Origin of the sequence: Nocardioides alkalitolerans DSM 16699 (assembly GCF_000426525.1) — a bacterium.
Classification (GTDB): Bacteria; Actinomycetota; Actinomycetes; order Propionibacteriales; family Nocardioidaceae; genus Nocardioides; species Nocardioides alkalitolerans.
Map to the genome: position 1 here is coordinate 1 of NZ_AUFN01000016.1, position 57,671 is coordinate 57,671.

The following is a 57,671-nucleotide window of genomic DNA, read 5'->3' on the forward strand; positions in this document are numbered from 1 at the left end:
AGTACGACCCCGCCGCCTTCCTCCCGGTGCTGCCGGACTTCGCGGCCACGTTCGCCGCGCTCCAGCCCAAGTACGACCCCGCCGCGTTCCTCCCGGTGCTGCCGGACTTCGCGGCCATGATTGCCGCCCTCCGGCCGACCTTTGACGCTGCGGACTTCGGTGCGGAATTCGCTCGGCTCGCAACGCGAACACGACCTCGAAATCTTCGCGCGGCAGTCGATCTGGACTTCGAGGCTGTCGCTGCAATAATGATCGAGGAAGGATTACCTTTCTTTCTCGTACCTGACGCAGGCACCGCGCAACAATTGGTCGAGGCCGACACCTCGAAGGACCGACGGGCAATTCTTGTTTCACGCTCTACCGAAATTCTCGCCGCGTGCAGTTCTGTACTAAGTCTCTGCGTAAAGGACGACCTCCCATTTCATGGGGCGGCCCTATCTGAAGCCATAACCGCCTACGAGGCCGGATTCTTCAGATCAGCACAGGCAATGGCTTCTAGCGTCTTAGACTCGGTCTTACGGGAGTACGAATCGATCACACATCGGGACTACGTCGTCGGTCGAAAGTCTCTGAAGGGTGGCATCAAGGGGGCGAGTTATGTCGAGACGCTTCGATTGCGCCCTTGGTTCGCCTTACTCCCTCTGGAAAAGGTGCATTCGAAAGACGAGCGGCCCAACCCGCCGCAGGTTGCCTTCTCTCGGAACGGCACCGCGCACCGTGTCACTCCCGAGCAGTTCACTCGCGCCAACTCCGTCCACGCGCTCATGGTGGCCGCGAGCATCATCGGCTTCGCGCAAGGATTGTGGTGATCGCGCACTGACGCGGCGGCGGTCGGTGTCCTCAGAGAAGCACGGCAAGACGGCTGATGGTGGTCCGGTAGTCCTCCCTCGGCAGGAGCTCGGTCGCCCCTGGGACGGCCCGGAGAGTTTCCAGCACTGCCTGCCAGTTGAGACCGCGGGCTTGCTTCCAGTCGACGCTCCCACGCATCTCGGGGTAAACGTCGAGATCACCGTCGACCTCTTCGGCCGACGCAGCAGCTACACCGATGACCTTGAGTAGAGCTGTGCGCGAGTGCTGGCGGCTCAGCGACTCACTGAGTTCCTGGCGTTGATGCCCTGGCAATATCGAATAGCGAAGGCGCCTCACCACGGTGAGTTCGCACCGGAACTCCTCTAGGAACTCACCGGCAACCGCGATGCGGTTGTACTCCGTTTGCGTGCGGGCTAGATCGTGGTGAAACGAGGTTGATTCTTCACGCGAGTTCATCGAAACGTGGCAAGCTTCGTGCGCAGCCAGACGCTCGGCCAACTCGGGGAACTCTTCAAAGAATTCAGCATCTAGAATCACGACACTAGGAGGGCCGATTAGGGTCTTCGCGGCCGTCGTCCCGCCTCCGCGAGTGGAGACGAAGCCTTGGGCGCCAGTGAGTCGTCGTACCGTGGCGTCAAAATTCCCGGTGACGAACACGGCAGAGGGCGCCGCCCCGACCACTCCGATACCGCGCTTCGCGGAACGGAACCAATCGGTTTCCGTGTTTGCGCCAAACTCAGAAATGATCTTCATACCAACCACCCAGTCTCTTGTCAGAAGAAGGATAAATGCACTGCTAGAGGGGCATGGGTCAGATCCGATGGTCAGGGGGCCGCTGATCTTCCGGTCGGGGCGCATCGGAGTCGATCCGGCGCGGCCGCTTCTCTACCGCCGGGTCAGGCTGAAGATCGGGTGAGGGGCCGGGAGTCGGGATCGACACACGTTCGCGGAGGCGCTGTCGTGCTCGGGCCTCTCGGAGGATCTCGCGGCCGTCGGGTCCGGCGGGCTCGTTGCCGGGCGCGACGGCGGCGAGGAGCGCGGTGGCGTAGTCCTCGGCCGACGCGAAGTCGTGAGTGTCGACGCCGGCGATCGCGGCCACGAGGGGGCGGGTGGCGTTGCGGGTGAGGGCGCGGATCGCTGGCCACTGCGGGGTGGTGGTGACCCGGGCGGCGGTCGCGATGTCGAGCCGGTCGGTCAGGACGCGCTCCGGGCTTCCTGCCGACGAGGTCGGTCGGCCACCGGTGGCGGCAGCGATCCGTGACCAGAGCGCCGCTGCAGCGTGCTCGTCGGGGAGCGGCGTGCGGAGCGCGTGCGCCAGTATGGCGTCGACGCCGTACTGCCCGGGCAGCTCGAGCTCCTCCTGGTCGTCGCTCTCGCCACCGGCCGTGGCGGGGGCCTTGGCACCGCGGCCGCGGTCGAGTTCGGTGAGGATGGTGTCGGAGTCGAGGTCGACCCGCATGAGGAGCAAGGCGCTGGCGTGGGCCTGCTGGTCGGGGGTGCCGCGGGCGATGTCGCCGGCTAGTGATCGCACGGCGCCGAGGCGGCCGTCGATGTGGTCGAGCTGGGGCGCCCACTCTTCGAGGCGGTCGGCGAGGACCTGAGCGTGCAGGGAGGTCGCTGCGGCGGCCGGGCTGTCGGCGGGAGCCTCGACCGCTTGCTCGAGCACCGTGGCGAGGGCGGCGGGCCCGTCGCCCTGCAGCAGGGCCGCAGGGTCCTTGTGGGAGCCGAGCGCGACGGTGCGGGTGTCGAGCGCCCCGGCGGTGGCCAGCAGGTCCCACGCCCGGGCTGAGGCGGCCCGTCCCGCACTGTCGTTGTCGCCGGCGACCACGACGGTGGCGTGGTCGAGGTCGACCACCTCGCCGAGCGCGGCGACGTGCTCGGCGGTCAGGGCGGTGCCGCAGGTCGCCAGGCCGACCATCCGGGGCGAACCCGCCGGGCTGGTAGCGCTGGCCAGGGTGACCGCCTCGGCGTCCAGGGGCCCCTCGACGAGCACGGGAACCGCACCAGCGGCCAGGAGGTCACGGTGCTCGGCCAGCCCGTAGAGGGTCTCGCCCTTGACGTAGGCGGGGGTGGTGGAGGTGTTGAGGTACTTCGGAGTCCGGTCGCCGGCGTCCTTCGCGGCGCGGCCGACGAACCCGACGGGCGCCACCTCGCCGTTGGCGAGGGTGGCGTGAATCGGGAGGACGAGGCGGTTACGGAACCGGTCGACCACTCCGGTGGCGCGTTCGGTGGCCAGCCCGGCGGCGGCGATCTCGTCCTCGGTGTAGCCGTGGCCCACCAGGTGGGCGACCAGTGCTCGCTGGCCGCGGGGGGCGTACCCGACTTTGGGGAGGAGTCCGTCGAGTCCGCGCTCCTCGAGGTACTGCGGCGCCCAGCTGCCCTCGAACTGCGTGCGGTAGAACGCCTCGGCGAGCCGGTGCATCGCGACGATCCCGGCGACCTGCTCCGACACCGCCTCGACGGCAGGAGCCGGAGCGGCGTCGTCGTGCGAGGAGCCCCCGGAGCCCGCGGTGTCACCGGGGTTGTCGGTGTCGTCTGGTGTGGGTGATCCCGTGGGATCACCTGCAGCGAGGTCGAGCGAGGCGACGTCGACCGGCTCCTGGTCGGCCGGCTCCTGGTCGACGTGCGGCTCGTCGACGTCTACCTCGAGGTCCTCGTCCTGGTCGATGAGGACCTGGTCGACCAGCTCGGGGGTGATCCAGTCTTCGCCGTGGGCGAGTTCGTCGAGGCGACTGGTGAGCACGGGCCACCAGTGTTCGCCGGCGAGGTTGTCGACCAGAGCGTTGAGCTGTTCGGCGCTGGCGTTCTGGCCGACCTGGTTGGCCTGCAGGAGGTCGCGCAGGTGGGTGGCCCACCAGTCGGCGGAGCGTCCCGTCGCGGCGGGCTGCACGCGGCGTACGCGGTCGGTAAGGCGGTTGTAGTGCCTGCGGATATTGCGGTCGGAGGGTCGCGGGCCTGCTGGGCGCAGGTCGACGTCGGTGACGTCGTTCGCGGCACGCCACACGGCGAGGTCGGCCACGAGGTCGGTGTCGTGCAGGACGGGCTGGGCCCACGCTGGCGCGGTAGCGGGGGTCCAGGCGCGGGCCTGGTCGGTGAGCGCGGTCGCGGAGGTCTTCACGGCGCGTTCGCGGGCGCTGAGCCAGGTCCCGTACTCGTCGCTGTCGGCGAGGACCGCGGGGGGCGCGGCCAACCACGGCAGCGGGCCCGGCTGCTCGCTCCTCTGTTGGCTGGGAGTGGGATGTGCCCGGGCCAGGAGGAGCGCGGCGAGGTCGTCGACGTCGTCGGGGATCGCGCGCACCGAGGCAGCGCGCTCGAGGTCTGCCAGCGCCGCCCGGACGACGGCAGGGAGCGCCGTCGGGTCCGGCGCCGAGCCGCTCGCAGAGTCCGTCTCCCCGGTCGCTGATTGCCCGCCAGCGGCATCGGCCTGCTCCGCGGTGAGGGGCCGGTCGTACGGCTCCCACTCCTCGACCGCGGTCGACGCCGGGGCGTCGTCCACGGCAGGGGTTTCGTTAGCAGCGGGGACCTCGCTCTCGGTCTCGACCGTGACGTCCTCGGCCGAGGAGACCTCGTCGACGCCCGGGTCGCCCGGGTCGCCCGGGCCGCCCGGGCCGCCCGGGTCGGCCAGCGCGTGGAGGGCGAGGGTGGCGCGCAGCAGCGGCCAGCTGCGGGCTTGGCTAACACCGGGCACGAGGGCCTCGGCGTGCTCGGTGAGGGCGTCGAGCGCGCCGGGGGCGGTTGCCTCGAGGTGCAGTTCTGCGGTGCGTCCGAGGGCGTCGCGGTAGATGGCGGCGTCCTCGCGCAGTGCGGTGGCGGGGTCGTTCTCGTGGCGGATGGTGGTGCGGGCCGACACGGCGCTGTTGTCGCGCTCGATGACGGCGCGCAGTGTCTCGGTGGCCGTTTTCGGTGCGGCCTGGTCGGGGTGGAGCACGTTGTGGGTGTCGCCGTCGCCGCCCATCGCGACGTAGGCGAGGTTGGTGCTGCGTCCGCGGGTCATCGCGACGTAGAGGCTGGCGCGGTCTTCGGCTCCGGTGATGAGGGTGTGGCAGGCGTCGACGGTCTGGCCCTGGGCGCCGTGGATGGTGGTGGCGTAGCCGAGGTCTACGTGGGCCGAGACGTAGTGCGGCGGCAGGACGATCGCGCGTCCGGTGTCGCGGTGAACCACGACCAGGCCGCCGTCGTTGTTGACGCCGTCGACGAGCCAGCGGTCGCCGTTCTTGACGAAGTCGGTGGTGGTAAGCCGCAGCTGGCGGTTGTTGCGCCGCGTCACCACGGTGTCCCCGACGCCGGCACGCAGACCGGAGGCGAGCGCCACGGTCGCGGTGTGGATCGGACGTTGAGCGGGGCCCCCGTCAGCCGCGTCGCGAGGGGCGTCTCGGGCTGCGTGGCGGTGCAGTTGCGCGAGCCGGTTGAGCTCGGTCACCTGGTCGTTGGTCGCGGCGATCATGAGCGCGTCGAGACCCTGGTCCTGATCGTTCTGCCAAGCCTCGAAGACGCATCGGACGATGGCGCCGGGGGCGTGGGCTTGGACGCGGTGGTGGTCGAGGAGGAACCCCAGGGCCTCGTCGGCGTGACCTTCGCGCAGTGCGAGGGAGGCGGCTGCTTCTCCGGGTGTGGTGAAGCGGACCACGTCGGCCAGGGTGCGTACGGCGCCGACCTCGGTGGCGATGTCGCGCAGTGCGCCGCCCGCGCCGACGGCTGCGAGCTGCTGGTCGTCGCCGACCAGGCGCACGGTTGCGCCCCGCTCACGGGCGTAGCGGACGAGGTCCGCCAGGTCGGGCGTGGACGCCATCCCTGCCTCGTCGACCACGATGAGGGTCTGTTTGTAGACACGCGAGTGCGCCCCATCGGGGGTGTCGTTGCGGAGGTCGTGGAGGAGCTTGGCGAGGGTCTCGGCGGGTGATCCCGTGGGATCACCCAGGGACGCGCCGAGGGCCTTGGCAGCGGCCGCGGTGGGTGCGAGCGCGAGGACGTTGCCGCCGGAGTTGCGCCACGCGTTGGCCAGTGCGCGCATGGCGGTGGTCTTGCCGGTGCCAGCGGGGGCGAGCGCGAGCTGGACGCGGGCGCCGCTGGTACCGAGGGCACGGACCATGTCCTGCTGGCCCTCGTTGAGGGTCAGCCCGTTGGCGGTCTCGGTGAGGAACGCGACCGCCAGATCGAGGTCGCTGACCACGGGCGCGCCGTGCTTGGCGGCGGCCTCGACGAGCGTCTTCTCGGCGTCGATGACGGCGGTGGTCGAGTACAGCTGTGCGCCCGGCCGGGCGTACTGCGAGGTGCCGTCGGCGCGCTGCAAAGCGGCTGGAACGGCTGGCGGTGTCGCCACTGGCTTCTCCGTTGAGATCCCGACGGCCCGCAGCATCCTGGCCACGCTCGAGGTGTCGGCGTCGCCCGGGTCGGGACGCGAGAGCGGTTGTACGACCGCGTCGTTCAGGGCCGCCCGGGTGACCCGGTCGACGGCGCCTTCGAGGTGCTCGACGGGGACGCCGCGGGCGCGCAGCACGCGTTGGGTTTCGGCGATGACGTGGGCCGCCTGGAAGCGGGCACGCTCGCCTTCGACGGTGGCCACGACCCTCGCCGCGAGGTCGTCGACCTCGGCGTCGGTCAGGTCGCTGGCGGGGGTCAGGTCGCCGGTGACCGCCGTCGCGAGCATCGCGTCGAGCTGCTCGGAGCCGCCGAGCACCTCGAGCGCTTCGCGGCGCCACTGGTCGCGTTGCTCGCCCAGGGAGCGGTGCTCGTGCTTGGCCTCGCGGGTGTCGAGGTTGGCCTGTTGGGCGAGCCCGAGGGCCTCCTTGCTCGACGGGACACGGCCGTGGTCGGTCTCGAACTTCGCGGTCAGTTCCGCGATCCGGTCCTCGATCGCGGTACGTCGCTGCGACCACCGGTCGAGCAGTTCCGGGGTGACGCCGGCGATCTCCCGGACGACTCGCTTCCCGCTCCCCGGCCCCGCCACCCGCGCCGCTGTCTGGGTCTGCGCGGGTGCCGACTCGTGGGCCGTCTGGGGCGTGGTCTTGGGGCCTCGGTTCGTGTCGGTCCACGAGACATCCAGTCGGGCGCTCAGCTCGGCCTCGATGCGGGTGTTGTAGCGCTCGGAGGCGGCGACGGTGTGCTTGTAGAGCACCTGCCCGTCGATGGCCAACCAGGCTCCGTCGGAGGGGTCACGGACCTTGTTGGCGATCGCCACGTGGGTGTGGAGGTCGGGGTCACCAGAGCGTGCATCGCGGTGGACGAACGCTGCCGCGAGCACGCCGTCGACGTCGACGGTGCGCACGCCACCGGCGCCGCGACGGCTATAGATGACTTCGCGCTCCAACCACTGCACGGTGTCCTCGACGGCCGCCTGGTGGGCAGCCTCGATGACTTCGGAGGTCTCGCGATCGGCCACGGCCCACAGCGCCGAGACGCTCTTGACGGGGCTGAACGTCAGGTCGTAACCGGCGCACGGCTGCTCCGCCGGACGTGACTCGCGAGCGATGAACCCGGACAGTTCACGCGACCCCGGAGCGGGTGGGCGACCGTGCTTCTCGGTGAACAACCGGGTAGCCACGCTGGTGCGGATCTCGGCTCGCACGTCATCCGGGACCGGCGCAGTGCGGGGCTGGCCTTGTTCGATGTTGAAGGCCTCGTAGGCCCGGCTGCACTCGACGACGAAGTCGCTCTCACACCGGGGCGTGGAGAACCTCCGGCCCAGCGCAGATGCCGCTCGTGCTGCTGCTGCAGCGGCACCTGGTGCTCCGCTCGCGGTCATCATCGCGGCGCTCTCCAGGGCGTCAGCGTTTGGGTGACGGCCCTCGCCGAACAGCGCTCGCATCTGCTCCGCACTCACCGTTGAACCCGATTCAACACCGATGAGGTTGGCGATGCCTTCGCCGAACCATCGGCCCGGCGCCTCGCCCTTCTCGCTGTAGTAGTCGGCCAACTGCTGACGTCCGGCGAGGTCTTGGTCGGCCGCAGCCGTCTGGCGGATCAGGTACTGGTACCCGTCACCCGCCGACAGCTTGTGCAGCGACATCACGCCCAGATGGTACGACACTCGCCAGAGTGCAAGAGGTGTGTAGGACTTTTATGCTGGGAATTGGCTTAGGTGGGTGGATGGAGTGATGTGTTCGCTGCGTGGTGCCTTGCTCCTCTGGCCTTCCTGCCTTGCTGGTTGCTAGCGTCTTCTTAAGTCGATGACTCGGGAATCGAACGAGGGGAACCCACATGGCACGGTCAACGCAGGTGGCGGCGCGGGAACGGGCTCGCGAGGCGCTGCGACGCCGCGAGGCAGAGCGCGCCGCGCGCGACGGGATGATCACGCAGGCAGCCGCCGACTACTTCGCTGGCGAACTGCTCGTCGAAGACGGCACCGCGAAGATGCGAGCCGCGATTGTCGCTCTAGTCGACGAACTCGATGAGACGCCGGCCAGCGCAGCGACCTTGCTCGGTCTCACCGTTCGCGAGGTCAAGAAGCTGCGCCGGGACGCAGCCGCCCAGACCTCGACGACGGACTCCTCAGTAGATGCCGACGGATCGGCCGCAGACGCGAACCAGTCCGACGACCAGGACCGCCAGACCCTGCCGCAGGCGTCGGAGCCGGTCGGGTGACCGCCGACGCGCCGCTCGCCCCGACTGGGGAGGACAGCGTCCGCACCGACGCACAGCATCCGGTCGCCCCGTCGACGGCAGCCGCCGTGTCGCAGGGTCGAGCCCACGAGCGTTCACGCGCTCGTCTGTCAGTGGCGAGCGCAGCGAGGGCAGCAGCCACCCGGGGGCGAAGCGCAGTCACCCGGCTCGACGTCCTCGCCGAGCGACTCGCCTCCACGGCGGATCAGCAGATGGGCACGTCTGCTGAGTCTGAGTTCGTCACTGCAGGTCGGCGCGCAGCTGGACCGCGGCAGCGCTAACGTGACCACACAGACACCAACGGCAGCAGCACCGCTCCCCGAGAAGTCGCCGGCAGGACGGGTGCTCGACCTCGAGGTCGACGAAGCGGTGTTAGGTGACGACCGGGTAGCGCGGCGGTTCTGGTCCCACGTGATGTTGGTGCCGGGCTCGTCTTGCGTCTGGTGGATCGGCGCGATCTCCGGGCGCGGGCACGGACGGTTCTGGGTCCGAACCAAGGCCGATGGGAGCGACCACGTCGTGATCGCCCACCGCTTCGCGTACGCGCTCGCCCACAATGCCGCGGCGCTCGCGGCCGCACCCATGCTGACCCACCGGTGCGACAACCCGCTGTGCGTCAACGTCGACGACCTCCAGGTCGGAGACGCGCTCTCGAACGGCCAGGAATGGGCCACCCGTCGCCACCGCATCGGCGGGCCACTGCGAGACGTCAGAGGGTCCTACCAGCGAGCGCTCGACATCCGCGAAGCGATACGGCGAGGCGCAGATTTGGAGGAAGTCCGGCGCGCTGGCGGTCCGGATGCCGACCAGCGATCGCTCTTCTGAACGCTGGCATCCGAAGTTGCGACTGCTCGCAAAATCGGTGGGGGTGGACCTCGTCTGTACGTACCGTTGATCCCGTGACAAGGCATCACTACGTTCCGCAGATGTACCTGCGCCGGTTCGCGGACTCAGACAAGCGACTGGTGCTGGTCGATCGTGACGACCTGAGCAGAGCAGAGGTCACGACGGCCAAGCACGCTTTGAACCTCGATGATTTCTACGGGTGGCACACGGGGCTCGGTCCAGAGGACGTCGACGACCCGGCCGTGCTGGATGCGGAGCACATCGAGAAGCTCCTGGGGGTCTTCGAAAGTCGCGCGCAAGGCGCGTTCGACCGCCTTGTCGAATCTGGGCGCCCGCCGAGGACAGCAAAGGACAAGTACAACCTCAGCAACTTCATCGCGCTGCAGGCGGCGCGTGGTCAGCGCTTTCGCGACGACCAGTCGCAGCTAGCGACCTTCCTCATGCGTAAGCACATGCGTGCCGAGACCAGGCCTGAACAGGTGCGCCAATGGCTCGCCGAACGGGGTGACCCGCACGAGCCCGACGACGTTGCTGCGTTCATTGACAGCGCGTACGGCCCCGACGGGCCCCGGCTGGTGCCGGATCAGGCCTTGGCCATCCAGAACGCTCTCCGTTTCGCGGTGCAGCAAGTGTTGCCCAGCCTTTGGGAGCGCTCGTGGCTAGTCCTCACTTTCGACGAACCATGCCTTCTCACCAGCGACGAGCCCATCGTCGCGTTCGATCCCGGTGGTGAACCAGTCACGGCACTGACTGCGCCGCTGCTGTTCATGGCGGTGGGTCGAAGGCACCTGCTCGTGTTGCGTCAGCCCAGCGACACGGAGGTCCGCGCTCAAGCAGTGACTGACGCTTCGGGGCGCGGCAACTCGGAACAGGCCAAGCGATTCAACGCGCTCGTGGCCACGCAGGCCGAGCGCCACGTCGTCCATCACCCTGATGATGCGGCGCTGGTGGCTGACCTTATGATCGGTCCCCGCACGAGGTGGGGGGAAGAGATTGTGGAACTGATCGAAGACGGCGACTCCGTGACAGTCCGCAGTCGGCTAAGGCGGTTGCCTGTGGAGTGATCCGCGGGTCCTCTTTAGCCTCGTCGCAGGCGGGTGTGCGGGAGGCGGCCGGCGTCGCGCTCGACCTGCGCGATCGGGACGGCGGCCGGGTAGTCGATGGGCGCGATTCCGGAGCCGGGTAGCGGAGTGTGCATGCGCGCGTGGTCGAGCAGTTGCGCCGCAGGGGTGTCGTGGTCCTCGAGCGCATCCTCCTCGTCGTCGTAGCTTCCGTAGAAGTCGTGGTCGAGGTCCACCACGAGAACGGCGCCGGGGTATCGGCGCTGCGCTTCGGCCTCGAGCTCGGCCTGGACTCGGTAGGCGTAGGCGGTGCGTTCGGCGTCGCGCTGGTCCTCGAGCGCCTCCAGGCGCCGCTCGTACGGCGCCACCACCGCCGCGCGGGCAGCCTCAAGCTCGACGACCTTCGAGCGGGCATCGTCGTCACGGGTCACCGCCACAGCGAGCAGCAACGACGTCGGGTCGTTGAGCTGCTCGACCAGGACCTGCACCGACTCAGCGGCCATACCGCGTGCCGCCAGGTCCTCGCGCCACCGCGCCTCGTCGAACGCCGGGGGCGCACCCTGCTGCTCGGTCACCATCGTCCGCATGCCCTGGCGGTGCTCGACGTGGTAGTGCCACACGTACGAGCGAAGGTCAGGCTCCGCCCCAGCAACGGCGGCGTCGAGCTCGGCGGACAGAATTTCGAACGAGTCCCCGTAAAGGCCCGACGTGTCCATCAGGTCCTGCAGCATCGCGGCGGCCGGCACCCGCACCCATAACGGCCCCGTGCCCTGCTCGAGCAGGCGCTCATCCAGTCCGGCGTGGTCCTCGCTCACTGCTCCACCACCACGGCCGTTGCCGACGCGAGCAGATCATGCAGCTTGTCAGCGGTGGCGGCCTCGCGCTCGAACGGAGCACGCTCGGGCGCCCCCGGTTCCTCCGACTGCGCGAGGTGCCTCATCTCGTCGCGGCGATCAGCCACCGCCATCGTCAGACACAGAATCTGCTCATCGGTCAGCGCCGCGCCCGCAGCAGCAGAAGCCGAAGTGGCCCGTGAGCTCGTAGAGTTCGTCATGGTTCCTGCCAATCAGGTCCGTGCCTCCGGGGCGGGTGCCCCCCTTGCCCCGGAGGCGTCTGGTTGTCATCAGTCTCGTGCAGCCATAGCCGCTGGGCTACCGCTCCTCCACAGGTCGCCATCCTCATCATCGCTCCAGCTACTGACAACGCCCGTGGTTCAGCGCCGGCCCGCTTCCCCGGCGGGTTCTCGCTCTGTCGGGCGCCGTCGTCGGTGGCAGGCGGTATGAAGTCTCATGCACTTCACATTGGCCAAGCAGGAGTTCGACCTCACCGCTCAGGACGTTGTCGACGCTGTCCGGGGTCGAGTCCCCGAAACCATCCGCGACCACTGGGTCGACGTCGACGGCGTTCGCTGGCCCGTCAAGCAGGCACTAGCCCTCGCCACCGGGTTAGAACCGACCGCCTTCCACTCCCAGACCAGCCGCCGTGTCCTCGCCGACCTCGGCATGACTGTCGGCGCTGAGAGCGCTGAGACGGCCGCCACGCAGGCGGTGTACGGGGATGGAGTTCGCACGTTCGCACTCCCGCGCGGCTGGGTGCGTGCACGCCAGGAGGTACTAGACCGCGCCCTGGCGGCCACGCTTGAGGCCCTGGCCGGAGACGCCGCAACCGCACGGCTTTCGTCGTACTACGACCCCGACAGCAACTACGCCGGCCTCCTCTTCTCAGACGCCGACGACAACGCCGAGCACACCATCACAGCCGGCGACCTATGGGCCGTCACCACGCTCAGCATGAAGATCGAGCCCCGCCAGGCGAGGCTCGTGTTCGACGCCACCAGCAAGCGAGCAGGCGCCCTGTTGCACGCCATCCCGCACGACACGGCACTCAGCGACCTTGAGCACGCACCTGGTGGATCCGCCGCCACGCTCGAGCGGATGGACGAGCTGCAGGGGATCTTCCGCACCCTCCTGGCAACCGACGAGAAGAACTCCAACCACTGGGTGTTCGCGGCCAAGCTGTGCGCCCGCAAACGCCCCCACCTTTTCCCGGTCCGCGACAACGCCGTCTGCAGGTATCTCGCCGGGCATGCCCTGAAGACGGGAGGGATCGGATCCTTCCGCGTCGACATCCAGGTGATGGCCTACCTCATCACCCATCCCGCCGTCCTCCACGAGCTCACACGGCTCCGCGACGAGATCGAGGTCCCCGTCGATGAGGACCTCAAGCTCCTCGACGCCGCTCTCTGGACAAAGGCGATGTGGGGAGCAACCAAGGCCGCCGCGGCGCAGGAGACCCCCTGACAGCTCTCGCCGTGAACTGATCCTCAGAAAGCAGACTGGCCCTCAAGCTCCAACCGGTATCACCGGATGTGTACTGGCATACCGGCGAAGAAGTCCGGCGTGATCACGAACCCCATGCTTTCGAAGAAAGCACACCTACGGTCGAGCTCTGGACCCGTATCCAGCATTGCGGCAACGAACGAGCAGCCCGCCCTGGCCGCATCTGCGACGAACGCCGAAACGAGCGCCGTTCCCGCCCCCGCACGTCGCCCTTCCTTCTGCACGAGAACGAGGGAGACGTAAGCGTGAGGCGCCGGCGGGATCGACCCCGCCGCAAGGGTGTCGTGAGACCCGAAATCGGAGTCGACCGCCCCACCTAGGAGACCAACTGCCCGGGTCCCGGTTCGCGCAACGTAGTACCGGTGTCGATCTGACGACCTCCACCCGTCGAGGGCGCCGGCGTACTTCTCGGACTGCTCGAGCAGGTAGATGGCGTCACTCAAGTTGACGGTCGTCATTCGCTCTATCCCCACGCGGCCCTTCCCCCAAAGATGTCGGTCGTGGTGGCCCGCCTCCGAGAGGATGGGCGGCTCGCGCCTGGCCGCGGGGGAGAGTGATGCCGCCCGTTCGCGCATGACTCGATCAGCCGGGCCTTGGCGGGCGGGAAAGACGAACGACGCTGTCGCGTGAGGCGCGAAGACCGCGGTGGGGATCGGCGTTGTCCCCGCCAGGTCTGCTGCGAGGTGCCAGAAGCCATCGCCCGAGGCGCTACGAACGACGTTCCGGTCGCCAATGGTGACGTGGTCATGCACGGTGACGACGTCGTCATCTCCGGCGGTAACCCCGTCGAGTTTCACCATATAGGGCTCGTCGACCTCGACGGTTCGCAGAGTTGCGCGGTAGGCGATCTTCGGTGCCTTGAGTGTTGTCATGCGTCCAGGCTGACACCTCTAGGGCGCTAGTGTCTCGTCGACGCCGCGAGATTCAGAAGAATCCTGCTGACCTGGCCGAACGCAGGATCACGTGCCTGGACCGCACCGCAAACGCGCCACTATGCCGCCAAGGTGGGGGACGGCGGGTCCTTCTCCGCCCACGAGTTGGCATTGTCATCGTCGGCGATCACGCAGGAAGCTCAGCCAGGCACGCATCTCAGGCCCAGATTCCCGGATCGCCCAGCCGACAGCAACGACGAGTACGGCGGCGCCCAGCAGCAGCGGGGGTACGAACTCGGTAAGCCCCATTAAAGGGCCAGCGATGACATCCATGGCGAAACGATCCCATCACTAGCGCGATGGTTCCACCATCATCTATCTTGTGATGGTGTACGAGACGATGGATGAGCTTTCAGAGCGGTTCATCGAGTGCGGTGCCGCGCGCTTCCCTGGCTCAAGTCAGGTGCAGACACAGACTGGCTGGACCAGTACGGCCTTCTTGACGGCCTCCTTTCCCGAGGGGAAGGGCGAGAACCCCAGCGACGGGCTCGTGTACTTCAAGACAGCGCACCACACAGAGTTTGCGCCCGAATGGCCCGTAGCGACCGACTGGCCGCTTGTTATCCGCTCGCTACGCAGTTCGCTTGGAATGACGCAAGCCTCGTTCGCCGCGGCAGCGGAGATCGGTACGGCCACAGTCGAGCGATGGGAAACAGGGCGCTCCGTGCCCTTCGGTGGCGACGCGCTCCAGCTACTCAGCCTGGCGGCGCCGCTAGTAGACGAACCGGTCCAACGCGGACAACTGCTGAACGTGGCCGCGGCCGCCGTTCTCCCGCGAATCACCCGACCCACCGCCACCTACAAGGGGACCGAGATTGTCAACTGGCTTCGCTCGGGCAAGCACGATCACCGCAGCCTCGGCGACGCCCTGCTTCACACCCTGCGAGAGGCACGGATCCTGGTGCCCGTTGAAGAGACGGGCAACGAGCTGGTCGACGACGAGTACTTTCCTCTTGCCGGCAACTTGCGCGGCGCCGCCGAAGAACCAGCATGGTTGCCGGAATTCATCCGCCTGGGCTCCAGGCTAGAGACCAGCGACCGACAGGTAATCGTTCATTTGATGCGCCGCCTCGGCCGTGACAGATGACGGCTGCCGAGCCTCGCACGACCAGCACGTCCCCGCGCGAGCATCCACGACCTCCAGGTCGGAGGCGCGCTCTCCAACGGCTAGGAACGAGCCGCTGCGACGCACCCGCCTTGGCAGTTCCCATGCGACCGTCTAAAGCACTGATAGCAAACGTGGGCAGTGAGACCGTTTGACCCCCCGGGCCTCCGTTGGACGCGTGAAGCCCCGCACGAGCCGACGACTACGAGTAGGAGCCGCCCCGTGGCGACCGACCCCGATCCGATAGCCCCTACGGGCATGCCGAGTGAGGTGGGCTCGCCGTTCGCTGAACTCGTCGAGGCGAGTTTGATGCGCAACCTGCGGCAGCAGCAAGTCCTTGAGCGAGTATTCGAGATTCTGACCCTTAAGAACCGGTGGCCAACATGGGACGAACTCGACGACGACCTCGACCGCAGCGGCGGGATTGACGATCCCTGGGGCGAGGTTCACGATCTCGAACGGTCGCTATTTTATGGATTAGGACACCACGAACCATTCGGCACCGACACCGTCGGACTTACTGTTGCGGGTCTACTGAGGGTCGCCGCCGCTGACCGAGATCTCAAGATCCTGGCCAACACGATCCTATGGGCAGTCCAAGAGGCGCGTTCGGCTCCTCCGGGACCTGCAACCATCACAATCAATCCCGAGGTGGTCTCAGAACATGCCGCCGTTCCCGCAGAGGGCCGAACAGACCTGCTCAGACGCCAGCACGCGCTGTGGACCACCCTTCCACAACTTTGGGCGACCGCGAGCGGCGCTGCGGAGATGGGCAACTGGAACGTCGAACTCTCTCGTAAGCAACTTAGGCGCCTACGGCCAGCAACAACTGCGCAGGCACTGTTGGCGCTGCTGCCCGGCCTCTCGTCTCCAATGGCCGCTTCCCTGCAGCGCAACACACCGTCCGCGAACCCCCTCGACACTCGTGCGGGCGGCGCACGCCCCGGAGCGCCGTCTGGGGGATTGAGGTTGAGCTCGAACGAGATTGTTGTGGGGGAGGACGGTTCCGAGTACGACGTCGACTTCTCCGACGTGCTCGGTATCGGGAGCCAGGGACGCGTGGTGGCGGGAACTGGTCCAGATGGGGCAGCCGTGGCAGTGAAGGTGGTCGACATCCGGGCCGGTGTCGGAACTGAGCCGTGGGTGCGCGATGCGCGCGCCGCCATGCGTGAAGCGGTCGTAGGCGCGCATCTTGATGCGGTCGGTACACATGCCGTCGTCCCACTTCTCACTCTGCACCTTTCTGAGGACCGCCTATTCCTGGTATTTCCTCGAGCCGAACAATCGCTTGCCGATGTCATCACGACTCGGAGAACCGCAGCAGCAACTGTCCCTCATGCGTCGTCGAGCGACCTCGAGGCACGGCTTGTTGGCATCGAACTGACTAAAGCACTTATTCAGCTCCACGAGCGCGGCGTGGTGCACCGCGACGTAAAGCCGAGCAACGCTCTGTTCTGGAACGGGGCCTGGCGCTGGGCCGATCTTGGCATCGCCAGGATGCTCGACCACCAGACTGAGACCATCACCTTTATCGGGATGGGAACGAGCGCATACACGGCCCCCGAAGTGATCGCAGGCGGAGCTCATACCGTCCGCTCAGACGTCTACTCGCTCGGTTGCACCCTGTACGAACTTGCAACCGGAAGCCTCCCGTTTCCGACAGACTCCCGACAACGTCACCTGACCGATCTGCCGGACCTCGACGCTGTCAAGGACGTCGTGATGGCCCGCGCTTTAACTTACGCCCTTTCAAAGACGCATGACTCCCGTGTGACTGCGGCACAACTACTGGAAATGCTCTCTGGAGCGTCCGCTACCAGCACCGAGCTTGAGGGGCTCCGATCACTCGCTGTCCGCGGACGCCGCCGCAAGGACGAACTTGCGACCCAGGAAGAACAGGCTGCACAACGCGAGCGGGCTTCTGAAGACGCTATGGCTCAACTGCGTCGGATCTGGAACGCATTCCTGGCGGAGGCACGGGCGGTCGACCCTGAGGCCGACGGTGAGCACGAAGATCAGAACAGATCGGTGCTCCGGCTGCACGACATCCAGATGCTCGCCTTCTATACCCGTCCGTCCAACGCAGCCTGCCCCGCCACGGCGGTAGGCCACATCAGCTTGGGGTACACCGACCGGAGGCCGGTCGCCGTGGCCAATACTTATGCTGAGCCAGACCCGGCAGATGACGGCGTGTCGCGGTGGCACCTCGTTCAGTTGCAGCCAAACTTCATCCGCGCCAAGAAGGTGGACCGAAGTCAATCTGGCCGAGTCGTTTCTCTGGACGCACTCGAGACCTGGCTAACCCGACGCGCTGAAAACAGGTCCGGGCCACCTGACTTGGTGGCCAAAACAGCGAAAGAACTTACGCCTCAAAGCCTGGGACATCTTCTCGTTACGGAGGCCACGGACGACCATTAAATCGGCCGCGCGACACTAAGGCAAAGCCGTCTCTGGCACCGACCTCGAGAGTAGGCGCCACTGGCACCACCGACAACATTGGTCGTTCCAGTCAAGTGGACGTCATTCATTGTCTAGCGCGAGGCGCGGATCACCGCTAACCTCTAGCCCATCAACCAGCAGGGGGGGGCATGCGACTTTCGCAATTTTTTGGCTTATCTGGCACACAGGGCACCTTCGATTTTATTGACGTGTACGTCGATAAAGACGTCGCGTTGTTTATTGACCCATCGGCGATAGCGACCATCAACTCAGACTGGGCTGACGAGTGCACCGCGACGGTTCAGAGTTTCTTCCAACGAGTGCTGCATGAGGTGAGCGCCGGACACAAAACTGCCGCCCTCGACCTGCTAGGTCACCTGAGTGAGGAAAACGCGACACATCTCGGCTACTCACAGAGCAGCAAGGGCAGTGGCATCGGCGCTGGACTTGCCAAGAAGTTCTACGACGAACTCTCCAGCAGCGCGGCGGTCACGACTGGCCTCATCTCCGACCTCGAGGAGACGGCGCTGCTCGTACCAGGTATCGAAGAGGACCGGATCTCCGACGTAACCACAAACATTCTTCGTAAGCAGTTGGCCGAGTACACAGTGGATGTTGCAAACTACTACGGTATTCCGCTCCACAGTGGCGTGGCTCTGAACGGGCCCGAGTGGGACTTGACAACAACCAGCTGGAAGACGAAGACCTATAACTTGCCGATGGGGCCGCAGGGCCCACTGCTGTTGGTGCCCAAGTCAATCGCACGCCGCAAGTTGTTCTTGAACGCTGGTGATTACTACACGTGGCACGTCTTGGAGCACTTGAAGCAACTTGAGTACAACAACCCTCAGTCCCCGTTTATGGTCATCCTGAAATCGGGCACACCGAAGGTGCGCAAGACTGCTCTGAGTGACAGCCTAAAGTCCGCCGCGAAGGCAGCCACAGGCAATAAAGCCGTCATCAAACACATCAACGCCGCGACCACCGCGCAGGCTCCTGACATCCTGAGCCGCTACCGTGCACTCCAGGATCAGCGAACAGTTCGGGCGCCCACCTCGGCAGAGGTAGCAACTGCGACAGATACTGCTGAGGTCGACCTCGACAACCTCCTAGCGGAGGTGCTGGCCGTTCCTACTGGTAAGCCCACCGCAACCGATTATGAACGGGCAGCCGAGGCGCTGCTGTCGGCCCTCTTTTACCCCGAACTCCTCAACCCCATTCGCCAGTTCCGGATGCATGACGGTCGAAAGATTATCGACATCACCTTCACCAACGCGGGTGACCCGAAACGGTTCTTTGGCTGGCTCGGCGCTCATCACCCTGCCGGACACGTCTTCGTTGAGTGCAAGAACTACGCTGGCGATGTGAAGAATCCGGAGTTCGACCAACTGGCTGGTCGCTTCTCGCCGTCGCGTGGCAAGTACGGTCTGCTTGTCTGTCGAACGATCACTGATAAGTCCAAGACAATTCAATCGTGCCGCGACACGGCGCAGGATCAGCGGGGCTTCATGACACCGCTCGACGACGACGACCTAAAGGTCCTGGTGGAAGAGTCAAAGTCCCAAGGTTCGGTCAGCGAGCTGGGCGGCCTTCTGCACAAGAGGTTCCTCGGCTTGATCTGATGCGCGCTCCGCTTGACGTGATCTCGCAGCGCCGCTCGTCATTGACTCCTAGGCCGGTAACGACGCGTCAAGCTGGGTTCTAGCAGGAGTAACTACTACCGCCTGAGAGATCTCACGACGGGGTCCCACAAGCCGCCGATAACCATCGTTATGTCGCAATACCGCGACTCAACCCCCCCCCTCAAGGGGGCTGATGCAGCACCAGTAGCCCCAGGGCCCGCCCCAGCAAACGCCCTCGGGGTCGCGCGTTCACTCACAAGCCAACACGATCCGACAGGAACCAACCTCCTCGCCCCGCACGGACCAGAGTCCGTCTAGTTGCCCATCCGGGCTTCGGAGCGGGGTGGTTCAGGAGAACCCCTTCGGTCCAACCGGCAGTGGTTATCGGTTCCGATAATGCTACTGTTGTTGACATGCAGGTTCTCGATCGCGACACCTCGACTGTTGTGGCTGCTCTTCGTACGGCTGTCGCGGAGACTGGCATGTCTCAGGGAGAGTTCGCTCGTGCTGTCGGCACGTCGGGGTCTCGGTTCTCGACGTACTTGACCGGGCATACGCGTCCTTCGGCGTGGTTCTTCCTTCGAGCAAAGCGAATTGCTCGTTCCATGGCGCTAGCCGGCGAGCGTCGTCTGATGTCGGCTCCCGCGACCTCGGCCGCGATGCGGGTCAGCCTGGCGTCTGGTGATGACGATTGGGTGTGGCGGATGTTGCTTCAGGGCCGCGATCACCTTCGCCTGATTCTTGCCGGCTCGACGACAGCCAGTGAGCCGGATGAGGACCTGCTGGGTGCTTGGGAAGCGGCCCCGGAGAGTACGGGGGAGCCCCGTTGGGACGCCCTGCTGGCCGCCCTAGCTCGACGAGAGTTCGAACAGGCAGGACTTCCTTCGCCAGCATGGACTTCTGTCGATGCGTTGGACGACCCGTGGGTCATGCCCCACCCGTTCCTGAGCCCGGAGCGCGTTCGAACTCAGACTCCTGTGTGGTTGCGAGAGTTGAACATCTTCGTTCCTCAGCGTGATCTGGTGACCGCATGAACGCCTGGTGTCGATCGGTGCCGCACCGGTCTACCCGACTGGCAAGGACGTTGTATGGCTGAGCAGGGTCGGCATCACGAATTCGATGCAGCCGAGGCGGCCGACCTGCTCGGCGAACTGGACCGCCGGCTGCGGGACCGGGGGGCGGCGGCAGCCGTGTTCGTGGTGGGTGGCGCCGCGGTCGTGGCCTCCGGGCTGCGGGAGGGACGCCTCACAACCGATATCGACGCCCTGACCGACGACGCGGTAGTTTTCGAGGTCGCTCGTGAGATCGCGGTGGAACGGGACCTACCGCCCCAATGGCTGAACAGCGGCGCCAGCATGTGGATGCCGCCCCATCCTGAGGGAGCGTTGGTCAGGCCGGCCACTCCAGGGCTCGCGGTGCGCTACGCAGACGAGGGTTTCCTCCTGGCCACCAAGCTGGTGTCCCAGCGCGCTAAGGACGCCGCCGACGTGATCGCACTCGCGGACCGACTTGGTATGGGAGAGGCGACAGGTCCGGAGCTCGAGGCGCACATCCGCCACTACTACACCGATGTTGAGGCCTTGGCCTTCATCCTCGACGGTGACGACGTCGACTCGGAACTACGGCTGCTCTCAAACGACGCAGCTCGCGCTCTGGCCGTCGCCCGAAACGGGAGGTCACGGCCGTCCGCCACGCAAGAGGCTGAGCCGGTCGCCATTGAGTCGGACCGGCGAGCGGGGCGCGACCGCCTCGCGGCCGAGCGGAAGGCGGCCGATGGACGTGGCCCCGGCACCGATCCACGCGACGCTCAGGACCGCAGCGGGCCTGCGGTCAAGACTGCCGTGGCGCCGGTGCTGGATTCTCGCAACGAGAACCCAGCCCGGCGGGGACCTTCCATCACCTGAGTCCGCCGCACGCAGCGGTGAGGCACGCAGCTCATGCCGCGCGGGGTTCGCTGACGTAGGTGTCCGGCGAGGAGAGCGGCTTGTGTGGCCAAGAACGCTTCCTCGCGCTCGTTCGCAAATGCCTAACTGGTCGGGCACCCATGCGTCGATTGGTGTGTGTAGGTGTGAGCCGATACGGATGGGGGCGCTCCCAGGCGGCGACGGATGCTTGCTGGAGACGGCTGGGACCTGGTCGTTCCCTCGCTGGCGGTCGCTGACTCGTGAGGCATGCACGTCGGGCCCAGAACTGACCATCAAAGTTGGCCGAAGCACCCGCCGATAACCTAGATTATATCAGTGCGACAAGAACTCTCGACGTGGCGCGACCCCCCGATGGACCGCCCCAACCACCGATGCGCGAACGCGAGAAGGCCCCGGACCAGTAGGTCCGGGGCCTCGGTCCAACGCGCGAACGCCCCACCCATGACGCACCGCCGGCGCTTGCAGGGGCGGGCCTCATGGCTAGCGGAACTTCGCTAGAACTGACGGTTCCTGGGTCGACCACGAACATTAAGGCCCCGGGTCGCGTGCAAAGCAGAGGCGGCCCGGGGCGTTCGTAACCATCGAAGCATCCTCCTCATGAGCGCGACCTTCTCAGCAGACCGAGTAAGAGAGCTCTACGAGTGGAGCCAGCAGATGGCCTCCGCTTCGTTCGGGCGAAAGTGCGTCAACTCCGAGCGACTCTCCTGGGACCTGGTCGCGCCGATCAAGAGCAGCCCCTCGGGACCGTCCGCCTGGCAGTGTCGTCGCCGCGGACCGCACAGGAAAAGTTTGCCTCCAAATGCGGGCGCAACAGCTAGTCTGAGCCTGGGTGATTGGACTATCGCCGTTTTGATTCGGGGGGCTAGGGCATGAAAAGCGAGTGCAAGAAGTCCGAGGTAAGTCAGCCGAGGGAGGCTGGCGCTGCTCGAGCGGTGTATAGGTCAGCGGTGGCGACCTTCATGTTCGCGGTCATCCTGCTCACGCCGTCAGGAGCTCATGCTGCCGCGTTGTGGGGGCCCGAGAAGGCCTTCGCGGGCCCGAACCTCGCCATTTGGGTGAACGCCACGGTGGGTCGGACTGGTGCCGGTGGCGATGCCTACGGCACGGCGGTAGGTTTGGAAACTCCCCAGCGAATGCCTCGCCTCTTGGCCGGAGTCCGAACTCACCTTAATTTTTACCAAGGGCCGCTCTGCGAGACCACCGGATGGTCCTTCAACCAGGGCAACGAATGGAGCTACATCGCCTACGGTTGGCACGACTGCGCCGGGGTGGTGAGGGCGGTTGGTGCCACACAGACGTGGCTTGGGGCGCCAAACCGGGACTACTACTTCAACTGGGCGCACCCCACCTCCGACTTCATGGTCTTTAGCTGAAAGGCGGACAACACTCATGAGGAACTCCTCCGCACTCGGCGCAGCGATCGGCTCAGCCGCAGCCATCGCCGTCGCTTCCGTCGTCGCCATCGGCACATCCAATGCATCTAACGATCCCGACCTGTCATCGGCAGAAATCTCGGCGCAGGACCATTCAGGACGGGCGGCGGAGGTTAAGGACTGGAGACTCCCCTCCGGCGAGAAGCTCGTTACAGCCAATTTTCCACGGAATGCCGACGGTCTCACCTACGGAATCGACGCCGCCGTGACCGCAGAGGAGCCACGCCCCGACCTCATGGCAGTCATTAGCGATGAGGGCGACTTGGGCTTCCTGCTGACCGAAGACTTCAATGAGGAATTTGCATCCCGCGAGGCAGTCGAGGAGTATCTCGTCGCCATGGAGCGAAACGGCGGTGTCGAAAAGCACGACGTCTACGCTCAAGACGGCAAGACAGTGATTGGCACTTTTTCGACCACTCCGTCGAGTGGCGGCGACGCAGGACGATGATAGTCAGATTGTCAACGACAATCTCACCCTTTCGCGAGGAGGGTAACAACGGCGCCTGCCGACGCGGCTAGCAACGGGATGTTTCCGACAAAAGTTACTTGCTCGGTCGCCTCGTAGCCGCACGGCTTGCGAGCTGCACAACGTCACCGGGTGCCCGTCGATCCGAGTCGTCCGAGGCCTCAACCCAGGCGGCGATCAGGTGCGCCGACACACCGGTCTCGTGGGAAGCCTTCGCGATGTGACTGCGTCCGTACACGCGACGCAACGCTTGGTCCAGAAGCAGCGGGCGTTCGATCGCAACGTCGACCGGCTCCTCGCCGCGACGCCAGCCGGCCGAGGACCACTGGATGTACAAGCTCTTGGCCCGACGCTCACTAATGAGGCCCAAGTCCTTCGCCCGATGAATGGCCGCGCCTACCGATAGGCCGAACTCTGCCTTGACCTTGAGGTAGCCGTGCAGCGTCAAGGTCTCGCCGATTCGCTGTTCTGCTGACTCCGCGGGCAGAAGCAGAGCACCTGCGAATCGGTTAGCGCGCAGCTCACGGGGGTCTCTCACCAGAGTGAGCCCGCGCTCGAGGTCCTGGTCGGCCATGAGGTGAAACAGCTCGTGCGCCAACGTGAAGCGCTGTTCGGCACCCGGTAGCGCGGAAGCTAGCGCGATGGTGGGGCGCGCGGTCAGTCTGTTGGGTCTTGAGGCCCCGGCGTGCGCGTTGTCGGTATGGCCGTCGGGGTCGAGGGTGTGAATCACTCCTACTCCGAGCCGTTCAGCCAACCGCCTTCTCACTGGTGCCCGCGGTGACGGCCTCGGTGGCCGGTTTGGCCTGGCTGACGTCCGCCAGCATCCGGGCGGCCACCACGTCGGGGCGATGCCCTCCGCCTCGAGCTGGGCTGCGGTCTCGGCGCGCCGCTCGCGGCTGTCGTAGGCGGCCACACCCGCGATGCGCGCGAGCGTCGCACGCTCGTTCGCCGCCGACGCCGCGGCGACCTGGTCGAGGGCCGCGGCCCGCTCGTCGGGGTCGGGCTCGTAGAGCGCGGCCGCCCGGGCCTGCTCGGCCAGCCGCTCGCTCTGCTGGTCGGCGCGCTCCTCGTCGAGCGTGGCGGTGGCCATCAGCGACTGTGCCTCGACGCCCTGGGCGGCCGCGCTGACGCGCGCTGCCTCAGCCCGGATCCGGTCCTCCTCGGCGAGCTGCTCCTGTGCTCGGACCGCGGCCGCCAGCACCTCGGGGTCGAGCGCTCCCGCAGCACCGGCCGCGTCGACCTCGACACCGAACCGGTCCTTGACCTCCGTCTCGATGCGACGCTTCACCCAGTCAGCGTTGAGGTCATCGGCCGACCAGGCGAAGTCATATCAGCGATGGTGGTGTCGGGGCAGCAGGGCGAACGCGCTCTCCGCGATGGCGGTCAGGCGCTCGGGGCTGAGTCCGTAGGAGCCCACGACGTCGGTGCCGCGGACGATGGTCAGCAGGAGGTACGCGAGCTCCAGCGGATCCGCGTCGGGGTCGAGGTCCCCGTGACGTTGCGCGGCGTCGATGCACTCGGCCACCGCCGTCGCCATGGTCGAGAAGCAGTCGTTGGCGAGCCGCTGCACCTCGGCGTCGGAGGCGCCGATCTCCAAGGCCATCCGGGAGGCGAAGCACGACGCTGACGCCCGGTCGTCGACGGGGGCCACGTCGTCAGCGAGGGGCACCCCGTGCACGGCGCGGAGCAGGTAGCCGTGCAGCCGTTCCAGGGCGCCCTCGTCAGGTCCGGCGAGAGCCCGCGGTGCGATCTGCGCCAGCCGGGCGAAGTATCCGGCCATCGACTGCAGCAGCACCCCGCGCTTGCCGTCGAAAGCGCCGTAGAGGCTGCCGCGACCCAGGCCGGTCGCAGTGCTGATGTCGTCCACGCTCGTCCCGTGGTAGCCCGCAGTGCGGAACTGTCGTTCGGCGGCGTGGAGGACGTGGTCGGGGTCGAAGCTCCGTGGTCTCGCCATGCCGTCACCGTAGGCCGGGAAACAGTTCTTGACAACTCAGTACGGAACGATCTACGTTTCTGACCGTTCAGTACACAACTGACGTCTCGGCGCCACGCGCACCTCCACCCATCGAAGGAACCAGCATGCAGACAGCTCCCGTAGCCCTGGTCACAGGCGCGTCGTCCGGAATCGGCAGGGCCACTGCGCTCGCCCTCGTGGACGCCGGTTTCGTGGTGGTGGGCACGAGTCGGGACACGGCCGACGTCGAGCCCCCCGAGGGCGTGACGCTCGTCGACCTCGACGTGTCCAGCGACGAGTCCGTCCGTTCCGTCGTCGCCGAGGTGATCGAGCTGTTCGGTCGCATCGACGTCCTGGTCAACAACGCCGGAGTGGGGGCGATCGGCGCTGGCGAGGAGAGCTCCATCGGTCAGGCGAGGCGCGTCTTCGACGTCAACGTCTTCGGGCTGATGCGGATGGCGAACGCCGTGCTGCCCCACATGCGGGCCCAGAGGAGCGGTCGCATCGTCAACGTCTCCTCGGTGCTCGGCCTCATCCCTGCTCCGTTCATGGCGGTCTACGCGGCCACCAAGCACGCGGTCGAGGGCTACTCCGAGTCCGTCGACCACGAGCTCCGCGAGCACGGCGTCCGGATGCTGCTGGTCGAGCCGGCCTACACCCGGACGAGCTTCGAGGCGCGCAGCATGGAGCCCGATTCGCCCCTGCCGGTCTACGCCGGGCAGCGGGCGGTCGCGCGGGACGTGCTGGCACAGGCCCTGCGGGTCGCTGACGACGCCGGCGTCGTCGCGAAGGCGGTCGTCGCGGCCTCCACGGACGCCACGCCCCGGGTCCGCTACACCGCCGGTTCCATGGCCACCCGCGTGAGCCTCCTGCGCCGCCTCGTGCCCTCGCGCGCCTTCGACAGGCAGATCCGCAAGCTCAACCGGCTCGCGAGCTGACCCGACGTCCGCCCGGGTGGCCGACCGGACCGCCGCGCCGTTCGGCTTCGCGCCCCTGACCGGCGACCTGCTCGCTCTGATCGACCATGGCGTCGGTCGTCCACCAGTCTCGGCTGCATCCTGCCCCGGAGTTCGACGACCGCCACCGGTTCGCGGCCCCGAGCGAGAGCCAGGTCGCCTTCTGCCTCGGTCACGTCCTGCACGCCGAGGCCCTCGAGGCGATCGCCGGACGCACCGCGGCCCGGACCGACCAGCGGGTCCCCCCACCCCCACCCGTTCACCTGCTCGGCTGTCCAGCGACCCCGCAGCGGCCCACCATCCCAGGAGTTTCCAATGTCCTTGCTGGTCACCACACCCGTCTCCCAGATGTCCGGGCCCTACGCCCGGCGCTGGTGGGCCCTTCTCGTGCTCTGCTTGAGCTTGCTGGTCACCGTGATGGCGAACACCTCACTGGTCGTGGCTGCCCCTGACATGACCGCCGACCTCGGCCTGAGCAGTAGCGATCTGCAGTGGGTCGTCGACAGCTACACCGTTCCCTACGCGGCGCTCATGCTGGTGCTGGGATCTCTCGGGGACAAGTACAGCCGGCGTGGGGCGCTCGTGCTCGGCCTGCTGGTCTTCGCCGGCGGTTCGGTGATGGGGAGCATGGTCGACGAGACCTCGCTGGTCATCCTGGCGCGCGCGATCATGGGGGTAGGCGCCGCGGTCGTGATGCCGGCCACGTTGTCGCTGCTGGTCGCCACCTTCCCCCGTGGTGAGCGCATCAAGGCCATCACCATCTGGGCCGCGACGTCCGGGGTCGCCGTCGCCACCGGCCCACTGGTGTCCGGATGGCTGCTGGAAGATCGCGGCTGGGCCTCGACCTTCCTGATCAACGTGCCGGTCGCCCTCCTGGCCGTGGTCGGCGCGCTCGCACTGGTGCCGCCGTCGAAGGCGGACGGCATGGGCCGCATCGACTACATCGGTGGCCTGCTGTCGATCGTGACCGTCGGTTCCTTGATCTATGTCGCCATCGAGGGCCCACACTCGGGGTGGAGCGCCGGACCCGTCGTCGCCGCCGTCGTCGCCGCGCTCGGCCTGGCTGCTTTCGTAGCGTGGGAGCTGCGACACCCCCACCCGATGCTGAACGTCCGGAAGTTCGCGCATCGACCGTTCACCGGCTCGGTGCTCGCCATCCTCTTCTTCTTCTTCGGCACGTTCGCCGTGCTGTACTACTCGACGCAGTTCCTGCAGTTCGTACTGGGCTACGACGCACTCGCCACTGGAGTCCGGCTGCTGCCGCTTGGCGGAGCCGTCTTCCTCGGGTCCATGGTGACCGGGAAGTTCACTCCGAAGCTGGGGGTGAGGACCATGGTCGTGACCGGCATGGTCTTTGGCACGGGCGCCATGGTCCTCCTGACGCAGATCGACGACGCGTCGACGTACGGCGACTTCGTGGCACCGCTCATGATGCTGGGCTTCGCACTGGGGCTGAGCAGCGCGCCCGCGACCGACACGATCATGGGTTCCTTCCCCGAGTCCGAGCTGGGCGTCGGCGGGGGTGTCAACGACACGGCGCTCGAGCTGGGCGGGGCCCTGGGTATCGCTGTGCTGGGCTCGATCCTCGGCACTGCCTACCGGGACAAGCTGACCGACCTCGCCGGCGACGGGCTCACGGCGGAGGCCATGGCGGTCGCAAAGGACTCGGTCGGTGGTGGCCTGGGCGTGGCAGGGCAGATCGCGCAGGACCCGGCGGCTGGCGCGGAGCAGGCCCAGGCCGTCCTGGAAGCCGTCCACCAAGCATTCGCCCACGGCGTCGCTCACACGAGCCTCGTCGGCGGAATCATCATGGGCGTGGGAACGCTGCTCGTCCTCGCGGTCCTCCCAGGCCGTCGCGGCTCCGCGCCCACCGACGTCGATCGCGACCCCCAGACGGTTACGACCCCGGCAACCCCGACGGCGTCGGTAGGGAAGCACCTCGAGGGCGTCCACTAGACCCGCCGCCCCCACCCGCGAGCACCCGTCGACCGAACGCCGCCAGACCGAACGAAAGGACCCCTGACCATGACCGACCTCACCACGCACAGCACGACGAACGCGACGAGCTACCCCGACCAGGGCGACGCGCTGGACGGGACGACCGTCGACGCGGTCGTGATCGGCGGGGGTGCCGCAGGGTTGAACGGTGCGCTGATCCTCGCCCGCTCCCGCCGATCGGTCGTCGTGATCGACAGCGGTTCCCCGCGCAACGCGCCGGCGGAGGCCGTGCACGGCCTGCTCGCCCTGGACGGGACCCCTCCGTCGGAGATCCTCCGACGCGGCCGGGACCACGTCCGTCAGTACGGCGGACGCGTCGTGTCCGGCGAGGTGGTCGCGGCCGAGCTCGCCGCCCCGTCGCCGGACGGGGACCTGCGCTTCACCGTCACCCTGGCCGACGGCGGCCGCATCTCGGCGCGCCGCGTCCTCGTGGCCACCGGCCTCACGGACGTGCTGCCGGAGGTGCCCGGGCTCGCCGAGCACTGGGGCCACAGCGTCGTGCACTGCCCCTACTGCCACGGCTGGGAGGTGCGCGACGAGCCCATCGGCATTCTGGCCACCGGCCCGGTGTCCGTCGCCCACGCGTTGCTCTTCCGTCAGCTGACCGACGACCTCGTCTACTTCGTGAACGGCATCGACCTCGACGACGACAGCCGCGTCCGGTTCGCCGCCCTCGGCATCCGCGTCGTCGACACCCCCGTCGAGCGGGTCGTCGACGACGGTGACGGCGAGCTCGCGGGCCTGCGTCTGGCCGACGGAGAGGTCGTGGCCCGTCGGGTCGTCGCGATCGCCGCGCCGCTCCAGGCCCGCACCCAGGGCCTGGAGGGCCTGGGCCTGCCGGTGAGGGCCGTGCAGAACGTGGGCCACTCCTTCGCGTCCGGCGTGGCCGGCGCCACCGACGTGCCCGGTGTGTGGGTGGCCGGCAACGTCACCGAGCTGACCGCCCAGGTCGGGGCCTCCGCCGCCGCGGGCGCCCTCGCGGGCGCCAGCATCAACACCGATCTCGCGACCGCCGACGCCGAGGCAGCCGTGCGGAGGGCTGCCGGTCGCAGCCCGCACGGGTCTGCCGGCTGACCGGTCGCGTCCACGATCAGCCCCCGCGCCCTCAGTCAACAGGCGCCGGGCGCGCTGGGTCGCTGCAGCTACCGGACGTGATCAGCGCCCAGCCATCCCGCCCAGACGGTGTCCATACGCCGAGGCGGTAGCGGCTTGGCGAGCTGCGGGGCGGGCGGGCCGCTCAGGCGCCCTGCACCCAAGGGTCGGCGGCCACGGGCTGGCCATCGTGTGATGCCACGGTGGCGAGATTCGCGAGCGTCTCGGGGTGCAGGAGCACGTGGGCCGCGTCGGCAGTGAGTAGTCCGGTGGCTACGGCGAGCTCTTGCACCGTGCCCTTTCCCGCGAGCGCACCCTCCGCGATCTCTGCTGATCGGTTGTAGCCCAGGGTGGGTGTGAGTGCTGTTGCCAGCCCGGCGTTCCGGGCAACCTTGACGGCGACGCCTTGAAGGTCCACTGCCAAGTCGTCCACGCATAGGAGCCGCAGCGAGTCCATCGCGTTCGTGAGCCACGCGGCTCCTTGGAGCAGGCCGTGGCAGATGATGGGCTCGAAGGCGTTGAGCTGCAGCTGGCCGCCCTCCGCGGCCATGGTCACCGTCATGTCGGTGCCGACGACCCAGAACGCCACCTGGTTCACCATCTCGGGGATGACCGGGTTGACCTTGCCCGGCATAATGCTCGATCCGGCCTGTCGTGGGGGCAGCAAGAGTTCGCCGAGGCCGGCTTGTGGCCCCGACGACAGTAGACGCAGGTCGTTGGCGATCTTTGACAGTTTCACCGCCAAGCGTTTCAGGACGCTGGATCCCTGCACGAAAGCGCCGGTATCGCTGGTCGCCGCCACGAGGTCGTGGGCCCGTACCAGCGGGAGCCCGGTGACGGCGGCTAGGTCGGGGACAACCCGTTGCGCGTACCCGGGGTCGGCAGTGATGCCGGTTCCGATGGCCGTGGCACCGAGGTTGACCTCGCACATCAGGCTTCGTACGTCGCGCAGTCTCGCGACCTCCTCGCGGAGGGTGATGGCAAAGGCGCCCAGCTCCTGACCTACCGTCATGGGGACGGCGTCCTGCAGTTGAGTGCGGCCCATCTTGGCCACGGTGCGGTACTGCGTCGCCTTTCTGGCGAAGGCGTCTGCGAGCGCTGTCACGGCGCTGCTGAGCTCGTCCGTGGCGAGCACGAACGCGATCCGCACCGCGGTGGGATAGACGTCGTTGGTGGACTGCGATCGGTTGACGTGGTCGATGGGGTGGAGCACGTCGTAGGCACCGCGAGGCTGACCCAACAACTCGAGGGCTCGGTTGGCCAGCACCTCGTTGACATTCATGTTGGTCGAGGTGCCCGCGCCTCCCTGGACGACGTCGACCACGAGCTGGTCGTCGAATCGGCCGCTACGCAGCTCACCCGCCGCTTGGAAGACGACGTCGTGGTGGGCGGCGGTGAGGAGGCCGATCCGCGCGTTCGCCCGTGTTGTGGCCATCTTGACCGCGCCCAGCGCAGCAACCAGGCCCCGGTGTCGCCCGACGGGGATGCCGCTGACGGTGAAGTTCTCAAGCGCCCGCGCGGTGTGTGCCCCCCAGTAGGCGTCGGCCGGTACGTCGATGGGGCCGAGGGAGTCGCGCTCGGTTCGCATGGGACCCTTGGGCCGCTCCGGGGCGGTCACGTCCGAGCCGCCGCGACGTCGAGCGCCGTGTGGGCCAGTGCGGTCGCAGCGTCGGTGAGCGCGTGCTCAGCGGCCACCCCGACACAGTGCGCTGCAAACTCGGGCTGGTGGTTCGTGGCCGGCAGCGAACCGATTCCGATGTACGGGTGGATGGCCGGCACGACTTGCGAGACGTTGCCCATGTCTGTCGAGGCACGGTTCATTCGCGCGGCGGTGCTCCCGGTGGCGAAGGTGCGACCGAGCGCCTCGGCGTTGCGCCGGTAGGCCGACAGGGCGGCGTCGTCGGTGCGGAACTCGGCGTAGGGCTTGCTCTCGGGCACGATCTCCAGCTCGCACCCGGTGGCGTGGGCGCCGGCCTCGAAGCAGCGCCAGATGCGGGGCTCGACCTCGGCGAGCTCCTCGAGTGTCTCGGCGCGTACGTACCAGCGGCCCTCCGTGCGCGCCGGGATGGCGTTCGGTGCTGCGCCTCCGTGCGTCATCACCCCGTGCACGCGCACGCTCGGGGGCAGCTGCTGGCGCAGGAGGCCGACGGCCACCTGGGCGACGGTGAAGGCGTCGGCCGCGTTGATCCCCTGCTCGGGGTACGCCGCCGCGTGGGCGGAGCGTCCGGTGTAGGTGACGTGGGAGTGCGAGACTGCGAACGGCCTCGCCTCGGCGACGTCGACGGGCGCGGGATGCGCCATCATGGCGAGGTCGAGGTCCTGGAAGGCCCCACGGTCCAGTAGCTCGATCTTTCCGCCGCCGCCCTCCTCGGCGGGGGTGCCGACGACCTCGACCGTCAGACCGGCGCTGTCGGCCAGTGGCGCGAGGGCCCGGGCGGCACCGACGGTGATGGCGGCGATCAGGTTGTGCCCGCAGGCGTGTCCGAGTCCGGGAAGTGCGTCGTACTCCGCGCACAGGCCGACCCGGAACGGCCCGGATCCGATCCGCGCGTGGAAGGCGGTGTCGAGTCCGAGGTACCCGGGGGTCACGGTGAACCCGGAGTCGGCGAGGGGCGCGGCGACCCACGCGGCGGCGCGGTGCTCCTCCCAGGCCGTCTCGGGGTTCGCGTGCAGTCTCTCGGAGAGCCCGACCAGCACGTCACGGTCTCGGTTGACCACCCGAGCGGCCTCGGCGCGGTCGGCGGGGCGGCCCGTCGGGTCGGTGGTCATCTGTCGTCTCCCGCAACGCCGTAGGAGGGGGAGGTGGCGGGGTCGAGGGCGCGCTGCACGTAGGCGTCTCGCTGGGGGAGCCACAGATCAAGCAGGTCGCTGAGGTCGGCGACCGGGGTGTCGCTCCAGTCGACACGTAGGTCCGTCTCGAGCCAGGGCGCGGTGCGTACGACTGCGAGACCCGCTGAGTGCACGGGACCGGCTTCACCGCCGGCCTGCAGCCCGGCAGCGAGCGAGGCGAGGAGCCGGCGTTCGAGCTCCAGCCCGCCGCCGCCAGTTGGGGAGCCGAGCGGGGGGTTGGTCTCGAGACCGGACCCGAACGCGTCGACCATGACGTCGACGACGACCGTGTCGGCTAGCATGTTGCCCGCGACGACCACCCCCACGCCCGTTCGCTGGTGGTGCGTGCCCAGCGTGTGGTTGCCCGAGAACGCCGCGGATCGCCCGTCGAGCCCGAGCACGGTGAGCTGTCGGTAGTCGATCCCCGGCACGGCGGAGGTGACCGCAGCGAGAGCTTCCTCAGCGCTGGCGCCGGCAGCGAGGCGGTCGAGGAGGGCGGAACCTAGCCGCGGGTCGGTGATGTTCTGGGACGTGGCGCCGCCGATGCCCGCCCGGAGGTGGACACAGCGCGCGGCGACCGCGGGGCTGGAGGAGGCGACCGCGACCCCGACACCGCCGCGACCGTCGGTCCCGAGCACGGAGAAGGTCACGAGTCGTCTCCCGGGGAGACTGCGATCGCGTCGATCTCGACGAGCCACTCGGGTCGCGCCAAGGCGGTCACCACGAGCCCCGTCGAGATGGGGTGCACGCCCTTGGTCCACCGTCCCACGGCGTTGTAGACCGCCTCGCGGTAGCGCGGGTCCACGATGTAGATCGTCAGCTTGACGAGGTGCTCCAGCGCGCTGCCGGACTCTCGCAGGAGCAGGTCGATGTTGGCCATGGCTCGCTCTGCCTGTGCCTCCACGTCGCCGATGCCCACGGATTCGCTGGTGTCGAGGTCCTGCCCGATCTGACCGCGCACGTAGACGGTGTTGCCTGCGACCACCGCCTGGCAGAGGTCGTTGTCGAGGGTCTGCTCGGGGTAGGTGTCACGCGTGTTGAAGGGTCGGATGCGGCGGTGGCCGCCGACCACGATGGGGGGATTGGCCATGGGGTCTTCCTGTCTGTGGGGGCGAGTCATCAACCGTTGGCGAACCAGGTCGTCTTGAGCCCGGTGTAGTTGAGCAGGGCGTGGAGGGAGAGGTCGCGCCCGAAACCTGACTGCTTGAAACCCCCGAAGGGCGTCGTCACGTCGAGGGCATCGACGGTGTTGACCGATACGGTGCCGGCGCGGAGCGCCGCCGCCACGCGATGCGCCTGTCGCAGGTCGTCCGACCAGACGGATGCGGCCAGACCGTAGAGCGAGGCGTTGGCCGTGGCAATGGCTTCTTCCTCTGAGCCGACCTCGACGATCGCCAGCACGGGACCGAAGACCTCCTCTTGGGCGAGGCGGTCGCGGGCGCCGATGCCGTCGATGACGGTAGGAGGCACGAACGCCGATGTCGCAGCCCCTGCGACGTGGAGCCCACCGGCCAGCAGGGTTCCTTCCTCGGCGCCGAGCTCGATGAAGTGGCGCACCCGGCGCGCGTGGGTCGCGCTGACCAGGGGGCCCATGCGGGTGGCTGGGTCGAGCGGGTCCCCCGGTGTCAGCGCGATGGCGCGTGCAACGACGCGCTCGACTAGTGCGTCCTTGATCGAGCTCTCGACGACGAGACGCGAGTTGGCCGAGCAGACCTGGCCCTGGTTGCTGAAGATCCCGGCGCAGACTCCGTCGGCAACAGCGTCGAGATCCTCGACTCCGGCCAGTACGACGTTTGCGCTCTTGCCGCCGCACTCGAGCCAGACCGGTTTGATGTTCGACGCTGCGCTGTAGTGCAGGAACTGCCTTCCCACGGCCGTCGAGCCGGTGAAGGTGACGACGTCGACGGCGGGGTGGGTGCCGAGAGCCCGGCCGACGATGTCGCCCGCACCCGGGAGCACCTGGAGCACCCCGTCCGGCAGGCCTGCTTCCGACGCGAGCTCGGCGAGCCGCAGCACCGAGAGCGGTGACTCCTCCGAGGGCTTGAGCACGACGGAGTTGCCCATCGCGAGCGCGGGAGCGATCTTCCACACCGCCGTCTCCAGCGGGTAGTTCCAGGGGATGATGGCAGCGACGACGCCGAGGGCCTCGCGGGTGACGATTGCGAGCTGGCCGTGTGCGGTCGGGGCGACCTCTCCGTAGATCTTGTCGACCGACTCGGCGTACCACTGCAGGATCGCGGCGGAGCCGGGCACGTCGATCGTGGTGGTGTCGGAGATGAGCTTGCCGGCGTCGATGGTGTCGAGCACCGCGAGCTCATCGCCGTGGGCCCGGATGAGGTCAGCGAGCCGCAGCAGCACCGCCTTGCGGTGCGCTGGAGGGGTGCGGCTCCAGCGGCCGTCGTCGAAGGCCCGTCGGGCGGCGTCGACGGCCCGATCCACGTCAACGACCCCGGCCTCGGCCACTTCCGCGACGACCGCACCCGTTGCGGGGTTGATGCTCGGGCGCCGCTCCTCGGATGCGCTGGGGCGGAAGGCACCGTCGATGAACAGATCGGTCCGTGGGCGCAGGACCGAGGAGAGGGACCTCCAGTGGTCAGCCGCGTGGGTCATCGGATGGTTCCTTCCGCAAGGTCGGTCGGGGCCTGGTACTCCAGGTAGCCGAGCTGCGTCACTAGGTGGTCCACCACGTGACGGGCGTCGTGCCACACGCCCCAGATGAAGCTGGACCCGCGTCGCGAGAGCCAGGGCAGACCGAGGAAGTAGATGCCGGGGGCGGCACCGACACCGCGGCGGTGCACCGGTCGACCGGCGGCGTCGAGGGCGTCGGCCTCGGCGTCGAGCCAGCCGAAGTCCTGGCGGAAGCCGGTGGCCCAGATGATCGTTGAGACACCCGACGCGGCGAGATCGAGCTCGCGTCGGGGGTTCCGGAGGGCCTCGGGATCGGGTCCGAGGTCTCGGGCCTGAGGCTCGGGCGGGAGGTCGATTCCGGTGCGCTCGACGTAGGCGTCGGCGGCGTCGAGGAGCGCCGTGTAGTTGGCGTCACCTTGGGAGATGTTGTCTGCCAGGTCGTCCTCGAAGCGCAGGACGCCTTGATCGTACGAAGCGGTCATACCCACCAGCCCGATCCCGGCAGCCGACAGCTCGCGGAAGTCGACCGTGTGTCCGCCTCGAGCGCCGCTGACGGCGATCGTGACGTGGGAGGCCCCTTCGGGGGGGGTCTCGGCATCCCACAGGCCGAGGACGCCGAGCCACCAGCAGAAGTCTCGACCACGGTAGGAGCGGGGCGGTCGGTCGTGCGGACCCACCGACAGGTAGACCTCGCGCCCCGCACGGCGAAGCTCATCGGCGATCTGGACGCCCGAGGAGCCCGCGCCCACGACGATGACTCCGCCCGGCGCCAGCTGGGAGGGGTTGCGGTAGGTGTGCGAGTGGATCTGCTGCACCGGGGCCCGCTCTGGCACCAGCGTCGGCACGACGGGGTGGTGGAAGGGGCCGGTCGCAGCGATCACGAACCGCGCGTGGATGGTTCCGGTGCTCGTCTCGACCACGAACCCGTCGACACCGGTGCGACGTGTGACGCAGAGCACCTCGACACCGCACCGGACGGGGGCGGCGATCTTCTCGGCGTACGCCTCGAAGTAGGAGGCGACCCGCTCCTTGGACGCGAACTGGTCGGGTCCGAGGTCGTCGAACTCCAGTCCGGGGAAGCGGTCGTGCCAAGCGGGGCCGTTGGCCACGAGCGAGTCCCACCGACCGGTCCGCCACTGCTCCGCGACGCGGCCACGCTCGAGCACGACGTGGGCGACGCCGAAGTCGCTGAGGTGGGCGCTCGCCGCGATGCCGGCCTGGCCAGCGCCGACGACGACGACAGTGGTCTCCTCGACGATCATGTGAAACCTCCGTTGCAGGGTTTGCCCAGCCCCTCGTGGGGTGCGCCGTGTGGATCGATGGTGCGCCGACGTGATCTGTCCCGTCCAACAGATGTTGTCGGGGTTTCATATCTGGAAAAGCGATGCGTTGCCTTGGGAACGGGTTGCGCGGGGTGCGTCACGCGAGGGTCATCGCGCTCATCGCGGCGATCATCACCGCGTGCGGCCCGGGGACCGTAGGAGCGGTGTCGGGGTGGTCCTTGACGCAGGCACCGCGGAGGGCCTCGACGCCTCGTCGTCGACGAATCACCCAGGCATAGGTGACTGCGAAGAGGAGGGCGGTGACGACCGTCCGATCGCCGCCAGTCCCGTGATGAGGGTCGGGGGAGATGACCTGCCCGGCCCCGGCCGACCCGAAGAGGGGCGCGAGAGCTGCTACCAGGATGAGCGCGGCACACACGTGCAGGTCGACGGCACAGAGGCGCAGTTCCGCGGACGTCGTGGCGCCGTCAGGTGCCGATGCGGCGTGACCCGCGGCGACGGACAGCAGTATCGCGCCCGCGCCGACACCAGCCGCGATGCACAGCAGGATGGGCCGGTGCATATTGACCGCCATGCCTGCCATCGCGACGGCCACCGCACCGTGGGCAGCCCGCGACGCAGCGCCCTTCGATCGCGCGGTCATGACGGCGGCGGCGCCACAGCACAGCAGCGCCATCGCGATGTGCATCGTCGCAGTCCCGATCAGTGGCAGGAGCCAGTCGCGGGGTGGCAGGCCGCGCGCGGACGGGGGGCGTCGAGCGCGGGATTGCGGTCGAAGAACCCGTTCGGCTTCAGCACGAAGCCCGTGCGGTCCACGGGCATGATCGGCCAGTCCTCGGGCCGGGGGAAGTGCGTGAGCCCGAAGGTGTGCCACACGACGATGTCGGTTCCGTCGATGTCGCGGTCGGCGGCCACCCAGGTGTCGATGCCCGTAGCGCCCGGGTTCTGGTTGACGTACTGGCCCGATGGGTAGCGCTGGTCGTCGTCCTGGGCGGTCACCCAGAGGTGTCGGGTCGTGAACGCCGCGCGGCGAGCGATCGACGACGACGGGTCGGCCATGAGGGTGGGCTGGCCCTCGGGGTGCAGGCTGTAGCCGACCGGCTGCCCCACTCGGTTCAGACTGTCCGGGTTCGAGAGGTGCCAGGTGCGGCCCACATTCCCGTCGGCCTCGCGGGCTGCGTCCGATTCCCGTCGCAGGCGCGTGGACCGTCGGGTGAATGCGTTGCCGTAGGCGTTGGTCGCCGACACGGGCACGCGGAGGGCGTCTACCTCGTCGACCGCATTGCCGACCCCGTCGATCATGAGGTCGAGACGCGCCGAGAACAGGTGCTGGTGATACGGCGCAGCGACACCAGGAGCGATCTCGCTGGCCCAGGGGTAGGGCGCCCCCGTGGCGTCGGCGCTGGGGTAGGACGACGCGAACACGACGCCGGTGGCCTTGCACTCGAGCTCGATGGTTCCGTCCAGGTACAGGTACCAGTAGAAGCCGTAGTCGTAGTTGCCTACGGTGATGAAGAACGAGATCACCAGTCGGCGTTGGCGCCTGGTCGAGGACGTGCCGTTGTACATGTCAGTGTGCTTCCAGAGCAGGCCCGCATCTTCCTCGTGCATGCAGATGGCGTTGCCGATGGTGCGAGCACGGCCGTGGTCGTCCGCCACAGAGGCGTTGAAGTAGTGGATCTCGCCGAGACAATCGCAGCCGAGGGCCAGGGAGTTGGTCTCCTTGCCGAGCGAGTACTCCCCGGCGTCGAAGTAGTTCTGCCAGAAGCGCACTGGGGACGGGTCACCGTAGGGCACCACCATCTCGGCGACGGAGGCACGGTAGATGATCGGCCGGACTTGGCCGCCTCGGTCGGCGTCGCGGAACCCGATCTGGTGGAGCGTCAGGCCCTCGACCTGGTCGAAGCCGATGCGGAACTCCCAGTTCTCCCAGCGAACGACGTCGCCGTCCACCTCGAAGCTCGGTCCTTCTGGTTGCGTGATCTCGATGGGCTTCTGCGTGGTGCGCTCCGGGAGCGACGGCGCCTCGAAGTCGGCGCGCTCGATGGGCAGGTCGTAGATTCCTTCGTCGATCAGCTCGAGGACCTCGTGGGTGATGAGGTCGACATACGCGACGATCCCGTCGACGGGGTGGGCCCACACGTTGTCGATGTCGTCGAGCTGCAGGAACGACAGACAGCGGACGAGGCGCCGACCGGACTCGCCCTCGATCCCGAACTCGCCGGCACTGAGGGCGGAGATCCTGATGCGCTCCGGGGTGGTGAGTCCGCGCAGCGCCATGGCGGCGCACCACGATTCGTCAGCCCACAGGATCTTCTCGACGAGCTCGAACTCCTCGGCCATGATCGGTGGCTGCCCCTCCTTGGTCACGTCTATGTCCCGGCTGGTCGCCACTGTGCCCCGGGTTAGGGAGACGACCACCTCGCTGACCGCGCCCGAGGAACGGTCCAGCAAGGTCGACCTGATCCGGCGTTCCCATGCGGTCCCGGGGGTCCATGCCAGGACCTCGTGCTTCCCGGGCTCGTCGAGCATGACCAGGGCAAACCGGGTGTGTGTGCTGATGAGGCCCGCCTCATCGAGGACCGTACGGTTGCGTTCGATCTCCTCGGTCGTGAGACGAGCGAGGGGGTGGCGGGGGGTGGCGGTGTCGATCGACATGCGGAGCCTCCAGGGGGACCGAGCGGGGTCGTGCGGGCGGACGCCCGCACCGATTCTTTATTGTGAATCACAAAGAATATCGGGGTGTCACGGATCCAAGCCCAGATGACCTTTCGGATCAAGGGGTTCGTACGTCTGGATTCTTTGATGTGGCGCATAGATAATTCAGGCATGCCTCGTCCGAAGGATCAACGTGAGCGCAAGCGCGTCATCGTCGAGGCGGGTGCACGCGCCATCGCCGCCACCGGGGTGTCCGGCCTGCGGGTGCGCGACGTCGCCGAACAGGCCGGCATCTCTGCCGCCTTGGTCAGCTACTACTACCGCCACCTCGATGACCTGGTCCTGGACGTCCACGCCCACGCGTCCGAGCGCTTCTGCGCGGCGCGTCGCGCCGCAGCGGAGGCACACGAGGATCCGGTCGACCAGCTCGCCGAGCTGGTCGACCGCGGGGTCCCTGCTACCGCTGACGATCTGTTGTGCCGGGTGCTCTACGAGCTGCATGTGCATGCGGCGCGGAGCCCGTCTCACGCCGCGCTCATGTCAGCGCTGTGGGAGCAGGAGGTGTCGTTGTACGAGGTCGTGCTGGAACGGGGCAGAGCCGCCGGGTCCCTTTCGCTTGGCGCTCCCGCACGCGAGGTCGCCGAGACCTTCGTCGCCCTCGAGGACGCACTCGGACTTCACGTGGTTGCCCGCAACTCACGACTCTCGCCGGAGCGGGGCCGCGGGCTGCTGCGTGCGCTCGCCGAGCGCGAGACGGGCGCCGTGCTTGACGCGGCTCTACGCGCGTCTCATGGGAGCACCTCGGTCGGGAGCGTGAGGAAGCGATGAAGACACCGTCCTTCACCTTGGTGCAGCTGCGGTACTTCGCCGCGGCCGCTGAGCTCGGCAGCATGACCGCGGCGTCGCGCCAGCTGCTGGTCTCGCAGTCCGCGATCTCGACGGCGGTCGCCCAGCTCGAGCGCGAGCTGGGCGTGCAGTTGCTGCTACGTAGCCGATCGCGGGGGTTGGCGCTCACCTCGGCCGGCCGCGACTTTTACGCCGAGCTTCGAGGCTTCCTCGCGCACTGCCAGGAACTGGCGGATTCAGCGACCGACGCCGGGCAGGAACTGGCAGGGGACCTGGTGGTCGGGTGCTTCGAGACGCTGGCCCCGTTCTGGCTGCCAGACCTGGTTGCCAGCTACACGCAGCGGCACCCGGCCGTGCGGATCACCGCGCGAGAGGGTGAGCATGCCACTCTGAAACGAATGCTGCGCGAGGGTGAGTGCGAGGCGGCACTGATGTACGCCTACGACCTCGAGGACGATCTCGAGACGGTGACGATCGCATCGGCCGCTCCGTACGTCGTGCTCGGCGTCGCGCACCCGCTGGCACGCAAGACATCCATCCGGCTCGCCGATCTGGCGTCAGAACCCGTCGTGATGCTGGACCTCCCACACACGGCCGACTACTTCCGAGCCCTTTTCGAGACGGTGGGCGTCCAGCCGCAGGTGCGGCACCGCACTCGTGGCTACGAGACCGTGCGCGCCATGGTCGCAGCCGGACAGGGTTTCGCCATCCTCAACCAGCGACCGTTGCACGACCAGACGTACCGCGGGGGGTCGGTCGTGTGCCTCACGCTCGATGACGACCTGCCCCCGCTGGATGTCGTGGCTGTACGGGTGCGCGCCGCCCGCCCGACGCGCAAGGTGCACGCCTTCATCCGGACGTGCTTGACAGTCGCGGGGCGGAATGCGGACAGCGCCGAGGATCCTGCTCCGATGTCGGTGGAGTAACGGCGACGTTTCGCAGTCGCATCGACGGGCGAGCGGTGCTCGGCAGCGCACCGACGGTGGCGTGTGCCCAGCGCCCGGGAGCGTCCGACCGGATCGAGGCCTGACGGCGACCGAACCGAGGTCCCCATTTTTGTGGGATCGCGTCATCTGCAGAACAGATGTAAACGGGGGATCACAAGCCTTGTTCAGAAGATGGCGGCTGATCAAGACTGCCGCCACACCGATGCAGGTGGCGGCCTCACGGGCCGAGCCGGCATCCGACGGACAGGATGAACATGAGCTCAGAACGAGACATCACCGCGACGTCGCGTGGCCTCATCGAACGCAACACGATCGGCCCGGTTCCCGCCGACGAACGAAACGGCTCCGCGCTCGGACTCGTCGGGATCTGGCTCGGCGTCAACATGCTTCCGCTCACTGTCGTGACCGGCGGGCTCGCCACCACCCTGTTCGCCCTTCCCTTCTGGTGGGGCGTGCTCGCCATCGTGCTCGGCAACGTCATCGGCGGCGTGCTGATGGCTCTGCACGCCTCGCAGGGCCCGAGCCTCGGGGTCCCGCAGATGCTCCAGGCCCGCGGACAATTCGGCTCGCGCGGCGCCGCGCTCATCGTGGTCGTGGCGACCGTGATGTTCATGGGGTTCTACATCTCGAACCTCGTGGTGGGCTCGCAGTCGTTGAGCTCGGTGTTCCCCTCCATCTCGACGAACGCCGCCATCGGCCTTGCGCTCGTCGTGAGCATGGGAGTGATGGTGATCGGCCTGCGGCTGATCAAGCTGCTACTCACCGTCTCCGCGATCGTCATCGGCACGCTCGTGGTGCTGGCCCTGGCGAAGATCGTCTCGGATGGCGTACCGGCGTCGGTGCTTCAGCAGGGCGGCCTCACCGCCACCGGTTTCTTCTCGATGCTCGCGGTCGGGGCCGTGTGGCAGATCGCGTACGCCCCCTACGTTTCGGACTACTCCCGCTACCTTCCTGCCGGCGTCGGCAGTCGATCGGCGTTCTGGGGCACGTTCGCCGGCTCGCTGCTCAGCGGAGTCCTCATGATGGCTTTCGGGGCTCTCCTCGGCGCGCTCTCCTCGACCGGTGATCCGATCCTCGGCATCGACGAAACGACGGGAAGCCTCGCCACCACCATCCTCATGGCCTTTGCGCTGAGCTCGATGCTGGGCAATGCCGGCAACGTCTACTGTGCCACGCTGACCACCCTGACCCTGGTGGAGAACGTCCGGCCGGGCTGGATCCCACGAGCCCGCGGCCGACTCGTCACGTCGTTCGCGCTGCTCCTCCTCGGAGCCGCGGTCGCCCTCGTCGCCACCGACAACTTCCTCGCCGACTTCACCAGCTTCATCACCATCCTGCTCTACGTGTTGATCCCGTGGTCCGCCATCAACCTGATCGACTACTTCCTCATCCGGCACGGGTCCTACGACGTCGCGTCGTTCTTCGAGCGCGACGGCGGGCGCTACGGACAGTGGAACATCGTGGCCCTGGCCGTCTACGCGGTCGGGCTCGCGGTACAGGTGCCGTTCGCGGTCCTTCCGCAGTACGTCGGCCCGGTCGCGACCTCGCTCCACGGAGTCGACCTCGCCTGGGTCGTCGGGCTCGTCGTATCGGGCGGTCTGTACTACGCCGTCGCTGCCCGGGGACGAGACACCAGCACCCTTTCCGGCGCTCACCGGCCCTTCGACGAGCTCGCCGCCAACTGAACGAACAGAACCGGGAGCCCATCACCGTGACCGACCCCGACCTCGTCTTCATCGACGCCCAAGTCCACGACCATCCCCAGGCGACCTCGGTCGCCGTGCGCGACGGTCGTATCGAGCAGATCAGCAGCACCTCTCTCGCCCACCTTGCCGGGCCTAGGACGGAGGTGATCGACGCCGCCGGAGCCACACTGCTGCCAGGATTCGTCGACGCCCACGTCCACCCCATGGCCGCAGGCGTTCAGCTCATGACCTGCAACCTGGCCGACCTGCCGCACGACCTGGGGCGCTACCTGGACCGCATCGACTCCTACGCGAAGGACCATCCCGAGGCGGAGTGGATCGCGGGCAACGGCTGGTACGGCGACACGTTCCCGGGGGGTCTGCCGACCCGCCAGCAGCTCGACTCCGTCATCCCTGACCGCCCTGCGGTCCTCGTGAGCCACGACGGACACGGGGTGTGGGCCAACTCCCGCGCCCTGGAGCGGGCAGGGATCGACGAGCGCACACCCGACCCCCCGTTGGGCCGGATCAATCGCGACCGCGACGGTCGAGCAACGGGGGTGCTCGTGGAGCGGGCCGGCGACCTGGTCACCGGGCTCCTCCCCCCGATCACCGACCAGGAGCTCGACTCCGCGCTATTGACCGCCCAGGCCTACCTGCACAGATTCGGCGTCACGTCCTGGCAGGACGCCCTGGTCGGCCCGTTGTGGGGGATGGCGGACCCGCTCGACGTGTACCTCCGCCTCGCTGACCGCGGCGAGCTCACGGCGAGGGTGGTCGGCGCGCTGTGGTGGGAAGCCGCTGCCGGGCTGGAGCAGATCGATGGACTGCTCGACAAGCGCGAGCGCAGCCGCCGCAACCGTTTCAGAGCCACCAGCGTCAAGATCATGCAAGACGGCGTGTGCGAGAACTGCACCGGAGCGATGCTCAACCCCTACAGCGGAAATCCTGCGCACGACACCCCCACTGGGATCTCGTTCATCGATCCCGACGAGCTGGCCGGCATCAGTCGGGCTCTCAGCGATCATGGATTTCAGATCCATATGCACGCCGTCGGCGACCGAGCGGTGCGGGAATGTCTGGACGCCCTGGAGTCTGTTGGTCCGGCGGGAGCCGAGAGACGTCACCAGATCGCCCACCTCGACGTGGTCGACCGCGCTGACATCCCGCGATTCGCCGAGCTCGACGTGATTGCCAATATTCAGGCGCTGTGGGCACGACGCGACCGCGAGATCGTCGAGCGCAAGCTGCCGCTCCTCGGAACAGAGCGCGAGCGACAGCATTTCCCGTTCGGCGACCTCTACCGTTCCGGTGCGCGGTTCGCCATGGGAAGCGACTGGCCGGTGACCGATCCCAACCCGTTGTGGGCCATCTACACGGCGGTCACGCGCACAGCTCCCCCAGGAGATCCCCACGGAACGGGCGACGATGCTCAGCGAGTGCCGCTGGAACCCCGCCAGGCGCTCACGGTCGAGACCGCGATCGAGGCCTACACGACGGGTTCTGCCTACGCCAACGGGATCGAGGACGAGGCTGGCTCCATTGCGGTCGGCAAGCTCGCCGATCTCGTGCTGCTTGATCAGCCCATCCTGGGTCACCACGACATCAGCGAGGCTCGACCCGCACTGACCCTGGTTGACGGGCAAGCGGTCTACCGTGCGCCATAGCAAGGCGCCTGCGATACCAGATCCGCATCGCTGCCTTGGGCAATGTGAAGGCTCTGAGCCCAAAGCGTCCTGATTCAGCCCCGGCGGGTGGGCGGTACACGGGGGATGCTTGGGCAAGTCGATCCCTGCTGGCGAGGGCTGCCGTGGCCTTCTCTCCTCCTCGTGACATTCATCCGTAGACCGCGGCGGAGTGATCGTGGGATCGCTGCGCGATCCGGGCCTCGGCTGGCCCATCTGTTTGGCCAGGCGCCGCGCGGCCGCCTCGTGGAAGGACTACCGCGGTGGACGCCATCGACGTCGTGCTGGCCAGCGTGGCACTGGCTCGCCCGCCCGCCCTGCCACCTGACGTCAGGCGGGGTCGGCTGGTGCGGGCGGCGCGAGCCGTTCGAGCGTCGACCGGAGGACGTAGGGCAGGACGCCGCCGTAGCGGTGGTAGAGCTGCTCGCGCGGCGTGTCGAGCCGCGTCGTGACGGTGAAGGTCGTGACCGCACCGCCCACCGGGTGGGTCGCGGTGACGGTGAGCCTCGGGGGCGCCGACGCGCGGCCGGCCAGCCCCTCCACGGCGAGCACCTCGGACCCGTCGAGCCCCAGCGAGGTGGCCGAGTCGCCGTCGGCGAACTGCAGCGGCAGGACGCCCATGCCGACGAGGTTGGACCGGTGGATGCGCTCGTAGGACTCCGCGATGACCGCACGGACGCCCAGGAGGGCGGTCACCTTGGCGGCCCAGTCGCGCGAGGAGCCGGTGCCGTACTCCTGGCCGCCGAGGACGACGAGCGGCACGCCCGCGGCGGCATAGCGGTCCGCGACGGTATCGACCTCCTCGACGGGGTAGGGGAGGGGTGCGGTCAGGTCGGCGGTGAGTCCGCCGGGTCCTCCCTCGGAGAGGCGGTTGCGCAGGCGCGGGTTCGCGAACCCGCCGCGCCTCATCACCTGCCAGTTGCCGCGCCGCGAGGCGTAGCTGTTGAGCTCGGAGACGTCGACCCCCTGCCCGCGCAGGTAGCGGCCGGCGGGGCTGCCCGACGGGATGCGCCCGGCCGGGCAGATGTGGTCGGTCGTCACGGAGTCGCCGACGTACTGCAGGACCCTGGCTCCTGCGAGGTCCGCCAGCAGCGGCGGCTCGGTGCGACCGGCGCGGTGGGCCGCCGCCGCGGCGTCGAGGAACGGGGGGCGATCGACGCCCTGCGCGAGACCCTCTGCCCGCACGGCACGCTGCGTGCCGTCATCAACCTCGGCAACCCCGTGCTCGTCCAGGGCACTCCGGACGCGCCGACGGGCGTCACCGTCGACATCGCCACCGAGCTGGCTCGGCGGCTCGGGGTCGACCTCGAGCTGCGCCCCGTCGGAGCGGCGCGCGACTCCTACGCCGCGCTCGTCGACACCGAGGTCGACCTGGGTTTCCTGGCCGTCGAGCCGGCCCGCGAGGCAGGGGTGCGCTTCACGAGGCTGTACGTCGGGATCGAGGGCGTCTTCGCCGTGCGCCCGGGATCGACCACGGTGGTGATCGACGACGTCGACGTCGCCGGCACCACGATCGCCGTGCGCCGGGGCTCGGCCTACGACCTCTACCTCACCCGCACCGTCCGGAACGCGACGATCGTGCGCGGCGACGAGGTGATCGACGTCTTCGTCGACCAGCACCTCGACGTCCTCTCCGGAGTGCGCCAGCCGACGGAGCAGCTCGCCCAGGCACACGGCCTCCGCGTGCTCGAACCCGCCTTCCAGGCCATCCGCCAGGCGCTCGCCGTGCCGCGCGAGCGCGGTGCCCGGGTCGTCGAGCTCTTGGACGACGTCGTGGAGGACCTCAAGAAGAGCGGCTTCGTGGCCGACAGCCTGCGCCGCGCGGGCCAGGTCGCCTCCGTACCCGAGTAGGCCCCGCCACGGCCCCGCAGTCGTCCACACACGCAACAGACGCCACGGACCGGACCTCGTCGATAACTTATTTGTGTCGCTCTACATTGATGATGGCCACCGCGAACGCCCACCCGCCAGATTGCAGGTCATTGGCTCAATCTGTTCACGACGCAATCGGAGCCGCCCGCGGACGGCTCGGGAACGGGAGAGGTTGGGCCCGCCGCGAGGGGGCTTGTGCGTGCATCTGGGGTTGGGCGACATCCACACCTGCACGTCGTCGAGACCCCGAACAAGCGAGGTCGAAGCCCTGTCGGGAGTGAGGCCGCAGAGGCGGTGTCACTGCCTAGCGGCTCCCGGTAGTCGGTCGCTGCGCAGGCCACCGAGGCCCTGTCACTATGTCCCGGCAATCAAGTCGGCCGGGTCCGCCGCCGAGCCGGTGGTGGCGGCGTAGGACCGGTCGATGGAGGTGAGCACGGTGTCGAGGGTCGCCGCCCTGTCCAGCACGGCCACCCCGGCCAACGGACCCGCGACGGTGAGCATGGCAAAACCGTGCACCGCGGACCAGCAGGTCACCTCGGCGCCCGGTCGCGCGGCAGGGGCGAGGAAGCCGACGTCGACGAGCTCGTCGAGGGCCTCGCCCAGCAGGTCGAGCGGGCCCTGCCCACGGCGGCGCCAGTCACCGTCGCCGGCGAGGGCGGCGAACGCGGCCTGGAAGAGCCCCGGCTCACGCAGCGCGTAGTCGACGTACGCCCGACCGATCGCGGTCAACCGCCGACGCGCCCGGAGGACGGGCGCGACCTCCACGCTGCCGCCACCGGCGTCGAGGTCGGCCAGACGCACCCGCATCGCGCCCACCACCTCGGTCATGGCGTGGTCCGCCACCGCGACGAGCAGGTCCTCGCGGTGGGCGAAGTGGCGGTATGCGGCGTTGTGGGAGACCCCGACGCGTCGGGCCAGCTCGCGAAGCCCGACGCCGCCGGGGCCATGCGCTCGCGCCGCCGCGACCGCCTCCTCGACCAGGGCCTCCCGCAGGCGGCCGTGGTGGTAGGCGGCACCGGTCATGGACTCACCGTAGTCGAGGGGACGACGGCGCAGGGGCCGGCTCGGGGTCGCCCGGAGCCTCGTCCGCGAGCGGGTCGTAGCGGTCGCCCGGCAGGGCGAGCACGGCCGCGAGCGCACCAACGAGGCACAGCACCCCGACGACGACGCACCCCAGGGCGAGGCCGTCGAGGAACGCCGCGTCGACGGCGCTCCCCAGGCCCGGCACCTGCGCGGCGAGGGCGTCCGCGAACCCGACCGAGTCGGCGGCCTCCTGCGCCGTGGCAGCGTCGACCCGGCCCGCGAGGAGCCGGACGAGCTGGTCGCCGTACTGCGACGAGAACAGCGAGCCGACGACCGCGACGCCCAGCGTGCCGCCCAGCTCACGGGTCGCGTCGTTGACCGCGGAGCCGACGCCGGCGCGAGCAGGCGGCAGCACCTGCATGATCGACTCGGTCGCCGGGGTGCTGACCAGGCCGATGCCGAGACCGAGCAGGACCATCTGGGGCACGACCACCGTGGAGTAGGGGACGTCGGCCGAGATGGTCGAGATCCAGAGGAACGCCGCGCCCAGGAGCACGAGGCCGGGCGTGACGACGGCCCTGGTACCGAGGCGGGGCGCCAGCCGCGCCCCCACGATCGACGCCACGGCGATGGCGGTCGCCACCGGCAGGAAGCGCAGACCCGTCTCGAGCGGTGAGTAGTCCCGCACGAACTGGAAGAACTGCGTGATGAGGAAGATGAACCCGAACAGCGCGAAGAAGGCGACGGTGACCGCAGCGCAAGCGGCGCTGAACCGGCGGTCGAGGAACAGGGTCACGTCGATCATCGGGTGCTCGACGGCGCGCTCGACGAGCACGAACACGACCACCAGCGCCGCGGCGACCGTGAACCCCGCGACGGTCTCAAGGCTTCTCCAGCCGTGCTCGGGGGCCTCGATGATGGTCCAGGTGAGCGTGCCGAGCGCCGCAACGGAGAGCACGAAGCCGGGGCGGTCGACGCGCGGCACCGAGGGGTCGCGCGACTCGGGCACGAAGGCGAGCGTCATCGCCATCGTGAGGAGGCTGACCGGCACGAGGGCCCAGAAGACGCTGGCCCACGAGAAGTGCTCGAGCAGCAGACCGCCACCCACCGGGCCGAGCGCGACACCGACGCCGACCGAGGCGCCCCACAGCCCCAGGGCGGAGGCCCGCTCGCGGCGGTCGGTGAAGGTGTTGGCGATAATCGACAACGTCGTGGGGAAGATGAGGGCCGCGAAGGTGCCCATCGCGAACCTGAGCGCGATGAGGGCGCCGCTGGTGTCGACAAGAGCGGCGGCCCCGTTGGTGACCGCGAAGCCGGCCAGGCCCAGCACGAGCGCCGGCCGACGCCCGAAGCGGTCGGAGAGGCTCCCCATCGCCAGCACCAGCGCGGCGAAGGCGAGGTTGTAGCCGTCCACGATCCACAGGAGCGACCGCGTGCCGGCGTCGAGGTCCTGCGCGATCGTCGGCAGCGCGACGTTCACGATCATGGTGCTGAGGTTGATGGTCAGTGCGGCCAGGCACACGGTGAGCAGCACCAGCGGCTTGCGGGGCACGAGGGCTCCTTCAGAAGTGGACGATGTCAACATGACCCTTGCCCATCGATGTTGACAGTGTCAATATCGGACGGGCGTGACGCAGGTCCCTGCGCCACGACACCGACCGAGGAGAAGCAGATGAGCACCATCCAGGGAGCGGTTGCGGTCGTGACCGGGGGCCAGCGCGGGCTCGGCCGGGCCTTCACCCAGGCCCTGCTCGACCGCGGGGCCGCCAAGGTCTACGCCACCGCGCGCGTCCCCGCCCCGACCGACGACCCCCGCGTCGAGGCAGTCGCCCTCGACGTTGACGACGAGGAGTCCGTGCGGGCGCTCGCCGAGCGTGCCGCCGACGCGACCCTCGTGGTCAACAACGCCGGCGTGCTCCACCCGACCTCGCTGCTGACCGGTCCGATGTCCGACGTCGTCGCGACCTTCGAGACCAACGTCTTCGGCGCCCTGCGCGTCTCGCGCGCCTTCGCCCCCGTGCTCGGCGCCAACGGCGGCGGCGCCCTGGTCACCCTGCACTCGCTGCTGTCGTGGGCCTCGGGGTCCGGCCCGTACGGCGCCTCCAAGGCCGCCCTCTGGTCGATGACCAACTCGATCCGTTCCGAGCTCGCCGCCCAGGAGACGCTGGTCGTCGGCGTGCACCTGGGGTTCGCGGACACCGAGATGGTGGCGGCCATGCCGGGCGAGAAGCTGGCTCCCGCGACGGTCGCCGACATCGTGATGAGGGGGGTCGAGGCCGGCGAGACCGAGGTGCTCGTCGACGACGTCACCCGCCACTTCAAGGCGGCGCTGTCCGGCCCCGTGGAGGGCCTCGCCCTCCCGCTGGGTTGACCGTTCCTCCCACCCGACCCGACCGACAGGACGGAGCACCCCGTGCCCCTCTGGACCATCCACACCGCCACCGGCACCTACACGGCCGACGACAAGCGCGACCTCGCCCGCGCGGTCACCGGTTTCTACACCCGTATCGGGCTCCCCGCGTTCTACGTCGTGACGGTGTTCGAGGAGCACGACCGCGAGTCGTTCCTCATCGGCGGCGAACCGGCCGTCGACGCGGTCCGGTTCGTCATCGAGCACATCGCCGTCCACAGCGAAGGACCCGAGCAGCGCCGCGGCCTCAGCAGCGCGATCCACGACCTGCTCGCGCCCTTCACCACCGGCCGCGGCCTGTACAGCGAGTTCCACGTCGACGAGACCCCGCGCGAGCTCTGGTGGGTCGACGGCCACGAGCCTCCCCCATTCGGCAGCGCTCAGGAGAAGCGGTGGGCGGAGGCCAACCGCCCGGTGGCCTGAGCCCCAGGTCCGGTTGGCGGCGTCAATGCGGTCGTAGCTGCGATGGCGCTCTTGTTCTCGACGGCCGGAGCCGAGGAGACCGACGAACCGTCGGGCGGCGTTACGGCCACCCAGCTCGACCTCCACGAACAGGATGGCCTCGCGGTCGACTCGCAGTCGTAAGCGATGGAGATCGGAGTGCCCGTAGAAGTAGCGCGCGACCGACTCCTACAGCAACGACCGTTCTGCGTTCTTCGGGTCGCCTGTACCTTGCCGGAGCTCACCGCCGATAACTTATCTTATGTCGGCCTACGGCCTGTGCTAGGCGAGATCGACTCGAGGTCGCATCTTGCTCCCCGCAGCGAGAACGGCCTCCGTGACCTCAACAGCGATCCGACCCTGAGCCAGAACGCTCGAAAGGTCGACGCCGTGATCAGCCAGCAAATCCCTAGCCACGCCTAGCATCTGGGGTGACTCGGCTGGACCGAGCGGGCCAGGTTCGGGCAGACCCCACACGGACAACTGCTGGTTCGCACGCCGGTAAGACGCATCACTAAGTCGACCCAAGCTGTGGGCTCGGAACACGAGGGCACGCAGGCTCACACCCCAGTGCCGCTTCAAATCGTGAAGCTTGGGCCAGTCAATTCGAGATGGAAGTTGCCTAAATATCTCGTCCTGAGGCATCAGCAATTCGGACGCAAACGAATTGGCCTCGCGCTCAACCAGTTTTGAACCAGGCTCAGTGTCCGGGTGCAGAACGAGATGGCCCAACTCGTGAGCGGCATCGAATCGCGAGCGCGCCTTGTCATCCTTGGACGGGCTTAAGAAGACAAGCGGTCGCCCCCCGGACTGGGTGGACAGCGCATCAACCATTGCGTCAGTACCTCGCGGGAGTCGAATAACTACCACGCCGTGCGCCTCCAGCAGCTGAACAACCGAAGGGATCGGCCCAGCTTCGATGCCCCACTGACGTCGAACTTCGGCAGCGGCGTGAAGGATGGCCTCGGGTGTAATCTCCACTGGCAACTTCAGCTCAGGTAGCGCAACCTCGGGCAGGTCGACGTAGTGTCCCAGCAGCTCAACAAGCTCGAGACAGAGCTCGCCGTAAGCAAGTACCTGCTCACGAGCCTTCGCCGACGTCGCCCGCAAGGACCGGAAATGCGCACCAGAAGCGGGAAGCAATGTCATTGGATTGCCGGCTCCGAAAAACTCTCGCGGCATCCCGAGAACTAGGCATATCTGCGCAAGCACAGCTTGTGTCGGGCGGGTGGCTTTTTCGTACTGCGTGATGGCGGTTGGTGTTACCCCCAACGCGCGCGCCAGATCCGCCTTGGTCATGCCGCGTAACCGGCGAGCGACAGTGAGACGACTCGGGTCGAAGTCGGTTGAGCCTGCTCGCAGACGGCTCTCAGAGCTCACCCCTGACCCTCATCGCTCGGGCGCATCTTGATCTTGATAATCGGCGCCGGTGTCGGTCGCTTATCGAAGTTCGGGCCTTGCGGAGCCACCGAAGTAGTCCCAGCGACACCGGAAGCTTCCGCCTCGTCAAACCAAAGCGTGGACTTCGCAATGAAAGGCGCGTCCCCGATTCCAGGGAGAGTCATCCATCCGGCGGTCTGACTGCGCCCAGGCTCCCCCGCCCACACCACGAGGAACTCACGAAGGGCGGAGGCGGGCTTGTCCGAGAGGTGAGACCAGATCGTGCCTTGCCCTGACGCAGGCGTGAAGTAGCTCCCAAGTTCCTCGCTGTTGGTCTGAGCAATACGCTGCCGCGTGTCGGACTCGCCGTCCCAGTTGACCATCGAGTCCCAGCCCAGGGTCCGGCCAGCCGCAAGCGGCGCCTTCATCACGAAGAAGTGCCGCCCACTCAACGTCAGTTGAAGCGCTCCATGCGGCTTAGAGAAGACCAGTCCGGGAGTTCCCCAGCCGCATTCCAGCTGACCACTGCCGCTCGGCTCTTTGACACCACCGCCCTCGCCGCCCGTGCCACACATCTCGCGCTCAATCAAGTTCGAGAGATTGCGCGCACATAAAGTGCCCAGCGTAGTCGAATCGTCCCCTAGCTCGGGCTCGTGTCGATCTTGATTCCTACTCCAAACCAGGGTGGCGAGACTACTGAAAGCCGCCGACAGACCGGACTTGTTCCAGATGTCGACTGCAGTGTCGACTGCCTCACGGGCTACTAGCTCAGCTTCGCGCACCACCACAGTGAACCACAGCGAGCACTGAGATGCCAATAGTGAACTACCATGCGCACCTCGCGTTGCAATCTGAAGCGATGGTTCTGGGCCGACTCGCATGGCACATACTGCGCCGTCTAATGGCCGAGCCCGTTTGACGGCTCGAGCAGCATTACCTGCTGCGCAGCCGGGGGCCACGTGGGCCAGCCGCTAAGCCGCCGCCGTTCAACTTTGGCCACCACCGAACCGCGCGGATTGTCTCGCTCGACAGCGGTGGGCACCGCGCGTCCCCTCGTGAACGACAACGGCCTGTGAGCCGGCGGGGTCGTCGCCGGCTCCGTGGCTGTCGCGGGCACCGTGCATGGCATAGGAGATGAACGGCTGCTTGCGCTCAACGGCCCGCCAGTTGAAGGCGCGCCGAGGACCTCTTCGTTGGGGTAGCGCAGCGGCTGGATTTCGTCGTACTGGTTGCCCTGCCACAGCGCGCGGGTCGCGTTGCTCGACGTCCGGCGGGGCGCAAGGGGCCGGTCGACACGTGGTAGCACCACCTCGTGTTTGGACATTGGTGCCCAAGCCCGTCGTGAGATCGTCATCGGGAGGGTCTGAGGCTCTGAGAACACCCCCTCGTCGCCAGTTGACCGCGGCTGTCAACCACCAACAACCTCACGCCGTCGGCAAAGCGACGTGAATAAGCGTCCGCTCGAGATCAGAAATTGTCGCCACCGGAGGTTCTGTGCGAGGACCAGGCAGATCGGACGACCACGCCAGTGTTGGAGTTTGATAGAACGCGCGAAGGACGAACTCGATTACATAGTAAGGGCTAGCACCACACGTCAACGGAATACGACAATGCTTATAGGATCCAATTGTGAGGTGGGAGACTGGATGACGAAGCTCTTCTACAACCGCTTCGCGAGCGTCGTAATCAAATCGTAGCGGCACGGTCACCGCGCCCTCGTCGACCACGTCTCCGAAAAGCGCGTCACCAAGATAAAGCTCAGGGTCTTCTTGGAATACTGTCAGGTCAGGCGAAGGGAGAAATGAGACCGCAGATCGTCGCAGTTGGCCCTTTCCACTTGCCGAGAACTCGTACTTGAACGTCATTAATGCGCCGTCAAGGAATCGCAGATCGAAACTGTTTCTTGCGGTTAACTCCCGATGCAGTTCGGCATGGGGAACGCTGCCCACCATTTTCGGCGGGTCTGCGCGCCAGTAACTTGCGACCAACTCACGAACACCATGACGCGGATTCTGCTTGTGAGCAGTGTTGTAGGAACTCAAGAGCCCCCGGGCAAGCAGAAAGCGGGTTGCTTCATTGAGTTCGGCGCTGTACAGGTCGATCAACAAATTAGAATCCCGCGCCCGGCTTCTGCCCCAACTGAGTCAGGTATCGAACCAGCCGCTCACGCGTAGCCGGATCAATATCCTCTGTGTGAATCTCTCCAGAATCTAGGTCTTCGAGGATTGAATTGAGATTCCGGTCAGCGCGACGCACCTTGCCCACCTCCGCCCGGGACAGGTCTCGATGAACAATTTGCATCGTGGTGCGTTCGACCTCCGTCGGATAGCGGAACGCTAGCCGAAAGTTCTGGCGCTTAACTTCGGAAAACTCGTCGATGAGTCGATCCATGTCTTCGCCAACGCCGGTCACCCGAACCCACGCCTTACTGCGAGTGATTGCCGTAAACAGACGATTTCTAATCGTGGCGAGACTGCCGGTATTGGCTATCGACTCATGCGCGTTGGTAACGTAAACCATGCCCGCCTCGTTACCCTTGGCGCGGTAAATTCCGGTAAACGTCACACTGGGCTCGTCGCGCCGGAAGAATACATCGGCAGCTGTATCAACTCCGGCCAAGTGACTGGTGATTTGACGGTCATACAGGGAGGCCATAATCGGGCCGAGGTTGGGTCGTGTCGTATACGGGTCGGGATTGATGACGATAATATCAGTTGCTAGCAATTCGTCGGTGGTGACGTTTCTCTGTATCTCGTCGGCAAGCCATTCGTTTTGCTTCTGGACAGAATCGAACCGGATGAACTGAATAAGATCATCGTCGTCGGAATGCGCCTCTAGGAACTGGGGACTTGATTCTCCAGTTCGCGACAATGTGACGTCCTGTCCCTCAGTAAGAGACCCTTCAAGCACGTCGTACCCAATCTCGCCCCAAAGCTCCTTTTGCTCGAAGATCTGCACCAGTCCAGTCGTCCGACTGGGGGGTGGTGTTCGGTAGACGCCGAAACCCAGGGCGTGGGCCGTCACAAGCACAGGACGGGAATTTCGATAGCACTTCTGCAGAATGATGTCCTTCCGATCTACATCTGGATCGTTCGGATCAAAACTTACTCGGGGCTTCTCAGTCTCGGGAGAAACGCCAAAAATTTCCTCTGCCGGCGGGAGGCCCGTGCCAGCGAGAGTCTGCAATTCGTCGTACGCGTAAACGAGACGCTTTTCACCGCGAAGCATTTCGTAGCACATGCGAAGGAAGGACGGCGGCAGGTCCTGGGCCTCGTCCACTAGGATGGCATCGAACTGCGGAATAATGTTCGACGCCTCGGTCAGCGCATCGCTGCATGCCTGACCGAAAGCGTCACGTTGTCCCCATCGATTCTTGGCACGGCCAAAGTCATAGAACGGCACGTTATTGGTTGTGCAGAACTTCCGATAAACCCCGTCGCGCCGATCTCCTCCGCCACTGCCCCACGAGTTTAGGACATGAACCTTGCTCCAATCCGGTTCCTCCTGGGTCTGCGCGATCGTAAACGTGTTGATCAATCGACGGAACTGATCGGACAGCGACCGCGCGTTGTAAGTAACGGCAATATCCCACTCCGGGTGTGTTGCGTGCAGATAGGCCGCCTTCAGAGCTAGCACAATTGTCTTTCCCGATCCAGCTAGCCCTCGAATGCGCTGCACTCCGTCGATGGTTTCAATCACAGCTTTCGATTGCTGATGGTCGAGGGTCGCGATAGATTCCTCGAGGAGCTTGAGTTTGGCACCCCGAGAAGTCTGATTCGTGACTGGTCTTGGCGTGCTGGACGCGCGAATACTAGATACGGACTGCAGGGCTGACACGGCGTTGCGAAACACAACCTCGTCGCAGCCGGGCCAGTCCAGTTCCCCAATGGTTGACTCAAGGTTCTCATTGGTTGCTACTGGGTGGTCCGAATCCTGAAGATCAGGAACGACGCTGACACCAGGGGCGTAGGTGACGGTGTGAATCGGAATCATCAACTGGCGGCGGGACACCAGGCCCGCATGTTGCTTCAGACGAATTTCTAATCGGTTGAAAGCGTCGTCTTGGCGATCAATTACGTCGCCCAGGTCGGTGCCCTCCACGAGGTCAAAAAGTACGACCCCCTTGGTCGGCGAGACGTACACAGCGTCGAGCGGGCCCCTCCGATCGACCGTCGTCGTGATCGGATAACCGACAAACAACATCCCGCCGCCGTGAGCCGTGCGCGATTCAAAGTGTTGGGCTAGCAGGCCGCTCGAGACCGGCTTGCTGTTCGTGCCTCTCACAACCTCGTTGATCGTCACGCGGTCTACCCTCTCATCTGCAGCCACGAAGCTCGTCCTATCGGCAACACGTTGATGGCCCGCCCTTGTGGGCGTCCCCTTGACCACGGCCCCAATGAACGCGGGCGCTGGTTACAGCCCTTGCGCTGGCTCATCCACTGGCGGAGTGCCTAAGAACGAGGCTCTCGTCACCTCCATACCGTGTGTCTTGGGGCCGGCCGTCACCGCCTCACTCAACCCTCGGCGCTTGGTCACGGCGGGCCCGGCGGTGATCCCCGCGGCCGAGCGTCGCTCAAGGTCCCTCCTCAAGTGCGATGCTGCCTCTCCAGCGGCGGCTGCCTCGGCTTGACGTTGCTGGGCGAGTCGTAACGCACTAATGGCCTCGACGAGGGCAAGGGTGTTAATCACCAGCTGGGCGAGCTCGACGTGCTCGCCGGCGCTGCTGGCGCCGGCGAGGAACAACGCGGCCACCCGCAGGCTCGAACCGGCTCTGCGGGGCGGCAGCGCCACGGCGTAGCCCGTGATCTCCCCGACCTCCGCCGCACCGCCCACCACGGTGCCCACGTCGCCGTTGACGGCGTCCTGAGAACCGCCCGGTCCGGTGGTGGCGCGGCTGCGTTGGGAGTGCCGTTCGCGCACGAACAGGCCGCGCTCGCGCAGCTGCTCGAGGTACTCCAGTGGCGTGGACGACGTCGACGCGCAGTAGCGCATCGTGGCCACCATCTGCTCACGGGTAGCCAGGCGTATCTCCCCGGCCCAGCCCTCGCCCGATGCCCACCGGCGTTGTAGCGCCGGCAACGTCAGGTCGGCCGTGAGGCGGCCGCCGCTGAACCTGACCGGCTCCCCGGCGGCATCGACGTCGCCGGGCAGCGCGAGCGAGTAGCCGGTCACCTCACCCTCGTGCCGCGTCGACATGCGCGGGAACACCAGTACCCCGTCGGCCTCCAGGGCGTCCTTGAACCCCTCGAAGTCCGACGTACCGGCCGCAGCGTTCTGGGCAGCCTCACGCAGCCACAGCCGCGCCGGGACGAGGCCCCGATCGCTGGCACCCGGAGGGCTTCCAGGAGCACGCTCAGGCCCGTCGTCGGCCGCACTCGCGCGGCGCTGCGCCTTCTCCCGCTCGGCGCGTGTCGGCTCCACCGCGGCCGTCCCGTCGCGTCGTTCGGTGCGGGTGATGTCCCACTCCTGCTCGAACCGCGACGCCACCCGGCCGACCGCGTAGTAATCGTTCATGGCCTGCTCGCGGGTGCCATCGGGGTGCGCGAGCGTGGCCACGATGTGAATGTGGTCGTTGCCGCCGGCGCTCACCCCGTGACGCACAGCGAGCCACGCGCAACCGTTCGGATCACCCGCCGGAGCGATCCCGGCCTCGGCCACGATCGCGCGCGCAACCTGCGCCCACTCCTCATCGGTTCGTACCCCGTCCTCGGGCTTGATAGCCACCGAGCAGTGCCACACGTGCTTGCCCTCGAACGCGTCGGCCGCGTGCACCGGGGCCTCCATCATCGACACCAACCGGGTGAACCACCACCGGCCCCGGCAGACCCAGCCGTTGTCCTGGCCGCGCTCTCGCGTCGCATGGCCTCAGCCATCCGCTCGGCGCGGTCGCCGCGCAACGCGGCGAGCCCGTTGTCGAAGATCTCCAACAGGACCGGGTCCATCCCGGGCGGCGGCACCACGGCGGGCGCCGGGCGGCGTCGTCGACGTCGCCCGAACATCACTGCTCCCCCGCCTCAGCCGGGGCCGTCGAGCTGGCCCGCAGGGCGCGCACCACGGTGGCCCGCGAGACCCCGATGGTGGCGGCGACCTGGTCGAGCGTGAGGCCGTCCTCGTCGCGCAGCCGGCGAGCTGCGGCGACCCGCTCAGGCGTCATCACCTTCGGCCGCCCACCGTGTCGGCCGCGGGCACGGGCGGCCGCGAGACCAGCGCGCGTGCGCTCGACGATGAGCTCGCGCTCGAACTCGCTCAGCGCACCGAACACATGGAAGACCAACCGGCCTCCTGGCGTGGTGGTGTCGATCGCCTCGGTCAGGGACCGGAACCCGATACCCCGCTCCTCGAGCGCGTTCACCTGCTCGATGAGGTCGCGCAGCGACCGGCCCAGACGGTCGAGGCGCCACACCACGAGCACGTCGCCGTCGCGCAGGTAGTCGAGCACCTTCGTGAGCTCCGGCCGCGTCGCGGTCGCGCCACTCGCGGTCTCGACGAACACACGCTGCGCGCCGGCCGCGGTCAGCGCGTCGACCTGGAGCCCGGCCGACTGGTCCGCGGTCGAGACACGGGCGTAGCCCACCAGCGTCCGCACCCGCTCCGGCACCGCAGCCGTCAGCCCAGCCGCCGCCGCAGCCGTCATGCCGGTTACACCGGGAACGGTGGTGGTGGGGCTGTCGTCGACGAGGGTCACGTCGCCTTCTCCTTCGGGGTCGATCACGTGGGCAGTGGCGGTGGCGCCGGTCGTGGGATTAGCGGGTGACGCCGGGCGGCGGTGGCTGCTTGGGCTGGCCAGCACCTGGCGCCTGGGGCCCGCCAGGGGCGTACCGGGAGCGTGGGCCGGGCGACGTCGGTGGCTGCACCACCGTGGAACGCGGCACGGAACCGAGCTGCCACGGTGCTCGCGGCTGTGCCGCTGCCCCGGTGCTGCCGGAGCGGTCAGCGGCGCATTCGACCCGTGGCCGGTCGTGGTCGAGGATGCGACCCCACACCTGCTGGGCATCGGCGTTGTCGAGCGTGTGCCTCTCGTGAGCGGCGTGAAGGTCGCCGCACTGCCGCAGCCACACCCGTGCCTGCTCCGGCGACAGCGGCGCCTCCATCTGCTGACGGAGGGCCGCGCTGAACGCTTCTCCACGCGCCTGGAGAGCGGCCGCGTCAGTGCCTGCGATCGGTCCGTCGACGAACGTCTGGTCCGCAGCTCGGGTGTCACCGCGCAGGCGTCCACCTGGGCGGAGGCGCCAATCTGCGCCGCGGTACCCGGGATCGCCGCGACCGCCTGCTCGTGCGCCGCCCCAGGCGTCCAGCGAGCCTGCCGCCCCTGGTCGACGTCGCGGTAGTACCGCTCGAGCGTGGACAGCCGGTTCACCTCCGGCTGCACCCCGACAGCCACCGCGTGCACGTCGTAGCCGTGCGCGG

At 67.6% G+C, this 57,671-nt stretch carries 46 protein-coding genes (1 of these 46 running past the window's edge); 22 read left to right on the forward strand and 24 right to left on the reverse strand.

Annotation, left to right across the window (positions count from 1 at the left end; translation table 11 throughout):
- Nucleotides 1-809 (forward strand): hypothetical protein (locus K329_RS31295; RefSeq protein ID WP_028473742.1); only part of this gene is annotated, 809 nt, incomplete at its 5' end.
- Nucleotides 810-840: 31 nt separating this feature from the next.
- Here K329_RS31295 and K329_RS0115350 read toward each other — a convergent pair.
- Together K329_RS0115350 and mobF are read right to left on the reverse strand one after the other, a co-directional pair.
- Complete coding sequence (locus tag K329_RS0115350; protein ID WP_157571762.1) at nucleotides 841-1,563, reverse strand: hypothetical protein; 723 nt, start codon at nucleotides 1,561-1,563, stop codon at nucleotides 841-843.
- 58 nt (nucleotides 1,564-1,621) lie between these two features.
- Nucleotides 1,622-7,816, reverse strand: a complete 6,195-nt coding sequence (gene mobF, locus K329_RS27170; protein WP_084541345.1) for a MobF family relaxase — start codon at nucleotides 7,814-7,816, stop codon at nucleotides 1,622-1,624.
- Nucleotides 7,817-8,007: 191 nt separating this feature from the next.
- Between mobF and K329_RS0115360 the strand changes: the two genes are divergently transcribed.
- The 3 genes from K329_RS0115360 (at nucleotide 8,008) to K329_RS0115370 (ending at nucleotide 10,319) form a co-directional block, all read left to right on the forward strand.
- On the forward strand, nucleotides 8,008-8,391 hold the full coding sequence (locus K329_RS0115360; RefSeq protein WP_028473744.1) for a hypothetical protein: 384 nt from the start codon (nucleotides 8,008-8,010) through the stop codon (nucleotides 8,389-8,391).
- A 360-nt stretch (nucleotides 8,392-8,751) separates the two neighbouring features.
- On the forward strand, nucleotides 8,752-9,234 hold the full coding sequence (locus K329_RS31300; RefSeq protein ID WP_052336966.1) for a hypothetical protein: 483 nt from the start codon (nucleotides 8,752-8,754) through the stop codon (nucleotides 9,232-9,234).
- A 74-nt stretch (nucleotides 9,235-9,308) separates the two neighbouring features.
- Entirely contained in the window at nucleotides 9,309-10,319 is a 1,011-nt protein-coding gene (locus tag K329_RS0115370; RefSeq protein WP_281169819.1) for a DUF4238 domain-containing protein, read from the forward strand.
- A 14-nt stretch (nucleotides 10,320-10,333) separates the two neighbouring features.
- On the opposite strand, the gene K329_RS0115375 is transcribed toward K329_RS0115370, so the two are convergent.
- Both K329_RS0115375 and K329_RS0115380 read right to left on the reverse strand, forming a co-directional pair.
- On the reverse strand, nucleotides 10,334-11,131 hold the full coding sequence (locus K329_RS0115375) for a hypothetical protein (protein ID WP_028473746.1): 798 nt from the start codon (nucleotides 11,129-11,131) through the stop codon (nucleotides 10,334-10,336).
- A complete protein-coding gene (locus K329_RS0115380) occupies nucleotides 11,128-11,370 on the reverse strand; it encodes a hypothetical protein (protein WP_028473747.1) in 243 nt (80 codons plus the stop codon). The genes K329_RS0115375 and K329_RS0115380 overlap by 4 nt, the downstream gene beginning before the upstream one ends.
- Before the next feature lie 235 nt (nucleotides 11,371-11,605).
- Between K329_RS0115380 and K329_RS0115385 the strand changes: the two genes are divergently transcribed.
- Entirely contained in the window at nucleotides 11,606-12,616 is a 1,011-nt protein-coding gene (locus K329_RS0115385) for a DUF6308 family protein (protein ID WP_028473748.1), read from the forward strand.
- Nucleotides 12,617-12,675: 59 nt separating this feature from the next.
- Here the strand turns inward: K329_RS0115385 and K329_RS0115390 are convergent, their stop codons facing one another.
- Nucleotides 12,676-13,527, reverse strand: coding sequence for a GNAT family N-acetyltransferase (locus tag K329_RS0115390; RefSeq protein ID WP_028473749.1), 852 nt, complete (start codon nucleotides 13,525-13,527; stop codon nucleotides 12,676-12,678).
- A gap of 388 nt (nucleotides 13,528-13,915) precedes the next feature.
- On the opposite strand from K329_RS0115390, the gene K329_RS0115395 reads away from it, so the two are divergent.
- From K329_RS0115395 to K329_RS30975, 7 genes are all read left to right on the forward strand, one after another.
- A complete protein-coding gene (locus K329_RS0115395; RefSeq protein ID WP_169721602.1) occupies nucleotides 13,916-14,674 on the forward strand; it encodes a helix-turn-helix domain-containing protein in 759 nt (252 codons plus the stop codon).
- Nucleotides 14,675-14,914: 240 nt separating this feature from the next.
- Complete coding sequence (locus tag K329_RS30355; protein WP_084541347.1) at nucleotides 14,915-17,110, forward strand: protein kinase domain-containing protein; 2,196 nt, start codon at nucleotides 14,915-14,917, stop codon at nucleotides 17,108-17,110.
- Between the two features lie 170 nt (nucleotides 17,111-17,280).
- Complete coding sequence (locus K329_RS0115405) at nucleotides 17,281-18,753, forward strand: hypothetical protein (protein ID WP_028473752.1); 1,473 nt, start codon at nucleotides 17,281-17,283, stop codon at nucleotides 18,751-18,753.
- A 413-nt stretch (nucleotides 18,754-19,166) separates the two neighbouring features.
- Nucleotides 19,167-19,787 carry a helix-turn-helix domain-containing protein gene (locus tag K329_RS30360; protein ID WP_084541348.1) on the forward strand — a complete coding sequence of 207 codons (621 nt, stop codon included), beginning with the start codon at nucleotides 19,167-19,169 and terminating at the stop codon, nucleotides 19,785-19,787.
- A 54-nt stretch (nucleotides 19,788-19,841) separates the two neighbouring features.
- Nucleotides 19,842-20,657, forward strand: a complete 816-nt coding sequence (locus K329_RS0115410) for a hypothetical protein (protein ID WP_028473753.1) — start codon at nucleotides 19,842-19,844, stop codon at nucleotides 20,655-20,657.
- A 968-nt stretch (nucleotides 20,658-21,625) separates the two neighbouring features.
- Nucleotides 21,626-22,051, forward strand: coding sequence for a hypothetical protein (locus K329_RS0115415; RefSeq protein ID WP_028473754.1), 426 nt, complete (start codon nucleotides 21,626-21,628; stop codon nucleotides 22,049-22,051).
- Between the two features lie 16 nt (nucleotides 22,052-22,067).
- Entirely contained in the window at nucleotides 22,068-22,559 is a 492-nt protein-coding gene (locus K329_RS30975; RefSeq protein WP_157571765.1) for a hypothetical protein, read from the forward strand.
- Between the two features lie 94 nt (nucleotides 22,560-22,653).
- On the opposite strand, the gene K329_RS29700 is transcribed toward K329_RS30975, so the two are convergent.
- Nucleotides 22,654-23,865 (reverse strand): ImmA/IrrE family metallo-endopeptidase, encoded by a 1,212-nt coding sequence (locus K329_RS29700; RefSeq protein ID WP_052336968.1) that lies wholly within the window; start codon nucleotides 23,863-23,865, stop codon nucleotides 22,654-22,656.
- Nucleotides 23,866-23,907: 42 nt separating this feature from the next.
- Complete coding sequence (locus K329_RS0115430) at nucleotides 23,908-24,531, reverse strand: TetR/AcrR family transcriptional regulator (protein WP_028473756.1); 624 nt, start codon at nucleotides 24,529-24,531, stop codon at nucleotides 23,908-23,910.
- Nucleotides 24,532-24,656: 125 nt separating this feature from the next.
- On the opposite strand from K329_RS0115430, the gene K329_RS0115435 reads away from it, so the two are divergent.
- The 3 genes from K329_RS0115435 (at nucleotide 24,657) to K329_RS0115445 (ending at nucleotide 28,559) form a co-directional block, all read left to right on the forward strand.
- Nucleotides 24,657-25,469 carry an oxidoreductase gene (locus K329_RS0115435; protein ID WP_028473757.1) on the forward strand — a complete coding sequence of 271 codons (813 nt, stop codon included), beginning with the start codon at nucleotides 24,657-24,659 and terminating at the stop codon, nucleotides 25,467-25,469.
- A gap of 333 nt (nucleotides 25,470-25,802) precedes the next feature.
- Entirely contained in the window at nucleotides 25,803-27,443 is a 1,641-nt protein-coding gene (locus K329_RS27185; protein ID WP_052336969.1) for an MFS transporter, read from the forward strand.
- 69 nt (nucleotides 27,444-27,512) lie between these two features.
- Nucleotides 27,513-28,559 (forward strand): NAD(P)/FAD-dependent oxidoreductase, encoded by a 1,047-nt coding sequence (locus K329_RS0115445; protein ID WP_028473758.1) that lies wholly within the window; start codon nucleotides 27,513-27,515, stop codon nucleotides 28,557-28,559.
- A gap of 163 nt (nucleotides 28,560-28,722) precedes the next feature.
- Here the strand turns inward: K329_RS0115445 and K329_RS0115450 are convergent, their stop codons facing one another.
- The 8 genes from K329_RS0115450 to K329_RS0115485 form a co-directional block, all read right to left on the reverse strand.
- Nucleotides 28,723-30,165 (reverse strand): aspartate ammonia-lyase, encoded by a 1,443-nt coding sequence (locus K329_RS0115450; protein WP_052336994.1) that lies wholly within the window; start codon nucleotides 30,163-30,165, stop codon nucleotides 28,723-28,725.
- Nucleotides 30,166-30,191: 26 nt separating this feature from the next.
- Nucleotides 30,192-31,346, reverse strand: a complete 1,155-nt coding sequence (locus K329_RS0115455; protein ID WP_028473760.1) for a M20 family metallopeptidase — start codon at nucleotides 31,344-31,346, stop codon at nucleotides 30,192-30,194.
- On the reverse strand, nucleotides 31,343-32,056 hold the full coding sequence (locus K329_RS0115460; RefSeq protein ID WP_028473761.1) for a DUF1028 domain-containing protein: 714 nt from the start codon (nucleotides 32,054-32,056) through the stop codon (nucleotides 31,343-31,345). The genes K329_RS0115455 and K329_RS0115460 overlap by 4 nt, the downstream gene beginning before the upstream one ends.
- Complete coding sequence (locus K329_RS0115465; protein WP_028473762.1) at nucleotides 32,053-32,496, reverse strand: RidA family protein; 444 nt, start codon at nucleotides 32,494-32,496, stop codon at nucleotides 32,053-32,055. The genes K329_RS0115460 and K329_RS0115465 overlap by 4 nt, the downstream gene beginning before the upstream one ends.
- Nucleotides 32,497-32,525: 29 nt before the next feature.
- A complete protein-coding gene (locus tag K329_RS0115470) occupies nucleotides 32,526-34,016 on the reverse strand; it encodes an aldehyde dehydrogenase (RefSeq protein ID WP_028473763.1) in 1,491 nt (496 codons plus the stop codon).
- Nucleotides 34,013-35,296 (reverse strand): flavin-containing monooxygenase, encoded by a 1,284-nt coding sequence (locus K329_RS0115475; protein WP_043643836.1) that lies wholly within the window; start codon nucleotides 35,294-35,296, stop codon nucleotides 34,013-34,015. The genes K329_RS0115470 and K329_RS0115475 overlap by 4 nt, the downstream gene beginning before the upstream one ends.
- A gap of 157 nt (nucleotides 35,297-35,453) precedes the next feature.
- Entirely contained in the window at nucleotides 35,454-36,005 is a 552-nt protein-coding gene (locus K329_RS0115480) for a hypothetical protein (RefSeq protein ID WP_157571766.1), read from the reverse strand.
- 14 nt (nucleotides 36,006-36,019) lie between these two features.
- A complete protein-coding gene (locus K329_RS0115485) occupies nucleotides 36,020-37,975 on the reverse strand; it encodes a primary-amine oxidase (RefSeq protein WP_043643838.1) in 1,956 nt (651 codons plus the stop codon).
- Nucleotides 37,976-38,146: 171 nt separating this feature from the next.
- Between K329_RS0115485 and K329_RS27190 the strand changes: the two genes are divergently transcribed.
- The 4 genes from K329_RS27190 (at nucleotide 38,147) to K329_RS0115505 (ending at nucleotide 43,120) form a co-directional block, all read left to right on the forward strand.
- Nucleotides 38,147-38,803, forward strand: a complete 657-nt coding sequence (locus K329_RS27190; RefSeq protein WP_084541370.1) for a TetR/AcrR family transcriptional regulator — start codon at nucleotides 38,147-38,149, stop codon at nucleotides 38,801-38,803.
- The gene (locus K329_RS27195; protein WP_052336970.1) at nucleotides 38,800-39,747 is read left to right on the forward strand and encodes a LysR family transcriptional regulator; all 948 of its coding nucleotides are present in this window, start codon (nucleotides 38,800-38,802) and stop codon (nucleotides 39,745-39,747) included. Before K329_RS27190 ends, K329_RS27195 begins: the two co-directional genes overlap by 4 nt.
- A gap of 275 nt (nucleotides 39,748-40,022) precedes the next feature.
- Nucleotides 40,023-41,453, forward strand: a complete 1,431-nt coding sequence (locus K329_RS27200; RefSeq protein ID WP_084541371.1) for a purine-cytosine permease family protein — start codon at nucleotides 40,023-40,025, stop codon at nucleotides 41,451-41,453.
- A gap of 26 nt (nucleotides 41,454-41,479) precedes the next feature.
- On the forward strand, nucleotides 41,480-43,120 hold the full coding sequence (locus tag K329_RS0115505; RefSeq protein WP_211225878.1) for an amidohydrolase: 1,641 nt from the start codon (nucleotides 41,480-41,482) through the stop codon (nucleotides 43,118-43,120).
- Between the two features lie 348 nt (nucleotides 43,121-43,468).
- On the opposite strand, the gene K329_RS0115510 is transcribed toward K329_RS0115505, so the two are convergent.
- Entirely contained in the window at nucleotides 43,469-44,179 is a 711-nt protein-coding gene (locus K329_RS0115510) for a hypothetical protein (protein ID WP_245596576.1), read from the reverse strand.
- A 75-nt stretch (nucleotides 44,180-44,254) separates the two neighbouring features.
- Between K329_RS0115510 and K329_RS0115515 the strand changes: the two genes are divergently transcribed.
- A complete protein-coding gene (locus K329_RS0115515; protein ID WP_052336971.1) occupies nucleotides 44,255-44,989 on the forward strand; it encodes a transporter substrate-binding domain-containing protein in 735 nt (244 codons plus the stop codon).
- Nucleotides 44,990-45,364: 375 nt separating this feature from the next.
- Here the strand turns inward: K329_RS0115515 and K329_RS27205 are convergent, their stop codons facing one another.
- Both K329_RS27205 and K329_RS0115525 read right to left on the reverse strand, forming a co-directional pair.
- Nucleotides 45,365-46,033, reverse strand: a complete 669-nt coding sequence (locus tag K329_RS27205; protein ID WP_052336972.1) for a TetR/AcrR family transcriptional regulator — start codon at nucleotides 46,031-46,033, stop codon at nucleotides 45,365-45,367.
- Nucleotides 46,034-46,037: 4 nt separating this feature from the next.
- A complete protein-coding gene (locus tag K329_RS0115525) occupies nucleotides 46,038-47,585 on the reverse strand; it encodes an MFS transporter (protein WP_028473770.1) in 1,548 nt (515 codons plus the stop codon).
- A 120-nt stretch (nucleotides 47,586-47,705) separates the two neighbouring features.
- On the opposite strand from K329_RS0115525, the gene K329_RS0115530 reads away from it, so the two are divergent.
- Nucleotides 47,706-48,404: an SDR family oxidoreductase gene (locus tag K329_RS0115530; protein ID WP_028473771.1), complete on the forward strand. Its 699-nt coding sequence runs from the start codon at nucleotides 47,706-47,708 to the stop codon at nucleotides 48,402-48,404.
- A gap of 42 nt (nucleotides 48,405-48,446) precedes the next feature.
- Nucleotides 48,447-48,866: a tautomerase family protein gene (locus tag K329_RS0115535; RefSeq protein WP_028473772.1), complete on the forward strand. Its 420-nt coding sequence runs from the start codon at nucleotides 48,447-48,449 to the stop codon at nucleotides 48,864-48,866.
- A gap of 300 nt (nucleotides 48,867-49,166) precedes the next feature.
- Here the strand turns inward: K329_RS0115535 and K329_RS30365 are convergent, their stop codons facing one another.
- The 6 genes from K329_RS30365 to K329_RS32110 all read right to left on the reverse strand — a co-directional run.
- Nucleotides 49,167-50,264 carry an ImmA/IrrE family metallo-endopeptidase gene (locus K329_RS30365; protein ID WP_281169820.1) on the reverse strand — a complete coding sequence of 366 codons (1,098 nt, stop codon included), beginning with the start codon at nucleotides 50,262-50,264 and terminating at the stop codon, nucleotides 49,167-49,169.
- Nucleotides 50,261-50,854 carry a hypothetical protein gene (locus tag K329_RS30980; protein ID WP_169721603.1) on the reverse strand — a complete coding sequence of 198 codons (594 nt, stop codon included), beginning with the start codon at nucleotides 50,852-50,854 and terminating at the stop codon, nucleotides 50,261-50,263. The genes K329_RS30365 and K329_RS30980 overlap by 4 nt, the downstream gene beginning before the upstream one ends.
- A gap of 834 nt (nucleotides 50,855-51,688) precedes the next feature.
- The gene (locus K329_RS30370) at nucleotides 51,689-52,369 is read right to left on the reverse strand and encodes a DUF2290 domain-containing protein (RefSeq protein ID WP_157571768.1); all 681 of its coding nucleotides are present in this window, start codon (nucleotides 52,367-52,369) and stop codon (nucleotides 51,689-51,691) included.
- A 4-nt stretch (nucleotides 52,370-52,373) separates the two neighbouring features.
- Nucleotides 52,374-54,566: a DEAD/DEAH box helicase gene (locus K329_RS0115550; protein ID WP_211225879.1), complete on the reverse strand. Its 2,193-nt coding sequence runs from the start codon at nucleotides 54,564-54,566 to the stop codon at nucleotides 52,374-52,376.
- 111 nt (nucleotides 54,567-54,677) lie between these two features.
- Nucleotides 54,678-56,051, reverse strand: a complete 1,374-nt coding sequence (locus K329_RS29705; RefSeq protein ID WP_425411483.1) for a relaxase/mobilization nuclease domain-containing protein — start codon at nucleotides 56,049-56,051, stop codon at nucleotides 54,678-54,680.
- 211 nt (nucleotides 56,052-56,262) lie between these two features.
- On the reverse strand, nucleotides 56,263-57,671 hold the 3' portion of the coding sequence (locus tag K329_RS32110) for a recombinase family protein (RefSeq protein ID WP_169721604.1). 349 nt of this gene lie beyond the right edge of the window; only the last 1,409 of its 1,758 coding nucleotides appear in the window; its start codon lies off the right edge, out of view; its stop codon occupies nucleotides 56,263-56,265.

Excerpts from the sequence above, each read along its gene's own strand:
- K329_RS0115350 (WP_157571762.1), bottom strand. The coding sequence starts at position 1,563 with ATGAAGATCATTTCTGAGTTTGGCGCAAACACGGAAACCGATTGGTTC.
- mobF (WP_084541345.1), bottom strand. The coding sequence starts at position 7,816 with ATGTCGCTGCACAAGCTGTCGGCGGGTGACGGGTACCAGTACCTGATC.
- K329_RS0115360 (WP_028473744.1), top strand. The coding sequence starts at position 8,008 with ATGGCACGGTCAACGCAGGTGGCGGCGCGGGAACGGGCTCGCGAGGCG.
- K329_RS0115380 (WP_028473747.1), bottom strand. The coding sequence starts at position 11,370 with ATGACGAACTCTACGAGCTCACGGGCCACTTCGGCTTCTGCTGCTGCG.
- K329_RS0115385 (WP_028473748.1), top strand. The coding sequence starts at position 11,606 with ATGCACTTCACATTGGCCAAGCAGGAGTTCGACCTCACCGCTCAGGAC.
- K329_RS0115390 (WP_028473749.1), bottom strand. The coding sequence starts at position 13,527 with ATGACAACACTCAAGGCACCGAAGATCGCCTACCGCGCAACTCTGCGA.
- K329_RS0115405 (WP_028473752.1), top strand. The coding sequence starts at position 17,281 with ATGCGACTTTCGCAATTTTTTGGCTTATCTGGCACACAGGGCACCTTC.
- K329_RS30360 (WP_084541348.1), top strand. The coding sequence starts at position 19,167 with ATGCAGGTTCTCGATCGCGACACCTCGACTGTTGTGGCTGCTCTTCGT.
- K329_RS0115410 (WP_028473753.1), top strand. The coding sequence starts at position 19,842 with ATGGCTGAGCAGGGTCGGCATCACGAATTCGATGCAGCCGAGGCGGCC.
- K329_RS30975 (WP_157571765.1), top strand. The coding sequence starts at position 22,068 with ATGAGGAACTCCTCCGCACTCGGCGCAGCGATCGGCTCAGCCGCAGCC.
- K329_RS0115430 (WP_028473756.1), bottom strand. The coding sequence starts at position 24,531 with ATGGCGAGACCACGGAGCTTCGACCCCGACCACGTCCTCCACGCCGCC.
- K329_RS0115435 (WP_028473757.1), top strand. The coding sequence starts at position 24,657 with ATGCAGACAGCTCCCGTAGCCCTGGTCACAGGCGCGTCGTCCGGAATC.
- K329_RS27185 (WP_052336969.1), top strand. The coding sequence starts at position 25,803 with ATGTCCTTGCTGGTCACCACACCCGTCTCCCAGATGTCCGGGCCCTAC.
- K329_RS0115445 (WP_028473758.1), top strand. The coding sequence starts at position 27,513 with ATGACCGACCTCACCACGCACAGCACGACGAACGCGACGAGCTACCCC.
- K329_RS0115450 (WP_052336994.1), bottom strand. The coding sequence starts at position 30,165 with ATGCGAACCGAGCGCGACTCCCTCGGCCCCATCGACGTACCGGCCGAC.
- K329_RS0115455 (WP_028473760.1), bottom strand. The coding sequence starts at position 31,346 with ATGACCACCGACCCGACGGGCCGCCCCGCCGACCGCGCCGAGGCCGCT.
- K329_RS0115465 (WP_028473762.1), bottom strand. The coding sequence starts at position 32,496 with ATGGCCAATCCCCCCATCGTGGTCGGCGGCCACCGCCGCATCCGACCC.
- K329_RS0115470 (WP_028473763.1), bottom strand. The coding sequence starts at position 34,016 with ATGACCCACGCGGCTGACCACTGGAGGTCCCTCTCCTCGGTCCTGCGC.
- K329_RS0115475 (WP_043643836.1), bottom strand. The coding sequence starts at position 35,296 with ATGATCGTCGAGGAGACCACTGTCGTCGTCGTCGGCGCTGGCCAGGCC.
- K329_RS0115480 (WP_157571766.1), bottom strand. The coding sequence starts at position 36,005 with ATGCACATCGCGATGGCGCTGCTGTGCTGTGGCGCCGCCGCCGTCATG.
- K329_RS0115485 (WP_043643838.1), bottom strand. The coding sequence starts at position 37,975 with ATGTCGATCGACACCGCCACCCCCCGCCACCCCCTCGCTCGTCTCACG.
- K329_RS27190 (WP_084541370.1), top strand. The coding sequence starts at position 38,147 with ATGCCTCGTCCGAAGGATCAACGTGAGCGCAAGCGCGTCATCGTCGAG.
- K329_RS27195 (WP_052336970.1), top strand. The coding sequence starts at position 38,800 with ATGAAGACACCGTCCTTCACCTTGGTGCAGCTGCGGTACTTCGCCGCG.
- K329_RS27200 (WP_084541371.1), top strand. The coding sequence starts at position 40,023 with ATGAGCTCAGAACGAGACATCACCGCGACGTCGCGTGGCCTCATCGAA.
- K329_RS27205 (WP_052336972.1), bottom strand. The coding sequence starts at position 46,033 with ATGACCGGTGCCGCCTACCACCACGGCCGCCTGCGGGAGGCCCTGGTC.
- K329_RS0115530 (WP_028473771.1), top strand. The coding sequence starts at position 47,706 with ATGAGCACCATCCAGGGAGCGGTTGCGGTCGTGACCGGGGGCCAGCGC.
- K329_RS29705 (WP_425411483.1), bottom strand. The coding sequence starts at position 56,051 with ATGATGGAGGCCCCGGTGCACGCGGCCGACGCGTTCGAGGGCAAGCAC.